The organism is Aestuariivita sp. (genome assembly GCF_021404545.1).
In the GTDB taxonomy this organism is placed as follows: Bacteria; Pseudomonadota; Alphaproteobacteria; order Rhodobacterales; family Rhodobacteraceae; genus Aestuariivita.
Genome location: NZ_JAAWWD010000005.1, coordinates 1 through 55354 on the forward strand (window position 1 = coordinate 1; position 55354 = coordinate 55354).

Here is a 55354-nt window from a genome sequence, read left to right on the forward strand (position 1 = left end):
GATGAAGATAATCCCGCTCAACACACGCCTATCATCGACGCGCGGCTTGCCGTGGGACTTGGGAAAGAAGGGCTCAAGACGCGCCATCTGCGCATCCGTCAGCCAGAATAGATCAGACATAGTCACCGCTCGTTTTTGAGCCGTGAATCATGCTGCCAAAGGAAAATCAATGGGTCCTGACCCTAGGTGTGACAGTAGCAAATCTGTGGCCGAAGAACCATCAGAATGCGCAACAGCGTCCATTTTCGCAATTCGGTTGAAAGCGGCTTCAACACGTTTCTGGAACCCATCAGATGGCAAAAAAACAGGCATCGTCTTTAGGTTAACAAGGCTGATATATGGGTTGATCTGCTCTGTCTTTTGTCGATCAGCAAAGGACTGGCCCACTCGAGACGACAGATAGCAAGCCAAGTAAGCGGAATTAACTCCTTGGCGAGGCTTGAGAAGAGCAACGTCCTGATTAATCGCCAATGGGAAACTTGGCGCTTCTGTCCAAGGGTAGGCTTGGCATATTCTACGTTTAATTGTGCATAGCACCGAACCCTTGGTGATACGTTGTCGGCTGAATTCACCCGCATACTGATCATTGGTAACACGTTTCAACTTGTCTTCATGGAAACGGAGCGGCGAAACGCATTCGACCGTAGCAAAGGCTACATCACCCTGGGTGACGTTGTGCTTGTACGGTGTATGACCGGAAGAGATATGGGATAGCAGATCAGATAGAGGATGAACTTCTGGCCTTTTCACAAGTTGGTCTAAGTAGCTCGCCATCGGATGCGCCGCGTAATCTGCGTCGAGCCGTTTGACCGAGTTCATCACGCTGACGGAAACCAAACGGGCACGAAGCCCCTCCAACAAGTCGCTTAGGCGGCTTTCGTCGAAGGGGCGTCCCGAAAAAAACTGAGGTTCTCCTTGCGGGCAAATTCCGTGAAAGCTTCTGCGATCCCGTCTTCGGTCAACCCATCATGGTTAAACAAATCATGGGCGACGACGAAATGCCCATGGGTGTCACGCAAAAAGGTTCCATCCGGGTTCTTGCGATAGACCTTCCGCCCCGAGTTGTCGACGCTCTCGATCTGTTGATTGGCGAAGAAGATGTCGTAATCCTCAACCTTCGGGCATAGCGCTCCCGCGTCAGCGTCATCGTTCCATTTCTGAACGAAAAGAACGCTGGTCTTGGTGTTCGTATGCGGTTTGAAGCTATTGAAATGAAGACCGACAACAGCAAGAATACGACACCGCTCCATTATGTATTCCCGTACTCGCTGATCTGACTAGTTGTTGAACCGACCTTGCGGCAGCACGACGGCCATACGTCCACCGGGTTTGAGAAAATCAAGGTTTCGCTCGATGAATAGCAAGTCACGGGGAACTGACGTTTCACGCCGTCCGTTGACTTTTTCAGCCAAATCGTATGGTGCCAGCATATCCGACTGCTTAATGTCGCCCGCGAAGGGCGGGTTGGCCATCAGCACATCGAAGGCGAAGTTGCGGTAATCCTTCTGCCGAGTGTTCTCACGCAACTTGCGCAACCGCCGCCAACCATCACCGTAGGTGTCCTGCCAGTCGTCCTGCTTCACCGTCTCGTCCCACTTGGTGAAGTCGAGCGTGTTCAGATGCAGTACATTGGTTTCGCCGTCACCCGCGATCAGGTTCAGGCAGCGAGAGACACGGACGCTTTTCTCATCGAAGTCGATGGCAAACACATTATCGCGCACGTAATCAACACAGCGTGCGGGCTTTTCGTCCATGGTGAAGAGATGGCTTTCCTCTTTGCCCATGTCCTTAATGATCTGCCGCCAGACGTGGAACATGCTGTGCACCGTGAACCCCGCAGAGCCACAGGCGGTGTCGATCACGGTCTCGCCCTCCTGCGGGTTCATCATCTTCACACACATGTCGATTACCCAGCGCGGGGTGAAATACTGACCCTTCTCGCCCTTGGACGATTTCGAGACCAAGTATTCAAAGGCGTCGTCGATCACGTCGAGGTTGGAGTTGAACAGCTTCCACTCTTCCAGAGACCCGACGCAGACTTGCAAGTGGTCAGGTGACAAGCGGATGCGTTCATCTTCGAGGAATACGCCTTCCCACTTTTTCTTCGCCTCGTCGAACAGGTTCTGGATCGCCTCCTTGAGCTGGGCGGCGGTGTTCTGGTTGCGGAAGCGCAGCGCGGTGCCCCGGCGGTGCGAGGTCATCTCGTCATAGAGCTTGGTGAAGATCAGCTTGAAGACTTCCTCGAAGACATCGACCCCGGCATTGGCCAGCACTTCGTCTTCCATGTCTTCGATCAGATCGCGCAGGGACCGGGCAAACTTGCCTTCCTTCACGCGCTCGTCTTCGAGGTCGATTAGGGTCTGGATCGTCCACGGCTGATCCACCACCTGCTCAATGGTCTGATCGGCCCGAGGCAGCTCGTGGATCGGCATGAAGTAGTTGGGGTTCTTGCGGTGCCAGACCTCGGCCAGAATGCCGTCGCTCCATACCGCAAGGGGTGCGCCAGTCGCATGGGCGTAGGACCGAAGTTGTTCCTTCCCATCCTTATACTTCTTTTGCTTCACTTCGATGATGATGTAGGGGACAGTTGGGCGGTGTTCGTCAAAAACGACAATGTCTGCTCGTTTTGATGTGTCACGCCCAAACGTAATTGGGTATTCAACCGCAATTCGTGAAGGGCTATATCCCAGCCTTTCTATTAAGTGGGCGAGCCAAAGCTGGCGGTTCCTCTCTTCCGGCTTGAGTTGAACATCTTTTTCGCGAACAAGGCAATTTACATATTTAACCTGCTTGCCGCGCAATTCTTTTTCGAAACTTCTTTGATCGAGAGCTGCATTCTCCGCCTCAGAAAACAGCACGTATTCATTGAATTCTGAGGCAACAACATTCATTCGCTCATCCCATTATTTTTCTTGGCACCGTTTTGATTTCTGGACAACGGTGGCTTCTTGCACACTTGTACTCTGCGTTGAGACAGCTTCTCAAGCGAACATCTCTCTGACGCTCAAAATTTGCTGGATGGCACCCACCCGAAGTACGCGCATGGCGTGATTGTCGGATGGGCTTCGGTGGCATCTAGTCCAACGAAATCAGGGAAACGCGTGTATACTCCGCCTCGATGTCGTAATCGGTACGGGCGACGTAGGTGCTCAGAACAAGCCCGCCTAAGGCGTTTCGCGCCCGAACAGTGCCAACCACCAGAAAACTACAGTCGCCCGTGCGGGACACGCTAATCGCCTGCGCCGGAAATTCTGCGCTGTCGGGGTCATTCAGGCGCTGCCTCACATGGACCACCGCCGCAGCATAAGCCAAACGCGAGGCGCTATCCGTATCGTTGCAATAGCGTTCTTGACCCGAAGGGCCATTCGCAACGAAAACGGTGATGAGCACTATCGCCCCGATAATGAAGAGAAATGGCTTTTTGATAGGTTGCCAAGCCTGCTTCATCTCCTCTCGCGTTTTGCGGATGTCCTCAACAGTTTTCGCCTCTAGATCTTTCATGCGCTCGTCAAAGCTCTTTTTGTCTTTAGTACTCATCCGTTTCCTCCCAGACCAAAGCGGAACGTTATGGGCGCACCAAAGCCCACACATTGTTCGTAGCACGTATTGCCAAACCAGAACAAAACGTTCCTATGGAAGTGTTCAGCATAAACTTGAGGAACCGGGCTGCTGGACTGGGCATCTCGAACGCGGAGGTCGCCCGGCGGAGCGGGTTGAGCGAACGGCGTTATGCACATTATGTCAGCGGGGACCGCGAACCTGACCTTGCCACCCTTATTCGGATTGCAAATGCGCTTGCTGCAACGCCGAACCAATTGCTGAGGCTGGAAGACGCACCGCAGCGTTCGGCGCATGACGTGTTGACCCAACGCATATTGTCCGCCGCGCAAGGCATTTCGGAAACCACGCTTGAAGTGGTCGCGGTGCAGATCGAGGCACTGGCCGGGAAGCAGATGTAGCGCCACCGTCCCGGCCTTGGTCACAACAGCACCCCTGCCGCGTTCCCGTCGAACATTTCCCCATCCCGCACGTAACGGCTCAGCATCGTGTCTGAGGCATGTCCAGTTTGCGCCCGTACCTTGTATGTCGGCACCCCGGCTTTGATGGCGCTGGTGGCAAGGCCAGCCCGTAGGCTATGGCCGCTGTAGCCATCGGACGCGATCCCGGCCCGGCAAACTCGGTCCCGCAGTATCGTGGAAACAGCATCGCTGCGCAGGCGGTCGGGCGAGACATTGCCGTGACGATCAACCGGACGAAACAGGGGGCCAGTGTCATCTGCCAGAACATCACTCCACGCAGTCAGGGCGGCGACAGGGCAATGGCGGGTTCGGCCAAGTGGGATACCGATTTTGCGGCCTTGGCCTGTTTGGTCAGTTTTTGACTGGCGCAGGGTTAGGATCAGGCCTTCGCGCACCTCGTCGATTTCAGCGTGATCAAGCCCAACCAGTTCCGAGCAGCGAAAGCCCCCGGCCCAGCCAATCAGCAACAAGGCGCGGTCGCGGTGGTCGCGGGGCGTGCTGCCCATTGCGTCAAGGACCAGAAACAGGTCTTCGCGCAGTAATGGCTTGGCCTGATCCTGTGCGGTGCCTTTGACCCGCTTGATCCCACGCATCGTGGCCCGCACGACCTCACTTTGACATGGGTTGGACCAGTCGTTCGCGGCATGCACCTTGCTCAGGGTTGCGACACGCCGCGCAAGACTGGACGGGGCCAGCGCATCGGCATGGTCGGCCAGATAGCGGGCGACCAATTCCGGCGTGGCGGGCAGAGTGCCGCCCCAAGCCGTGTAATGCGCGAGGTCGGAGCGATAGGCCTTGCGGGTGTTCTCAGAAATGCTGGCGCGTATGAAAGCTTCCGCTGCCTCGGACAGCGCATTCGGGCGTGCAAGAGCGGCATTTGTGGGTCGTGATAAGAGGATGTTATCCCGGTGTAGGGCCAAATGATCAGTCATTACGCTGGCCCTCCATGATTTCAATGCGGCAAGCGTTGAGTTCGGGGATCGCGTCTCGCATCAGTTTCAGCAGCCTATCTGCTTTCTCAATCTCGATCCCCAGGCATTCCCGCTCCATCTGGGATCGCAGCCTTTGGCCCTTCTGCCCATCCAGACGGTTGCGGAGCAGACCGCTTTCCACCCGAAACACCGCCTCACCCAAAAGCCGCGTTCTGCCTGCGTATGGAAATGTAACCCGCGCATACCGGGCCACATCGCTTTTGCCAGCCATCAGGCGGCGGATGGCCGCTTTGCCTTCACGGGTGAACATGTCCAGCGCCCAACCGGGTATGCCCGCGATTTCAACCTCATCCGGCATCTGGTCATCAGGGTTGGGCTGCCTCAGCCCGTTCTCTTGGGTCAGCAATCCCACCAAAAGCGGCAACATCGTGCGCGTGCGGGTCCAACCTTCGATCACCAACCATGAAACGGAGGGAGCAACGCCTAACGCATAAGTCAGCCTTGCTGCCACTTTATGCAGGGGCGAATTGCAATTAACTGCAAACATATCGGCGGCAACGCATCTTGTAGTGGTATCGCCACATCCCGCCACGACCCCCAGAAGTTGGCGCTCGGACATCGCGGCCAGCTTCTGCGTCAATCCGGCGATCATGGGATGGTCGGTCAGCACACACAGCAGATCATCGGCGGCCCGGTTCTTGGCGGATCGTGCAAGATCAGTAGCCAACCCCATCGCTACGCGGGCCTCACCGCCGAACCCGCGCCGGAAGGTTTTTCCACGCTGGGCGATAGTGACCTGACCGACCAGCGGCAGATTGGCCAGTCCAATGTCTTCAAAGGCGATGACGCCCAACCTGCGCCAGAACCGGGTGGGGTCAGTCATCATCAGCGAGGATACCGCCAGCTGGGTGGGCGGAACATCGCCCCTGCGGATCGCCTTTTGCAATAAGCTGGCGGCTATCCACGGCGACATGGGTGGCGGGGGTATCAGCCCCTTGATCGGCCAAGTCTGGGCACGTTCGACCAGCAGACCTGCGAAGCGTTCGGGTGGTGAAATCGGTGGCATAAGCTCCTCCTTTAGCGGGAGCTGGAACGGTGATGCCCTCGTTCGTCGTATCTGCTAGCGCAGTGCAGGGAAGAAAAATGCGTAAAAAAACGGACATAAATTCCGTAAGAAATTCGTCGAAAAATTCGCCGGTTTATCATTCTGGTGTGTCGGTCAGGGATGCACCGACTGCGGAATTTACGAACGCGGTTGCCGTTTTCCGAAATGTCCCCATGCAGCCTGCGGTTTTCAACGGCTTCGGGCAGTAGAGTTATGCTTCTTTGTCTCTGGCCTTTGCGCTGGCAAGTGCGGCTTCCGAAGATTGAAACCATCGTACAGTGTCTCTGCCACAAGAACCCAGGCGCATTTCCACATTTGGTCCTATGCTCCCCCAGACCTCCCCCGCGGCAAAATTCAGAGGTGCCAATCCGTTGATCGGGGTAAAACCGCAGAAAATGTAAGCTTTCGGGGTCCATTCACCTCGGAACGTATTCTGGACCGGGGTTCGAGACACTAACAACCGAGCTGTCTTTCAAACTGTCCCGAGGACAGCTTCGCCAGTACTTGGGATTGTTTCGTTTCCCATCGAGCAAATCGGTCTCACCAACCTATCTGGGTGTAGTCACGACGTGGGCTCGACAGCCCCTAGATGCAGCCAATATCATAACTGTGAAAGCCGTAGAATTGGCGCAAACCTTCAGGACTGCAACGCCAAAATTGCTCGTCTGTGCAAGTCACTGATTTTTACACCTCTTCTCAACTAATTGAAATACAGCCAATAAAGCGACTTCATAGCGGCTTCTAGAGTTATGGGTGGTGCAAACTCTGTACCACCTTGATGTGCAGTGGATTGCCTAACTGACGCGTCGGCCACATGCTTAAGCCGAACACGGAGATCGTTACATGAACAACATTGAACGCGCCTTGAACCAGCTATCCAATCCCCCCCTGCGCAAGACTGATTTCGTTTCAGTCGCTGAAGCAGCAGTAATCTTGAACAAATCCGTTCGCACCGTTCGATATTGGGAAAAGGCCGGGCTGATGCCCGCAAGAAAGCGGTTCGGGAAACAGCTGATGTACAAGCGGCAGGATGTTCTAGAGTTGGCGCCTGGTTGCGAGCAAACCGATGCTTGATGCGCCCGCCCCGATTGATGCCCTGTTCGTACTGCAAAACGAAAAAGCGTGGCGTCGAGCACTTCACCGGGACCAAGTTCGCTACAACAAGAATCTCGGTCAGCTACACAAAGCGATTGCTGAAGGCGATCTGGCCAAGGTGGCGGAATATCAAGATTGGTTACTGACCTCCCCCAGCGCAAAACGGGTAGCCATTGCTCAGTTGCTGCAAGCTGGCAAAGACGTAAACGTCTGGACCTATGGTGATGTGAAAGCGCTGGCCGAAACTGTCACGGTACATGAGGCCATGGATGAGCCTGTTCGCTTGTTTACCAAAGAGAAAACCTCGAAAACAGGCTATAGGACAATTTTCTCATTTGGGGATCGGCATCGGGTCGCGCAGCGGTTGCTGGCGAATGTGATCCAAGCGCATACGACGAAACAGCGTTTTCAGCTCTTCGATGCTGGGGTCCCCAAGGCCATAACGCGGGCTCTTTCCTTGATTAAAGCGGGCAACGTATGGCTCGCGCATCTGGATATCAAAGATTTCTACCCGTCCTTCACAATCAAAGGACTTTCGACCTTCGTACCGCTGCCGCAAACAGTGGTAGAAGCCGCCCTCACCGGGCGGAACATGGTGCTGGAGTGTGCACTACTACCTGAGGGGTTATCCCCACTATACTTAATCGAGGAAGCCCGCCGGGGCTTGCCACAAGGGGCGTCATCTTCGCCTGCAATCTCTCACCTGTGCGTATCACAGTTGGTACTGGATGTCGCGACCCTTGAGCATCTTTTTAACTACGCAGATGATTTCCTGCTTGTGGCGACAACACAGGCCGAACTGGAACATCGGATAGCAGCGTTGATGGATGCGGTTGGCAATCTTCCCGGCGGGCAATTCGAGCTATCGTTCAAGTGCGCCACCCATGTGAGCGAGGGGGTAGACTTTCTCGGACATCACCTCGTTATGCGTGACGGGGTACCAGTCGCGGAGCCAACCGAGGCGAACATGATGCGGCTGTTCAAACGTCTCCACGAGATTGATGAACGGTTTGGCGTCTACAATCACACGGGAGAGCAAGTGTGTCCGGATGCAGTGTTGCAGAGTTGTGCAGATAAGTTCGCGTTGTATGAAGGCTGGCGGGCCGCATTTCAGGCCTGTGATCCAAACACCGAAGCGTGGGCAAGCATCGAACTGGTTCCAACGCAAATTGTCGAGAGTATTTCAGGCATGGGGTTAGAGGGCGAAATACCGCTCCCACAGTCATCCCCAACCGCACAGCAGGGCCGGAAATTCTACTACTACAAATGGTTCGGCTAACGCGCGTTCACCAATCCGACCCCGGTATCACGACTGGATAACTTACCTTCTCAATTTCCTCTTTCAGCCGCGACATGGAGGCCCCTTTGCCATAGCCCCAGTGCGCAGCATCATCGTCATGGCCACAAAGCTCCATTGAAATCGCGGTGGTCACATTGCCGTCATGCAAGGCATCCACGAAGTTGTGGCGGAAGCTGTGGAATACGTAGAGCTTAATTCCAAAATCCCACTTTTTACCAAGATTGCCCCAGAACTTGGACCACGGCTGACTGTAGGTGCCATCAGTGCCAAGTTTCAGGTCGGGGAATAAACGTCCAGAGCCACAATCCGCAACGTAGTCGAGAAACCCGAGGTTCAAGATCGCTGAATGGATCGGCACCTTGCGATAACTTGACCCGGTCTTGATGCTCTTGATCTCCTCTTCACTTCCATCTTCCAATTTGGAAATGTCAAAATAAGCGGTGCCGTCCTCAGTGCGGATGTCCGATTTCAGCAACTGGATGATCTCACCCGAACGCATCCCCGCATAGAGCGCGATCACGGGCACCCAGTACCGCCCGTCTTTCAAACGTAGATCACCCGGTGCGCCGGAATGCGTGACGCTGCGGCGACCCGTGTAGATCGGTGTCTTGAAAATCTTTTGAAGCTGATCTGCATTGTACGGCAGCCTCTTGGGTTTTCCTTTCGGTGGCTTTTTGACCAGAAGTTTAATGCCTGCCCCCGGAACCTTCGCGAGGTATTCTTCGGCAACCATCCACGCGACAAACCGCTTGAAAAAATCATAACGCTTTTTCTGGGTTTCATACCCCATCTTCGGCAGATGCTTGCCTGCTTCGACAGCGGCATTCGGGTCGAGATCACGTGTTTCGGGCTTCTTTTGGTAGTGCGCAGGGATATGCCCGATGATGTCGCGGAGCGCCTTTATGTCATTCGTGTCCAGCAGAGAGGCAGGCTTTCCGAAGTCGGTCACAGCACGCGCAAGATCGAAGGACAGCCGAAGGTCACCAATCGTCTTGGCTTTGATCCCCTGAGCCGTGAGAAACTCTTCATACGACTTCGCCAGTTGGTCCAAAGATGGTGTCTGTGGAACCGCTGGCGCGGCGGCCTGTGCATGTGCGACCACCTGAATTGGGATGGTTGCGTCCGATTGCGGCTCAACACCTGCGAAAAGTGGGTCTGCTACAGCGGTTTGCGAATAGTCACCGTTCAGTTTCGTGATCAGCTGGCGGTCTGCCTCGATTTTTGCCCGCATAAGGCCTGCATGGGCTCGCTGTAGCGCCTGATAGCGGCTTGTAAGCTGTTCTGGGGGGATAGCCCCCACAAGAGCCTCAGCATCCGCTTGAACGTCGCTAGGAAAGTTTCTGAGGGCGAGGCGGCGTCGATGATCCGAAAGGCGGGTTTCTAGCGTCGAGATGCAATCTTCCACGTCGACTTCTGCATCTGGCGCGAAAATTTCAGCAAATTGCTGACCCCAATCAAGCGCATCGCGGAAATACTCCCGGATCGCCTGATCAATAGCTGCATCTTGCGCTTGGCCCATCCTCCGCGCCTCCTTCACCACGAGATCGACATGGTTGCTGAACACGCGACACCTCAGTTGTGCCAATGATCGCTCAGCAGTCCTTAAGGAAATCTTAACCTCTTTTCGGCCAGCGACATCCCACAAATCCTGCGGAATGGAGGCGCGAAAATAGAAGGTTCGCCCGCGTGTAACCAGCCTTGGTGTCGTGGCCATCCTTGCCCCACTGTACCAGTAAACTGTACCAGGGCGCGGATTTCGGCCTTCCCGAAAACCAGTATCGTTTTAAATCAGTAGGTTAGCCATGAAATGGCGGAGACGAAGGGATTCGAACCCTCGAGACGGTTTCCCGCCTACTCCCTTAGCAGGGGAGCGCCTTCGACCACTCGGCCACGTCTCCGTTGATCTGAATATGCGCCAAGCCCCTGTTATACAAGCGCTTTTTTTGAGGTCAGCACATGCGCTCTAAGCGTATGTTTTTATTGTTTTTTCCGCGCTGCTTGACATGCTTCAGAAGCAGATTGACACATGCCGGTTTCTGGTTTGTTCTTATTTGGCCAAGGAAAGGGCATCGGCCGGGCAGGCGTTCATCAAGAGGTCGTGCGTGAGCGGCTCTATCGCGATACGGGCATTCGAGACCGCGAACATGTGACAGGACAGAGATTCGACATCAATTGCTCGGAAGACGAAAACAAGAAGGTCGAAACTGGCACAACTCTGTTGATTGTCGGCCTCTTTCGTCGGTGGTAAGGACATGTCAATCGCATCCGCCCGGAGCGCGCCACCTATGGCGCCGATCGCTTTTCTCCAGACTGAATTGGACGGTCCATGTCAGCAATCCGGCTTCTGAAGAAATCCGTAAGTCACAGATATAGTTACGCTTTCTTTGAGGCAAAACGGTGATCAAAGGAAAAGCTTGACCTAGCGTGATTCTTGGAAAATAGTTTGCATACTAATGACATAGAGGCCGAAAACCGCCCGATCAATCAGACACGTGTCGAACCAACAGGAGAGAAGAATGAACATCAAGACTATTGCAGTCTCAATGTGCGTGGCCGCGGCGGTGCTTCCCGGCACGCTTTTGGCCCAGGATCGCGAATTCGGTGTGGGCCTCATTACGCCGCCGGTTCACGTTTGGAACCAAGAAGTTGACGCAATGGGCGAGACACTGGGGCGACTGTCCGACGGGCGCTTTTCGGTGACTGCCTTTCCATCCGGGCAACTCGGCTCGGAAAGCGAAATGTTGCAACAGCTCCAAACCGGGGCCCTGGACATGGCGTGGCTCACGACGGCCGAGGTCACAACACGCGTGCCGGACATGAGCGCGCTGCACACGCCGTTCTTGGTGAGAAACATCGAAGATGCCGCCCGGGTGCTGCGCTCGGATGAGGCACGTGAAATTCTTGAGCAATTGCCAAGGGCGACAGGTGCCGTCGGCATTTGCTATGCTATGACCGGTATGCGCCAGATGATGAGCCGTGAGGCTCTCGAACGTGCCGCCGATCTGGATGGCAAGCGCTTTCGTATCACGCCCGCGCCTCCGATGCGGTCGTTTTTCGAGATGATGGGCGCCGCCCCTGCGCCGATGCCCTTGACGCAAGTGTACGATTCGCTTGCAAACGGCCAGATTGACGCGATTGCGATGGACTATGAATCCATCATCAACTTTGGGTATCACGAGCACGCGCCGCATTTGTTGCAGACCAACCACCAGATGTTCCCGATGGTCGCGCTGGTTTCCGGTCGTGTGTGGGCAAGCCTCTCGCCCGAGGATCAGGCCATCGTGCGTGAAGGTGTCCAGGCCCATTGCGACGCAACCATTGACCGTTTCGTTGCGGGCGAGGCTGGCAAGCTCGAAACGCTCCAGGCGGTTGACGGTCTGACGATTACAGAGAATGTCGGCCTGGACTTCTTCGGCGACGTTGTCACGCGGTGGGACGCCGAGTGGTCCGAGCAGACGGATTACGTTGAACGGTTGCGCGCACTGGTCGCAAGCTTCTAGTCTTGTGAGATACCGATCCGGGGCGTCCGCCAGGTGCGGACGCTTCGGCCCCACGACAAACCTTTGAAAAAGCGGACCGCCTCTTGTTCATCGCTCGTGCCATCGTGCGGCTTTCATCTTTGGTCGTCGCGATTGAGAGACCCCTTCTTGGAGTGCTCATTGCGAGTATCGCGGTCTTCGTGCTGTCGAATGTCCTGCTCAGATTGGTCGGCATCACCATTGCCTGGGCGGACGAGATTGCCATTCATTCGATGATCCTGTCGGGCTTTGTCGGTGCATCGCTGATGCTACGCGGGCGCATTGATCCGGCGGTCTTCCTGCTGCATGAAATCCTGCCCGGCCGAATTGTCAAAGGGCTGAGGATTGTCATCTCGGTGCTTTCTGCCGGGTTTGGGATAGTGCTGTTTTATCTGTGTTGGCGCTGGTTTGATCCGCTTGGGCTGATCGCGGCGGACTTTGACGTCGGCACTTTCGAAGCAACGACCTTCAACTTCATCTACACGGACACAACGCCGGTAATGGGTGCGTCGTCGTTTTGGTTTTACCTGGTCATGCCCTGGTTTGCGGTCACTCTGACCATCCATGCGGCCGCAAATCTGATGGAAGATATCGGGGTGGTCGAACGCGTCGATAATCCTATCAGAGTGACGGCATCGGAGGCCTGAGCCATGGCTGCATTCGTTTTTGTCCTGCTGCTGTCTGTCGGTGTCTCGATCGGGCTGGTGCTGTGCATCACCGCGCTGACCTTCATCATGTCGTCCGGAAATCCGCTCCTGCTGGACAGTTTCGCGCTTCAGCTGTTCGGCTCACTGAATAACTTTGGCCTTCTGGCGATCCCGCTGTTCATCCTGATCGGGGAATTGATGAATGGCGCCGGGATCACACAGCGCCTTGTGCGGCTGGCGGCGGCTTTTCTTGGCGCTCTGCGGGGTGGTCTTGCCTATATCAACCTTGTTGCCAACATGATGGTTGCCTCCATTCTCGGCTCCGCGACGGCGCAGATTGCGATGATGAGCCAGGTCATGGTCCCGGAAATGGAACGTGAGGGCTATCGGCGCGATTTCTCGACGGCTGTAACGGCTTTTGGCGGGTTGCTGGGGCCGATCATCCCGCCCTCCATCGTATTCGTTGTCTATGCGGTTTTGGCACAACTGGCCGTTCGGGACATGCTGTTGGCAGGGCTGTTGCCAGGTCTGATCCTCACGGGGCTCTTTCTGGGAACAATCGCGCTGCTGGGTCTGCGCTATGAGTATCCACGCGGCGCAAGGTTGAGCTGGCGAGAGAAGGGATTGGCCCTGCGCAAAGCGCTCCCGATGTTGACGATACCGGCGATCATTACAGGCACCATTCTGGGCGGCATCGGCTCACCAACCGAGGCGGCTGCCCTTGGCGCCCTTGCTGCCGCGTTGATCGGCTTGTTCGTCACCAAGACCCTGAAACTATCTGATTTTCCAACCATCCTGCTGAGGACGGGCATCAACTCTGCGCTGGTTCTTTTTCTGGTTGCATCGGCAAGTGTGTTCTCCTGGGTGCTGGTTTTTGGTCAGGTTCCCCAGTCGGCTGCCGTCTGGATACAGACCGTCGCCACGACCCCAACGGCGTTCATGCTGCTGGTACTGGTGATGCTGCTTTTGGTTGGAACCGTGATTGACGGGATCGCCGGTCTGATCATGGTTGTCCCAATCCTGCTTCCGATCGCAACAGAGGTCTATGGCATTCATCCGGTCCATTTCGGGGTGGTGGTCTCGATCAACCTCATTCTCGGGCTGCTCTCTCCGCCTGTTGGAATTGGCCTTTATGTCGCGGCCTCGGTCGCTAAAGTCAGCCCATTGGCCGTTTTTCGGGTCGCGATGCCTTTCTTCATTGTCACCTGTCTGGCGCTGGTACTTTTGGCGCTTGTCCCATCAATCAGCCTTGCGCTCTTGTAATGGTCAAAAGCCGCCCGACAGTCGTATAGGACGTGCGAAGCGGCGATTGCCTTTCGGTCCTGTTTTCTATGGTGCGCTGTTCGACAAATGAAGACGCCGACCTCTGCCCGGCGTTCAGAGGGCGCCCTATGTGCCCTGAGCGATCATCCTAAGGCCAGCCAATGTGCAATTCGGCGGGCCAGTCAGGTTTGAACATCCGCTGTCTTGCAGGACTTTCTGCCGGTTCACAATGGGGCCAGCCTTTCTTGCCCGGCGCGATCCACTGGGTTTGCCCATGCAGATTCGCGATACGCAAGAGAGGCCGGGCCGATCTGTGGTGCAGACCGCCTTGGCGGTCAGACCACCTTAACCCACAAAGGCGCGTTCAACGACAAAGGTGTCGGGGCGGTTGTTCGATCCTTCGGCCAGGCCGAACCCTTCCAGTGCCGACTTCGTGTCACGCAGCATATCCATGGACCCGCAAATCATGCCGCGGTCGGTCTGAGGCGCGATCGGGTGCAGGCCGAGATCCTCGAAAACCTTCCCCGAGGCCATCAGATCGGTGATGCGCCCCATATACGGATAGTCTTCGCGGGTCGTTGAGTTGTAAAGGCGCAGGCCTTGAGCCAGTTCGCCGACCAAAGGGTCGTCCTTGATTGCGTCAACAAGCTCTTGCCCATATTTCAGTTCGGCGACATCGCGACAGGTATGGGTCAGAATGACCTCGTCGAATTTCTCATAGGTGCCCGGGTCACGTATCAGGCTGGCGAATGGCGCGATGCCCGTGCCCGTGGAAAACATCCAAAGCCGTTTTCCCGGCAACAGCGCGTCATTGACCAAAGTGCCCGTTGGTTTTTTGCGCATCAACACGGTGTCTCCGACCGCGATCTTCTGAAGATGCTCGGTCAGGGGTCCGTCCGGTACTTTGATCGAGTAGAACTCCAACTCGTCGTCCCAACTGGGCGATGCGATCGAATACGCCCGGAACACCGGTTTTTCGGCATTGGGCAGGCCGATCATCACAAACTCACCCGACCGAAAACGGAACGTGGCGGGGCGTGTGATGCGGAATTTGAACAGCCGGTCCGTGTAATGTTCGACAGATGTGACTTTTTCAGCAAAGACACCGACTGGGGTCGGAAAGTCTGTGTCATGCTTTGCAACATCAAGGGACATCTTTGTCTGGCTCCTAATATGTGGGCGTTTCGGAAAAAAGATCCGGCCTGCCGGTCTTTTCGACCTCATCTTGGGCATCTGCGTAAGGGTCGTTGTTTTCCCAGATGTTGGGCGGTTTTTCTTCAAGGTGCTGGGTCACCGCGTTCCATACCGGCGCGTCCTGAGAGGTGGCGGGCTTGATCACGATCATGGCCCACCCGCATGGGGGTCATCCGCAGGCCGGGCCGGGGTACAACCGTGATCCTTGCGGGTTTTGAATGCGACGATCACGGTATAGGACATCAGATCTCATATCATTAGTATACAAATGAATATTTGAGCGACCATACCCCTGTCAACCCCCCTCAAAGGCGTGTCGGGCGGGCGGATCTCTCTTGACCCATGCTTTGCGGTTATGTTTGTGTGCTAATGATAATTTGAGGAGGGTTGCCGTGGAAAAGCTTGTCATCCGAAACATTGGCCAGATTCTGTCTGGAAAGCTCGAAGAGCCTATTTTCGATGGTGATTGCATGATTGCCATCGACGGTAAGATCCACGAATGGGGATATGAGAAAGACCTCGATTGCGAAGCGGCGACGACAACAGTGGATGCCAGGGGCGTCACCCTTGCACCCGGTCTGATCGACAGTCACGTCCACCCGGTGGTGGGTGACTACACCCCGCGCCAGCAACAGCTCCACTGGATCGACTCGACCCTGCATGGCGGCGTCACCACATTGATCTCCGCCGGTGAGGTTCACATGCCTGGCCGACCCAAGGACATCGTGGGCCTCAAGGCGATGGCGATTGCCTCACAGCGCTGGTACGAGAATTTCCGCCCCTCGGGGATGAAGGTCCATGCCGGCGCACCGGTGATCGAAAAAGGCATGGTAGAGGAAGATTTCAAAGAGATGGCCGATGCTGGCGTCACGCTTTTGGGCGAGGTTGGTCTGGGAACCGTAAAGGACGGCAAAACGGCGCAACAGATGGTCGGCTGGGCGCGCAAATACGGGATGCAAAGCACCATTCATACCGGCGGGCCCTCCATACCCGGCTCTGGCCTGATCGACGCGGATATGGTGCTGGAGACCGGAACGGATGTGATCGGCCACATTAACGGGGGACACTCGGCCCTGCCGGACGATCAGATCATCTGCCTGTGTGAAAGCTGTCAGGCCGCATTTGAGATCGTTCACAACGGCAATGAACGGGCAGCGGTTCTGACGGTAAACACCGCGCGCGAGCTGGGTAAGCTGGATCAGGTCATCCTTGGCACCGACGGGCCTGCCGGATCGGGGGTGCAACCGCTTGGAATTCTGCGGATGATCGCGATGCTGTCTGCCTTTGGCAATGTACCGGCGGCCGAGGCGTTCTGCTTTGGCAACGGCAATACCGCACGGCAGCGCGCGCTCGATACCGGTCTGATCGAAAAGGGCTATTGCGCGGATTTCGTGCTGCTTGATCAGGCGCAACACGCCCCCGGCGAGACAATGCTGGCATCGGTGCAACTGGGCAATCTGCCCGGTGTGGGCATGACGATCATCGACGGTGTCATCCGGTCCGAAAGGTCCCGTAACACGCCGCCCGCACAACGCCTGCCCGAGCGCGTCGCCTAAGGCGCGTCGGCCGGATGTCAGCTTGCACCCCGCGTTGAGGGCTGGTGGATGGATCGGCCAGACGCTGTGTGACCTTCGGGCGGGTGGGCTGATGGCCGTCGAAAACAACCGCCAGGTCAAAGCAGTTGGCCTGTGGCGCCCTTTATTCGAACACTCCCGCGCGCGCAGCCCAGCACCGACGGCGCGACAAGCACTTCTGCAGTTCCGTCAGGACATCTTCTTGAGAAGTTCAAGCAGTTTCTTTTGTTCTGAGGGTTTGAGCGGTGACAGGGTTTGCGTGCTGATGATTTGCCCATCCAGCCTGAGCTTGTGTATCAACTGCGCCCCGTCCCGGCTGAGCGAAATGATAGACCGCCGCTTGTCGTTCGGATCCGGGTTCGTGATCAGGAGCCCTTTTTGCTTTAACCGGTCCACCACACCCTTTGTTGTCGCAATGTCCATCGCTGCCAAGCGACCGAGGTGGTTCTGAGAGACATGCCCATGTTCCGCAACCCGCATCAAAGTGGAAAACTGCGTGGGGGTCAGACGCTCCGATATGCGTTCTTGAAAAATGCCCGCATGGCGTTGACTGGCCAGGCGAAGCAAATAGCCGACCTGATCATCAAGCCGGTAGTCTTCGGTCTCATCGCTTGGCTTTGACAGTGTATCCATACCCAAGTGTACTGGGCCGGCCGGCACCTGCGCAAGGCGGCATGATTGCAGCCTCTTACCGCAATCCATCTTTCCCTTCGGCGTCTTGATGGGTCAACCCACCCACCCGTGGCAGTGGGCGGCCGCCATCGGTCACGGCAACAGCGACGACAATCTCGTTCTGACGCGGCGCATCGTTCAGACGCACCTCGATCCCGTCAAAGTGACTGCGGACATAGGCGGCGTCTTTGTGTCCGAGGGGCACATCGAGCACCTGACCGGGGCTGCCCATCTTCTTGGACGAGGGCACAAGGGCTGCACCTTTCTCGACCTCGGCACGCAAAGGGGCGCCAAGTTTCGGATGCAGGATCGCGGCGGCATGTTCCAGTTCACCATTCTCACCCACCATCGCCGATTTGCCATAGCTTTCGGCCTGCTCAGGTGCAATCCCCAAGGCCTCGACGCATTTGCGACCCAAAAGCGCGCCAAGCTCCGCGCCGATCTCCATTAACTCCGAGAGGTCTTCGTGATAGACCCCGGCAAAAGGGTTTTCGATGACGGCCACTGCGACGGCCTTGCGCGTCGGGGGGATGATCTCGCGCCCGATCTCGCGATGTGTCTCTTCCACATTCACAGCAATTTTCCTGATCTTCGCGCTCATCGCAAACCGTCCTTTCCGACAATGTCCTCTGCGGCCAACCCGCCCGATCGGTTATGGATGCGGGCTCCGGTGCTCATCACCAGAATCAAAGCCATTTCGTTGGCTTTGGGCGCATCGTTCAGACCGACTTCCATCGAATCGAAATGGCTGCGCACATAGGAGGCGTTGATATGGGTTATCGGGATATCCAGGCGTCCGCCGACGCCGACGACCTTCTTGCTTGACGGCACAATCGCGTTGGAATGGTCCAGAAGTTCGCGCATCGCATAGCCTCCGGGTGCATGCCAGAGCGCGCCATGCTCCAACTCTCCCGCTTCACCGATCATCGCACCTTTGCCATAGCCTTCGATCTGGTCTGCACCGCCCAGCATATCGACCAGCTGTTCCGCAATCGACAGCCCCAGTGGCTTTAGGTCGTCCATGAACCATTGAATATCCGGCTCGTACCGTCCAGCAAAGGGGTTTTCGATAACCGCCAATCCCGCCGCGCGGCGCAGGCTGGTCTTTGCAACCGGGCCGCCGTCGTGGAAGATTTCTTCGACCGAATAGGCCGTTTTTCGGATGATCACATCAGCCATAAAGACGCTCCGGAGTTTGAGGTGTCAGCATTTGTTCGTTGGTCGTCATGACCTGCCCTTGCAGAAACATCCCGGCAGCGCAGATCATATTTTTCGCCTGAAAGGCAAGGGCGCGCGTCTTGCCCGAGCGCAACGCGGTTTGGCAGTCGGCAGGGGACAGCGGCGCGCACCCGATCACAACGGCCCGGTCGCCCAGGTCGCTATCGTCGGTGATCGCATTGGCGCTGCGCCGTTCAATTGCCGGGTGTCCGGGCAGATCAACCGCATTGCCGATCAAGGTCGCCGCGACATCGGCCTGCGCGGCGGTGGCGGCCAGCACCGTCACGCTATCGGCAATGCCCAGGCTGAGGCTGCGCCCGTGCCGCCCGCTGGTCGCGATGCCGCGTATCGGATCCTCGGCGGTAATGGTGATGCGGCCAAGCTCCCGGCCTTCATGGCTGTGCATGGCGGTGGTGAACCGTCCGCCTTGCGCCAAATGCAACGCGATGTCGCCGCCGTTGTTGACATAGGCGCGCGACATATCCGCAGCATCCTTCATGGCGTGCAGCACCTCATCGGCCACGGACCCGGCAACTGCCGCCATGCGCGTCAGATACGCGGTTTCGCAAAACGGCACGGCTGCGTGATGCATCCGGGTTGCGATTGCACCCTGGGGGGCGGGCGTGGATGCCGACATCGGCCCGCGCAACGACGGCAGCTCGGCCACCAATTCCTCAAGCACCGTGGCAAAGCGGCGGGTTGCGGCCTCAAAGGCCGCCTGTCGCTCCCCCTCCGCGCCGATGATCAAATCAATCGGCCCATGTTGCAGGTGCAGACGGGTTCCGTCCGGCATGAGATTGGCGGTCGGACCCATCGGGTCAGGACCTCTTGGACCATCGGTAGTTGTCATGCGCCATCGGATCTCGGGCGTTTGGGTTTTGCGACACATGGCGCGCGTCATCCCGGTTCACGTCCGCAACCTTCTTGAGATGCTCCATATGTCCCCCAAGGGTCTGATAGTCGCAGACGCGCAGCGTAAACTCGATCGGGGCGACAAGTGCCGGGGTCGGGACATAGCCAAAGGACTGCGTCGGCATATCGAGCACATCGACCATCACCGTGATCCCGCCTCCGGGCCAGACATAGGCATCCGCTCCTCCGCAGGACACATGCGTCAACGACTGTTTGACCGACCGCGTCAACCGCACCGGATTTTCCGTCACACCTGCGCGCAGGCTGCCACCGGCACCGCCCATGAACAACACAGAACACACAGAAGGTTCGCAGTTCTCGGCGATCAGGTCGGCCGAGGCGGCCAACGGGGCGGGAATGTCCTTCCTCTGCGGCACAAGATCCGCATCGAGCTCGTAATACGCAACCTGCTCGCCTGTGGTCGAGACCATCAGCAGCCGCAGCCCTTGCCACGCGATCCTGGGATTGAACGGGCCGAGGATCTTCAGCGGATCGTCGATATCCGTCCCACCCCAACCCGTGCCCGGGTTGGCCACCTGGAAATACCTGCCAGGGGTCGAACGACGGCCAAGGATCTTTATGCCGGTGGCAGGCACATCCAATTGCTTGCCGGTTTCATGTTCTGACAGAACGCCGGTGATGTGATCGTCCACAACCACAACGTCATCCGCATGTCCGATCCACTGCATCGGAAACATACCGATGGTGGCCGATCCACAGCCGACGCGCATCAGGTTTTCGGTCACACCGTTCACAATCGGAGGCTTGCCGGCCTGCACCACGATTTCGGTCTGGTGATCGCCCTCTCCGACGGTCATCGTGACGGCCTCGCGGTTGCACAGGCGCAGCAGCGCGTCGCAGGTCACGCGGCCCTCTTTCTTGGAGCCGCCCGTCAGATGTTCGACACCGCCAAGCGACAGCATCTTCGAGCCATATTCGGACGTCGTCACATGGCCGATCGGTTCGTCATCCACACGGACCACATCCCGTTCGTGACCAATGTGACGGTCCGTGTCGATCTTCACCTTCACACCGCAATAGCTGAAGATGCCCTCGGTCACGACGGTTACCATATCGACACCGTCGACCTCTTGGCTGACGATAAAGGGCGCGGGCTTGTAGTCGGGATAGGTTGTGCCCGCGCCGATCGCCGTGACGAAAGGCCGATCTCCCTTGATGATGTCGCCATCCCAATCGTTCTGCTCCGGGCCGCTGCCCATAAACGGGACCAGCTTTTGATCGGTGCCCTGGATGATCGTCAGCGGATCCAGCCGCACCAGGTCGCCGCCGTGGTTGGCATAGCGGTCGCAGGCTCCGGATTTTCCATCGGCGATATAGCACATTACGGGGCAGGCATCGCAGCGGATCTTTTCGGGTTTTTCGACCTTTGTCATGATGCGCCTTTCAGGATGGCCGCGCGGACCCGGCAGGGCGTCGCAGGCACTTCGCACATCCGCGCGCCGGTTGCATGTTTGATCGCATTCAGAATGGCGGGCGCGGTGGGGATCAGCACGTGCTCGCCCAGCCCCTTGGCCCCGTAGGGCCCGTGTTCATCCGGCTCTTCGATAAGAATGGTCTCGATCGGGGGAACGTCCCCGATTGTCGGGATCAGATAGTCATGCAGGTTTTCGGTGCGGCCGGGAATGTATTCTTCCATCAACGCCATCCCAAGGCCTTGTGCGATGCCGCCATGCACCTGACCTTCGACCAACATGGGATTGATGGCCTGCCCAACATCGTGGGCCGCGACGAATCTGATGGGTTTGACGGATCCAAAGGCGGTATCGACCTCGATCACAACAAGATGGGCGGCGTACCCAAACTGCGCATAGGGGCTGCCCTGGCCATTTTCGTCCAAGGGTTTCGTTGGCGGATCATAGGTTTCTTCGGCCCGGAACACAAAGCCGTCCGCATCCGCAGGCAATCCCGACACGTCCAGAACGTGTTGCCCCGCGCCATCCGTGGCGATGATCTTGCCGTCTTCGATCACCAGCGACGCATCTTCGGCGACATTGATTTTCTCCAGAATGCGGGCCCGTAGTGCCGCACCGGACAGGCGTGCAGCATTGCCTGAAACGAAGGTCTGGCGGGAGGCGGATGTCTTGCCCGCATCCGGCGTGACATCCGTATCGGCGCCGACAAGGGCGATGCTCTGGACGGAGACACCCAAAGCCGTCGCGAAAATCTGAGCGATCACGGTATTGGCACCCTGGCCAATGTCCATGGCCCCCTGGTGCAACACCACGCGCCCATCTGCACGGATGCCGGATTTGATCGTGGAGGGGTTCGGCAGGGACGTATTTCCGCACCCGTACCAGCCCGCCGCAAGACCGACGCCGCGCCTGAGCGTCGCAGTCTTTGCGTTGAAGCCATCGGCCGCCGCACGCTCCGAATGCCAGGCCGGGCGCAACGCTTCCAGACAGGCTTTGATACCGACGCCCTGATTGAACACCTGACCACAGACGGTGGGCACACCGTTTTCCAGAGCATTCACGATCCGGAACTCCAGCGCATCCATACCCAGTTTCTCGGCCAAGTCATCAAACAGGCATTCCTGAGCAATTGCCGATTGCGGCACACCGAATCCGCGGAAGGCCCCGGCAGGCGGGTTGTTCGTGTGGATCCCCCGCGATTCCGCACGGTAGTCAGCGATCGCATAGGGACCCGACGCATGCACCGGAACGCGATTGGCCACTGTCGGGCCCCAACTTGCATAGGCTCCGGTGTCAAAATCGCCCTTGAAATCGAAGCCACAGATCTTGCCGTGCGTGTCGGCCCCGATTTTCAACCTGATGTCCGAGGGATGCCGCTTGGTCGAGCTCTGCATCGACTCTGTGCGGGTATAGCAGAGCCGGACAGGTTTGCCTGTCTTCATGGCTCCGAGGGCCAGATAGGGTTGCACCGATATATCCAGCTTCGATCCAAACCCGCCACCGACAGCGGTCGGAACAATCCGGATCCGCGACGCGTCGATGCCCAGAATGGTCTCAAGGCTTTCCAGATCCATCACCGGCGCCTGGGTGCAGGCATACACTTCGACGCGGCCGTCCACCATCTGCGCAAAACCTGCCTCGGGCTCGATATAGGCATGTTCCACAAAGCCGCTTCGGAAATGCCCTTCGACCGTCACATCGGCCTCCGCCAGCCGCTTGTCAGGCGCACCACATGTCACAAAGCCCCCGCACATCACGTTGCCGGACCGCCCGTCATGCAGCTGAGCAGCCGCAGCGCTTTGCGCAAAGGGCATATCATGCGCCGCTGGCAGTTCGGTCCACGTGACGGGGAAATCCGCAGGGTCAAATGCTGCGATGATTTCGGGCCGGGCAATCAGTGCCGCAACGGCCTCGCCCCGGAACCGCGTCTCGCGCTCGGCAAAGACGGGCTGATCCACGAATTGCGGGATGACGCCGAACAGGTTCTTGCCCGGGACGTCAGCGGCGGTCAGGACGGCCTCAAGGCCCGCCGTCTCCACCAGGGCCTCCAGATCGCCAAGGCAGAACGCGGCCCTTGCAAAGGGCGAACGGATGATCAGGATTTCCAGGCAGGCGGGCGGGGCGACATCGTCGCCGAACAGCTCTTGGCCCAAGACCTTGGGAAGGCCATCGAGCCGCGGAATGGATGTGCCAAGCGCCCCGTCGCCTTGCTTGGCGATCGCGGGGGCCTGTGTGACCGCGTCCAGGATTTTCCGATAGCCGGTGCAGCGGCACAGCACACCGCCCAGCGCGTCCTGCACCTGGGCCGTGGTCGGTGTCGGTGTTTCGCGCAGCAAAGCCACCGCCGACACCATCATCCCCGGCGTGCAAATCCCGCATTGTGCGGCGCCATGATCCTGAAAGCTTTGGGTGAGTGACTTGGCATGCGGGTCGCTGTCGCACAGACCGGCCAGCGTCTCGACCTGGCGTCCTTCGGCCTGGTGGGCGGCCATAAGACAGGCGCAAACCGGCGCGCCATCGACGAGAACCGTGCAGGCCCCGCAATCGCCCGCGTCACAGCCGATCTTGACGTCGCGCGCATTCAGCCCCTCGCGTAGCAGCGCGGAAAGCCGTTGCCCCGGGATGGCGGGCGCCGAGACCTCTGCACCGTTCAATTCAAACGAGATAGCCGTTGATGGGAAATGCTGGTTCATACCGTTCCTGCCCTTTGAATGGCGCGCTTGCATTGCTCTTGCACCGCATCCAGGCGATAGGCCCCGCTGCCCCGAACATCGTCTATCGGAGACAATGGCGACAGATGATCGACGTGGACTGTGACATCGTCCAACCGCCTGCCAATCAAATCAGCCTCAAGCGCAGGCAGACGCTGCGCCACCGCTGAACACGCGCCTACCGCGACACGGGCCTGCGCGATGCGCCCTTGCGCATCCATCAAGATATTGGCCGCCGTCATGCATATCGAGATGACCAGGTATCGGCGGCTCCCCAGTTTCTCAAACGCGGACCGGCTGCCGCCCGGTTGATCAGGGACCACGATTGCCGTGACCAACTCATCGGCAGCCAAGGCCGTTCTGCGCACGCCTTGGATGAAGTCCGACACAGCCAGGACGCGTGTCCCACGCGCGGCACTCGCGACCTCGACCCGCGCCCCGAGCGCCAGCAACGGAGGCACCCCATCCGCCGCAGGCGAGGCGTTGCAGAGGTTACCCGCGAGGGTACCCGCGTTCTGAATCTGCAGGCTTCCAACCTCACGCGCGGCCACCTTCAGGCCATCGAACGCCGCGGGCAGCTTGGCCTTGACGATATCGGTCCAGGTGGCGGCAGCACCGATACGCGTCGCTCCATTCCGGCGTGTAATGTCACCAAGACCGGCAATCCCTGTCACATCGAGAAACGCACAAGGCAGTTGGCCTTGTCCAAGCGCGGGAAATACATCCGTCCCGCCCGCCAAAACCTGAAACGCAGGCTCCCTCAAGGCTTCCAATGCAAGTTCGATATTGTCCGGACGTTCAAAAGCCAAAGCCAACCTCATATCGTTCGCATACTAATGATAGGGGAGCGCCATTTCTTCTGTCAACAGGATTGTGGAGAAGGGCCCGACAAGACAGGGCCACAGCAGAGGATCTGCTTTGATATTGGATATCACCCCAAGCCTGGCTAGGTTTGCACAATGACAAAACTCGTTCTATCCACGCTGCTCATGGTTTTTTTCGCTTCGTCGGCCTCGGCGGAATGCTACGCAGACTACAAGGCCAAGCGAGACGATCCGTTGCGCCTGCATTACGGTGTCATCGAACTGCCCGGTGACATCTGTTCACAAGGCAGCGCAGTACAAAGGTATATCGAAAGGCAGCTCAGCAACAACGATTGGGAGCTTCTGAATGTGCTCTCGGTCTTTGGGAGGGACGCGTTGGATGGCAAGAAAGCAGATGCAGGACAGTTCTACCTCCGCTATTGAGACGCACCGATCAGTCAACCGTATTGTGGTGTTCGGTATGGTTGCGATCGTCGCGATCTTGGCGGGTGCTGCATTCTTTTTGTTTGCAAGCCTGCCGGATGCAAACGCGTTCAATTCCCGCGTCGAACAATTGTTCATTGAAAACAACGACCTGACTTCAAACGCCGAAGTGAAGCTGCTGGAGATCCTGGCCAATTCCGGCACGGCGTTTTCCGACACGTTGCGCAGCTACCGATTGGTCATTCTGGTGCTGATGGTGTTTGCCACAGCGCTCTTGATGGCCACGCTGGTTTTTCTGGTAACGGCGGTGATGCTGAACCGGCGCATGTCGGTCATCATCAAGCAGGGCATTCAAGTCTCGTCCTTGGTGATCAATCGCGGTCAGAACACGGTGTCGGTCAACGATCTGGAACTCAAGCTGACCCCGGCGGCCCTTGAAACGCTGTCGGTGCTGGCCGAGGCGCGCATGGATGACGACCTGCTGTCGGGTTCCGAGATCGAGGCGGTGATTTCCGGACGCAGCGCGTCCGATTGCGACGAAGCTGCCGGGGCCACCCGGATCAAGCGATTGCGCGACACGATGGGCAATCAGTTGATCAGCGAGGTTCTGGTCAAGAACATCTCTCGCCAGGGATACACCCTAGATGTGGAAAAGGCCGTTATCCGTATGATTTAGGCGTCGCAGAGAGCGCCGGTGCGGACCCGAGATCTGCGCTGGCGGTCGTTGCGGATTTGCAAGCGGTGTGCCCGTCCATCGTTCCAAGCGAGCCTGTCGCCCGAGGGGCAGGCTCCGCAAGGGGGCTGTCCACCCGTGATCGGCCAAACGGGATCACGTCCTGGCAGTCGCGAACAGCCTGCCGCCCATTTGCCCACCGCTTTGAGGTCATCTTGTGTTGCGCACCTTTCGCGTGAGGATCGGGATAGCGCTTGGGCGGCGTCATTCCACAAAGGTCGAGATTTGATCGAGCGGCTTTTTCTTCTTGGCCACCGCGGGGACAGTGGCGTCTGGGGCAGGGTGGCCCACGGCGATGATCATCGTGGGTTTTTCCGAAGCCGGACGCCCCAGGGCGGGGGCCAGAAACTTCATCGGGTTGGGCGTGTGGGTCAAGGTGCACAGCCCCGCGTGATGGAGTGCGGCCAGAAGAAAACCCGTCGCGATGTTCACGCTCTCGGGAACATAGTAATTCTTGTACCGCGTGCCGTCCTCGAACTGCCCCCAGCGCTGGGCAAAGACCACGATCAGCCAGGGCGCGGTGGTCAGGTGGGGTTTGTCCGCACTGGTGCCAATCGGCTCCAGTGCCTTGATCCATTCATCGCCGCCGCCGCCCTCGTAAAAGCGGCGCTCCTCCTCCTCGGCCTCGGTGCGGATGCGGGCCTTCATGTCGGGATCCGAGATCGCCACGAAATGCCACGGCTGGTGATTGGCGCCCGACGGCGCGGAGCCGGCCGTGCGGATGCAGGTTTCGATCACCGCGCGGGGCACCGGCCGAGCGGTATAGTCACGCACGCTGTGCCGGGTGCGCATCCGGGCGTGGAACGCATCAACCTCGGCCTGCATCTGGGCATCCGACAGATCGGCCCGATCCGGCAGCGGCAGGGCCGTGTATTCCAGCGTTTCCTTGGCAAACATCTCAGGCTCCTCCGCGCATTTCCGCGCTCTTCATGACGTGGCCCGCGTGTCAGTGCAAGAGTTGCGCGCGGGCTGCCTGACGCACTGCCACGGTGACCGGCGCGATTGCCGCTGCCATCGCGCGGCTGATCTGCCAGTCCAGGGGCACATCCAGCGCCAGATCCGGCCTGAGCGCGACCAGACGCCCCTGGGCCAGCGCTGCGCGGACCAGGGGCTCGGGGTTCATGCCCCAGCCCAGCCCGGCCTCGGCTGCCTCAACGAACGCGGTCGAGGAGGGCAGCATGTGGCGGGGCGGATTGGGCCTTGTGCCAGTCGCCAGTTCCACCCACCGTGCCTGAAGACGGTCCTTGGCATTGAACGTCAGACATGGCGCGCGCGCCAACGCAGCGGCGGTTGGGCCATCCTCGAACCAGCGGTCCCGGAAGGACGGGCTTGCCGTCGCCACGTAGCGCAATGCGCCCAGGGCATGCCGATCACACCCCCGCACGGGCTTGCCTGTGGCGGTGATCGCGGCGCTGACCTCACCGCGTTTCAGCCAGTCGGCAGAGTGATCCTGATCGTCAATCACCAACTCGAACACAAGATCGGGGACGGCGGCAAGGGCAGGCACGAACCAGGTTGCCAGGCTGTCTGCGTTGATTGCTAACCGCAGCCGCGCCTGCCCCCCGGTATCGAGCGACAGGTCGCGCATCAGCTGTGCCTCCAGCACGCCCAGATCCTCGGCATGTTTGGCGAGCCTTTGTCCGGCAGGGGTGGCGGTGCAGGGACTGCCCCGTTGGATCAGGGTGATGCCCATCCGTTCCTCCAGCGCCTTGATGCGCTGTGAGATCGCAGAGGGTGTCACGTGCAGCTCTGCGGCCGCCAGATCGAATGCGCCAGTGCGCAGCACGGCCGACAGAGCGGCAAGATGGGCGGGATCGAGATGCATTAGCCTGGCTAATTCAACCTAAGAAGACTTAATTCGACTAATTCGCGCGCGCGGCATAGTCAACACAGAACACCCCTTGTGCGGAAATGTTCATGATCGCCTCGTTCCTTCCCGGGTTCTTTCTGAGCCTCAGCCTGATCCTCGCCATAGGCGCGCAGAATGCCTTTGTGCTGCGCCAGGGATTGCGGCGCGCGCATGTGTTCTGGGTCTGTCTGGTTTGTGCCCTATCGGATGCGGTTCTGATCGCGGCGGGCGTTACCGGCTTTGGCAGGCTGGCGACGGCTCTGCCCTGGTTCGAGCCTTTGATGCGCTACGGAGGCGCTGCCTTTCTTGCGTGGTATGGGCTGCGCAATTTCATCTCTGCCTGGCGCGGCGGCGAGGTGCTGGAGGCGGCGCATGTGGATCGTGCCGGGCTGCGCCGCACGGTGCTGACCGTTCTGGCGCTGACTTGGCTGAACCCGCATGTCTATCTCGATACGCTGATCCTGATCGGGTCGGTCTCGTCGCAATATCCCGACAGGGCGGCGTTTGGTGTCGGTGCCACGACCGCCAGTTTCCTGTTTTTCTTTGCGATGGGATACGGTGCGCGTCTGCTGGCACCGTTGTTCGTGCGGCCGCGGTCCTGGCAGGTTCTCGACGTGATCATCGGATGCACGATGTGGGCGATTGCCCTGAAACTTGTTGTCATGTGAAGGGTTGCACCCCCCACCCGATTGGGTGTTGATACCGGCATGGATCAACCCCGACCTCAGCGACCGCTTGTCGGCATCTTCTGGATGCTTGTGACCGGCATGTGCTTTGTCGCCGTGACCGCGCTGGTCAAATATATGGGCGACCGTATCCCCCCGGCCGAGGCGGCCTTTCTGCGTTATCTTCTGGGGCTGGTATTTCTCATTCCTATGCTGCCGGCGCTGCGCACGGCCAGGATCACAAAACGGCAATGGGCGCTCTTTGGTGGACGGGGTTTTTGCCATGCGTTCGGGGTGATCATGTGGTTTTTTGCCATGACCCGCATTCCCTTGGCCGAGGTGACGGCGATGAACTATCTCTCGCCTGTCTATGTGACGCTGGGGGCGGCGCTGTTTCTGGGCGAAAAGCTGGCAATGCGCCGGATCGCTGCCGTGATCTTTGCGCTGATCGGGGCCGCGATTATCCTGCGCCCGGGCTTTCGCGAGGTAAACCCGGGGCATTTGGCGATGCTCTTTACCGCTGTGGTTTTCGCGGGCTCCTATATGCTGGCCAAGGTGCTGGCGGATGAGGTGGCGCCGACCATCGTTGTCGCGATGCTGTCGATCATCGTGACGCTGGTTCTGGCGCCCTTCGCGCTCATGTCATGGGTCACGCCGACCCTGGCCGAGCTTGCAATCCTCTTCGGTGTCGCGTTTTTCGCCACAGCCGGGCACTATACGATGACGCTGGCGTTCAGGGCGGCACCGTTGACGGTCACCCAGCCGGTCACCTTTCTGCAACTGGTCTGGGCCGCGTCGCTGGGGGCGATTGTCTTTGGTGAAGCGGTGGATATCTGGGTCGTTCTGGGCGGCTGTGTGATCCTGGGTTCGGTCACCTTTATCACCTGGCGCGAGGCGGTAGTCCGGCGCAAGCACATCACGCCCAGCACGCCCGAGACCAAGGTCTGAGGGTCAGCCATGCGTCCCGCGCGGATCCAGCAGCCGGGTCAGCACATCGTCATAGGTGATCTGCCCCACCGCGGTTCCGTCCGTCACCACCCGAACAGGGCCAGAGGTGGCGACACAGGCCTCCATCACCTCCTGAATGGTCGCATCCGGCCCCACCGCGCCGGTGGCGCGATCTGTCAGCGGCTCCATCAGATCGCGCGCGCATAACACCCCCAGAGGGTTCATATGCGCCACGAAATCCGCGACATATTCGGTCGCGGGTGAGGTGAAGATCTCCTGCGGTGTTCCGCATTGCACGATCCGCCCGCCTTCCATGATTGCGATCCGGTTGCCGATCTTGAATGCTTCGTCCAGATCGTGGCTGACAAAGATGATCGTGCGTTGCAGCTCTTGTTGCAGTTCGAGCAGCTCATCCTGCAGCCGCGTGCGGATCAGCGGGTCGAGCGCCGAGAACGGCTCATCCATCAGCAGGATCGGCGCCTCGGTTGCAAAGGCGCGTGCCAGGCCCACCCGTTGCTGCATGCCGCCCGACAGCTCGCTCACCTTGCGGTCGGCCCAATCCGCAAGACCCACCAGTGCCAATTGCGTTTCGACCTTCTCGTGCCGTTCGGCTTTGGGCATGCCTGCCAGTTCAAGGCCCAGGCCCACATTCTCGCGCACGGTGCGCCAGGGCAGCAGACCGAATTGCTGAAACACCATGGCCACCCGGCTGAGCCGAAGGTTGCGCAACGTGCCTGCATCGGCCGCGCCCACGTCAATCATCCGCGCACCGTCATTGACCCGCACGGTGCCGCGGACCACCGGGTTGAGCCCATTGACCGCCCGCAACAATGTGGACTTGCCGGAACCCGACAGGCCCATCAGCACGAGGATCTCGCCCTCTTCGACGTCCAGCGAACAGTTATGGACCCCCAGCACCTGCCCTGTGGCTGACTGGATCTCGGCGCGGTCCTGCCCCGCATCCATCAGCGGAAGGGCGACTTTCGGTTTCTCGCCAAAGACGATGTTGACCTGATCGAACTCGACTGCGACCCCCATCAGCGTCGCTCCATCCGCAACATGCGATCCAGCATGATCGCGACCACCACGATGATGAACCCGCTCTCAAAGCCCAGTGAGGTGTTCACCTGGTTGAGCGCGCGCACCACCGGCACGCCCAGCCCGTCAGCCCCCACCAGTGCCGCGATCACCACCATGCTGAGCGACAGCATGATGGTCTGATTGAGCCCGGCCATGATCTGGGGCAGGGCATAGGGGAGTTCGACCTTCCACAGGGTCTGCCGGGGGGTGGCGCCAAAGGCTTGCGCCGCCTCCAGGAGCGGTTGCGGCGTGGAGGTGACGCCCAGATGGGTCAGCCGGATCGGGGCGGGCAGCACAAAGATCACCGTTGCAATCAGGCCGGGCACCATGCCGATCCCGAAAAACACAATCGCTGGAATGAGATACACAAAAGTGGGCAGCGTCTGCATCAGATCCAGAATGGGTCGCATGAACCGGTAAAGGCGGGGCCGGTGCGCCGCCGCTATGCCAATCGGTACGCCAATCCCCATGCACACCACGCAGGCCGACAGGACCAATGTGAGGCTCTCGGTCGTTTCTTCCCAATATCCTTGGTTGAGGATGAAGAGAAAGCCCAGGACAACAAACAGGACCACTTTCCAGTTGCGTTGCAGCAGCCAGGTCAAAACGGCGAAACACGCGATCACAAAGAACGGGTGCGGCGATTGCAACACCCATAAAATGGCCTCGATCAGCCATTCCATTGCCAGTGCAAGCCCATCAAAAAACCACGCACCGTTGATCTGCAACCAGTCAAAGACGGCCGCCGCGGTGCGCCCCACGGGGATTTTCGTTTCGGTCAGCCAGTCCATTACACTCTCAGCTTATTGGAGAACCCGCCGCCCGTCGGACGTGCGGCGGGTTGAAGGGGCGGACCGGATCAGTCGATCAGCTGCGGCCTGGCGACGCTAAACGCATCATCGTCGCCTTCGACATCTGTAACGCCCACCAACCAGGCCTGGAGTGTGTCGGGATTGCCCCTGATCCAGTCCGAGGCGGCCTCGGCGGGGTCTTTGCCCTCATCGAGGATCCCGGCCATGATCTCGTTCTCCATCGAAAGAGAGAATTCGAGGTTTTGCAGGAACCGCCCAACGTTCGGACAGGCCTCCACATATCCTGCGGTGGTGTTGGTATAGACTGTCGCACCGCCCAGATTGGGGCCAAAAAAGTCGTCGCCACCGGTCAGGTAGCTCAGATCGAAATTCGCGTTCATCGGATGTGGCTCCCATCCGAGAAAGACGATCGGATCCCCCCGGCGATCGGCCCGCGCGACCTGCGCCAGCATGCCTTGTTCCGAACTCTCGACAACCTCGAACCCGTTCAGCCCGAACGCGTCGGATGCGATCATATCCATGATCAGACGGTTGCCATCATTGCCCGGCTCGATGCCATAGATCTTGCCGTCCAGCGCGTCCATCTGCGCGGCGATGTCCGCGAAATCGGTAATGCCCAGATCCGCGGCGACCTGGTTGACGGCCAGTGTGTATTTCGCCCCTTCGAGGTTGGCGCGCACGGTGTCGACGCTGCCTGCCTCGCGGTAGGGGGCGATATCGGCCTCCATCGTCGGCATCCAGTTGCCCAGGAACACATCCACATCGCCCGCCGCCATCGACGTATAGCTCACCGGGACCGACAGCACCTTGATTTCGGCATCATACCCCAACGCCTGCAGGACCACGGTCGCGGCAGCTGTGGTCGCGGTGATGTCCGTCCAGCCCACATCGGAAAAAACCACCCTCTCGCAATCGGCGAATGCGGGGCCGGCTGCGGCCATCAACGCCAGTGCGGATAGTGAGTATTTCAAGGTCATTGTCGTGTCTCCCGGTCGATTTTGTTTTGGTTGGCAGGCAGCGTGGTTGTTCTTGATTGACGAGTCAATAAAGAAACCCTAGCGTTTCTTTCACCCTATCGTCAGGAGCCATCACATGCCCAAACTCGGAATGGAGCCTATCAGGCGCGATGCGCTCGTGAAAGCCGCGATTGTCGAGATCGGCGAGGCGGGTACACTTGACGTCACAGTCAGCCAGATCGCGCGGCGCGCTGGCATGTCGAGCGCGCTGGCACATCATTATTTTGGCTCCAAGGAAGAGATGCTTGTGGCCGCGATGCGCCATATTCTGACGCTGTTCGGGGCCGAGGTGCGCGGCGCGCTGATCATGGCGCGCGATCCTGCCGGGCGGATCGAGGCGGTTGTGCGCGCCTCTTTCGCGTCGCAGAATTTCCGGCCTGCAACGGCGGCCTCGTGGCTGCATTTTTATCTTCAGGCGCAAAGCTCCGACAAGACCAGACGGCTGTTGACGGTGTATCACCGGCGGCTGCGGTCGAACCTGATGGTTGGGTTTCGCCCGCTTGTCTCTGATCCCGAGGCCGCGTCCGAGACCATCGGCGCGCTGATCGACGGGGTTTATCTGCGTCAGGTCTTGCGCCCCGAGGCGATGTCGAACGCGGCGGCCATCGAGCTGGTTCTGGCCGCCGTCCACCGTCTGATTCGCGAGGGGTCATGACCCACCCCAATATCCTGATCCTGATGGTCGATCAGTTGAACGGCACGCTTTTTCCCGAGGGACCCGCCGAGTGGCTGCACACGCCCAATCTGAGACAACTGGCCGACCGGTCGGTGCGGTTTGCCAATGCCTATACCGCCTCACCGCTGTGCGCGCCGGGCCGAGCGAGCTTCATGACCGGTCAACTGCCTTCGGCCACGGGTGTCTATGATAATGCGGCGGAGTTTCGCAGCGATCTGCCGACCTATGCCCATCATCTGCGCCGCGCGGGCTATCAGACCTGCCTGTCGGGCAAGATGCATTTTGTGGGCCCCGATCAGCTGCATGGATTTGAGGAGCGTCTGACCACCGATATCTACCCGGCCGATTTCGGCTGGACGCCGGATTACCGCAAGCCGGGGCAGCGGATCGACTGGTGGTATCACAACATGGGCTCGGTCACCGGCGCGGGTGTGGCCGAAACGTCCAACCAGATCGAATATGACGACGAGGTGGCCTTTCATGCCACGGCCAAGCTTTACGATCTGGCGCGGGGGCGCGACGACCGCCCCTGGTGCCTGACCGTCAGCTTTACGCATCCGCACGATCCTTACGTGGCGCGCCGCCGGTATTGGGACCTCTACGCCGATTGCGCGCATCTGATGCCGCGCGTTCCGGCGATGGAGTATGCAGACCACGATCCCCATTCCCAGCGCATCTTCGACGCCAATGACTGGCGCGGCTTTGACATCTCCGAGGATGATACCGGGCGCGCGCGCCGGGCCTATTTCGCCAATATCTCCTATCTCGACCACAAGGTGGGCGAGATCCTGGATGTGCTCGACCGCATCGGCCAAGAGGCGATCATCGTCTTTGTGTCCGATCACGGCGATATGCTGGGCGAGCGCGGCTTGTGGTTCAAGATGTCGTTTTATGAAGGCTCCGCGCGCGTGCCGCTGATGATCGCGGCCCCCGGGTTGGCGCCGCGCACCGTGGCCGAGCCGGTCTCGACCATCGACGTCTGCCCGACGCTCTGTGATCTGGCGGGAGTTTCCATGGACGAGGTGATGCCCTGGACCACCGGCGAAAGCCTGGTGCCCTATGCCGAAGGGGCCGTACGCACCACCCCCGTCGCCATGGAATACGCGGCAGAGGCGTCTTATGCGCCGATGGTGTCGCTGCGCTATGGCAAGTGGAAATACAACGCTTGCACGCTGGATCCCGATCAGCTTTTCGATCTGGAGGCGGACCCGGATGAGCGGACCAACCTGGCCGGGGATCCGGCCCATGCGGGCACGCTCACAGCGCTGAAATCCAAGGCCGCGGCGCGCTGGGATCTGGAGCGGTTCGATGCCGAGATCCGCGCCAGCCAGGCCCGCCGCTGGGTGGTTTACGAGGCGCTGCGGCAGGGCGGCTATTACCCGTGGGATTACCAGCCGCTGCAAAAGGCCTCCGAGCGGTACATGCGCAACCACATGGACCTCAACGAGGTCGAGGAGCGGCAGCGCTTCCCGAGAGGCGCATGATGCTGACGGTGTATGGACGCGCCACATCGTCGAATGTGCAGGCGGTGCTCTGGATGCTTGAGGAACTGGCGCTGGGCTATACCCGTCTGGATTATGGGGAGGTGTTCGGCGGGCTCGACAGCCCCGCTTTCACCGCGTTGACCCCGCATGGCAAGATCCCGGTGCTGACCGTCGGCGAGGTGGCGATCTGGGAAACCCCGGCGATCCTGCGCTATCTGGCGGGCGCATATGGCGACGCGGTCTTCTGGCCACGCGATCCGCTGGCACGGGCCGAGGTCGATATGTGGGCCGAATGGGCCAAGCATTCGGTGGCCGAGGCATTTACCGGCCCGGTCTTCTGGCGCAGCGCGCGCACCCGGCCCGAGAACCGCGACGCGGGTCTCATCCGCGCCAACCTCGCCACGCTGGAGGGCGAACTGGCAAAGACCGAGCCGCGCCTGGCGCAGACCGATTACCTCTGCGGTGCCGATCTGACCCTGGCCGATATCCAGTTCGGCCATGTGCTCTATCGCTATTTCGATATCGACATTCCGCGTGCGCCGCTGCCTGGCCTGCGCGCCTATTATGACCGGCTGTCCGACCGACCCGCATACCGCAAGACGGTGATGGTGTCCTACGAGAGCCTGCGCAACACATTCTGAAAAGAGGGGCCTAATGGAGGCTGATTTCGTCATCGTCGGTGCCGGCTCTGCGGGCTGCGCCATCGCCTATCGTCTGGCCGAGGCCGGTCAGTCGGTACTCGTTGTGGAACATGGGGGCACCGATTGGGGGCCCTTCATCCAGATGCCCGCCGCCCTCAGCTATCCGATGAATATGGCGTGCTATGACTGGGGCTACATGTCCGAACCCGAGCCCCATCTGGGCGGGCGCCGTCTGGCCTGTCCGCGCGGCAAGGTGATCGGGGGATCGTCCTCGATCAACGGGATGGTGTATGTGCGTGGCCATGCCCATGATTACGACCATTGGGCGGAGACCGGCGCGGATGGCTGGGGCTATGCGGATGTGTTGCCCTATTTCAAGCGGATGGAGACCTGGCACGACGGTGGCCATGGAGGAGACCCGTCCTGGCGCGGCACCGATGGTCCGCTGCATGTCTCGCGCGGGCCGCGCGCAAACCCGCTTTATCATGCCTTTGTCGAGGCGGGCCGACAGGCAGGCTATCAGATCACCGATGATTACAACGGCAAAAAGCAGGAAGGGTTCGGCGCGTTCGAACAGACCGTCTGGCAGGGGCGCCGCTGGTCGGCGGCCAATGCCTATCTCCGCCCCGCATTGAAAAGACCGAATTGCGATCTGGTCAAAGGGCTGGTGGAGCGTGTGATCTTCAAGGACGGTCGCGCGGTCGGCGTGGCCCTGGCCGGGGGGCGCGAGGTGCGCGCGCGCCGCGAGGTGATCCTGGCGGCTTCGGCCATAAACTCGCCCAAACTGCTGATGCTGTCGGGCATCGGGCCGGGCGCCGACCTTGCCGCTCTTGGCCTGCCGGTCGTGGCCGACCGTCCCGGGGTGGGGGGCAATCTGCAGGACCATCTTGAGATGTATGTGCAGTATTCCAGCCTCCAGCCGATCACGCTTTACCGCTATTGGAACTGGATCTCCAAGGCATTGATCGGGGCGCGGTGGCTGTTCACCAAGACCGGGCATGGTGCGTCGAACCAGTTTGAAAGCTGCGGCTTCATCCGCTCGCGCCCGGGGCTGACCTACCCGGATATCCAGTTTCATTTCCTGCCTTTGGCGGTGCGCTATGACGGTAAGGTCGCGGCCGAGGGGCACGGGTTTCAGGCCCATGTGGGCCCGATGCGCTCCAAAAGCCGGGGACGGGTCAGCCTCGCCTCCGCCGATCCCGCCGACAGCCCGCGCATCCGGTTCAACTACATGAGCCATCCCGACGACTGGGAAGAGTTCCGCACCGCCCTGCGCCTGACCCGAGAGGTTTTCGCGCAGGAGGCCTTCAAGCCCTTCGTCAAGGCCGAGCTTCAGCCAGGTGCCCATCTGGTCAGCGATGACGATCTGGATGCGGCCATCCGCGAGCATGCCGAAAGCGCCTATCACCCGTGTGGCACCTGTCGGATGGGGCGCGCCGATGACCCCGAGGCCGTGGTCGATCCGCAGGGCCGGGTGATCGGCGTCGAGGGGCTGCGCGTCGCTGACAGCAGCATCTTTCCCCGTATTACAAACGGCAATCTCAACGGCCCCTCGATCCTGGTGGGCGAAAAGATGACCGATCACATTCTGGGGCGCGATCCGCTGCCGCGGGCCAACGCCGCCCCTTGGGTGCATCCCGACTGGGCCGAAGCGCAGCGTTAGGAGTTCTTACGATCTGGCCTTGCGTTGAGATAAGATGTGATACACATGCATCTTATGTTGAAGTTTGTCGCTATCTGTATGCTGACGATCCTGCCGGTGGCCGCGACTGCGGATCTGGCGGGGCCGGTGCGCGTGATCGACGCCGATACCTGGGATGTCGGAGATCAGCGCGTGCGCCTTCATGGCATAGACGCGCCGGAACATAATCAGACCTGTCGAGATGCGGATGAACGCGAATGGCGCTGCGGAGCCTGGGCCACAGCCCAGACCCGCGCGCTGTTCGAAGGGGTTCGCGCGAGTTGCAAGGTCCTGGATCGCGACAGGTATGATCGCCTTGTTGCGCGTTGTTTCGTCGGAGATCTGGATGCCGCGCACCACATTGTCGCAGAAGGGTGGGCCATGGCCTATCTGCGCTATGCAGACGATTATCTCGAGGTTGAGCGCGCCGCAGCGTCGCGCGCGCTGGGCCTGCACAGAACGCGTGTGGCCGCCCCAGATGCATATCGCCGCGGGCAATCGACGGGTCAGGACCCATCCGGGTCAGGCTGCGCGATCAAGGGCAATATCAACGCCAAGGGCGACCGCATCTATCATAGGCCCGAGCAGGCCTTTTATGGCCGCACCCAGATCAACCCGCAAAGGGGCGAGCGCTGGTTCTGCGACCCCGAGGAAGCGCGCGCGGCCGGGTGGAGACCGGCCAAACGTTGAGCGTGTCCTTATTGACGGCCAAACCCGCGTCCCGGACCGACCGGCAATTGACAGCGCCGGGAACATATGGCCCGTTGCCCGCAGTTTGATTCCCATCAAAGACCGCCGCTTGTCCCACAGACAGGTTAGGCGCAACCACTCAACAAGGGAGATTGAGAGATGTCACACACGCCCCACGAGCTTGCCGAGGAATTCCCCGACAAGGTCGAACTGATGAGCACGCTCAAACAGACCGACAACCACTTTGCCCGGCTGGCCGAAGAGTATCACGAGATCAACCGCGCCGTGCACCGCGCCGAGACCAATGTCGAGCCGATGGAAGAGCTGGCCGAGGTCGAACTGCGCAAGAAACGCGCCCATCTCAAGGATGAGATCTGGGGCATTCTGTCGAAAGCCTGATCCGCCGTCTGTCAGACGGTCACGGCCATTTCGATCCGTTTCCGTCTGACAGAAACTTCTCAACGACACGCCCTTCGCAAAAGCAAAAGAACTGCGGCACAACTTCCGTGCCGCCCTTATTGGCGCGCTCCACGCGGGTGACTTCAGCGCTCTGCGTTGGCGAAATCTCATAACGCACACCGCCCCCCTCCATGGTCACGGGGGTGATATTCAGGCAGGGTGCAACTTTCTCTTTCAAGTCCGACAGCAGGTCCGCAGGATTGTCCGACTGCGGAATTCTAAGGTTACGACAGACGCGGATCATTTCAATCTCGGGTGGCTTGAAAAGAAGACCGCCTGAGCCATCCAAAGCCTGTTCCGCGTCGGAGAACACACCCGCGATAAAGGTGTATCCTGCTAAACCATCCATCGTGTTGGTTTGTAGATCGGAGATTGCCGGGCGATCCGGTTGAAATGGCACCCAGTCTGGAAGCGAAAGGAAGTCCATCCGCACTCCGAACACCGCACCGCCTAATGCCAGAACAATAACAACAGCTGCCCGAAGCAGCCATTTAAGCCCGTCTTTGACAAGCTCGTCGACAGCGGATCTGGCGAGGTCCGATATCCTGCGTCGCGGTCTTCCCTGGGGGTTTTCCCTCATTGCACGGGGAAAGAGACAAGGTTCCAGACGGCGTCACGTCGAACGACAATGCTCATCCGCGCGACCTGCAAGCCATCCGTCGAGATGGACCGGAATGGGCCGATTTCAAAAAACTCACCATCGCCAAAGGATGGAAACACAGCACATTCAACAGTAAACCCGAAAGGATCCTGGAACGAGCGCGGCTGATTTTGACCCGCCGCGAAGACGCATTCGTCCAGCACAAAGCTTGAGTTAAGAAGCATGTTCTCTAGTTCGGAAGGATCGGTGTCTGGTCCTGCGGCGGCAAGCAGGACGGCCATTGCCTCAAATGGAAACTCTGATTGCATCAAGAATTGATTTGCTGTGCCAGGGCCTCCAAACAATTGACGTCGAGCGTCATTGATTTGATCCTGGGGCGGGCTGCCAGTACGTGCGCCGTTCACCGAAAAGCGGCATGTATCATCATCGGTATCTGCGTGAACAGTCACAATATCAAAGTCAAAATGACCGGCAACCGCCAGGCTGTCGACTGCATCGCATTCTTTTAGCTCACCTGCCCAAGCCACAGGGGTCCATATCACCAAGAAAACGAAGAAACAAAGCGATCTCATCATTCCAAATCCAAATCGTAATAGAATTCAAATTACCATAGTTCGCAGTAATTTTCTATACGCTATCTCACCTGATAGGGCAGCACGCCGCGTTCATGCACATCGACCGACAGCCTGCGCTCCAGCGGCGGGACCGAGCGTTGATGACAGGATTTGCGCTCGCAGATGCGGCAGGAAATGCCGATCGGCTCGAACGCGCTGTCATTGGACACATCCAGCGTATCGGCATAGACGAGCGAGCCCGCATGGCGCAGCTCGCACCCCAGCGCGATGGCATAGCGGCGCACCGGCGCGCCGTAGGAGCCGCCTGATTTCGACACGTCCCGCGCCAGACTGATGTAACGGACACCATCGGGCGTCTCGGCAAGTTGCCTGAGGAACCGTCCGGGCGTCTCGAAGGCCCGGTGGACATTCCACAAAGGGCAGGCGCCGCCAAACCGGGCAAATTGCAGCCGGGTGGCGGAATGGCGCTTGGTGATCGTGCCGGCCTGATCGACCCGGACAAAGAAGAACGGGATCCCCTTGGCCCCGGGCCGCTGCATGGTCGACAGGCGATGCGCCACCTGCTCGATCGAGGCGCCGAACCGGCCGCCCAGAACCTCCAGATCGTGGCGGACCTCCTGTGCGGCCTCCAGAAACGCGCGGTAGGGCATGAGTGCTGCCCCGGCAAAGTAATTGGCCAGGCCGATCTTGGCGATGGCGCGGGCCTCGTCGCTTTGAAACCGCGCCAGATCGAGGGTCGCTTCGAGCAGCTTGTCCTGGGTCAGCAGCGCGATTTGCAACAGCATCTGGAAGAGCTGTGTCTCGGGCGCCGCGCGCGCCAACAGATAAAGCGTGCCAGTCGCGGGCTCGTACTGGCGCACCGGACCGTCATCGCGGCGCAGGATGGTGAGCCCAAGATCACGCAAGCGCCGCTCGGCGGCCTCGCGCATGCCGCCACGGGCCTGTGCGGCAAAGCTCTCGGCGGCGCGGTCCACCGCGTCGATGTAATTGTCGCAATAGTGAAAGAAGTCGCGCACCTCGTCCCAGGGGCTGGTTTGGCTGCGCGCATCCTCGCGCCCCAGCGCTTCGTCCAGGGAGGCGAGCCGTTCATGGGTCTGGCGATAGGCGCGGTGCAGCTCGATCAATGCGCGCGCCAGCGCGGGGGCGTTCGATGCGGTCAGGCGCAGATCGGCCAAAGGCGGCATCGCATCGGCAAAGACCGGATCCGACAGCGCCTCGCGCATGTCGCTCACCAGCCGCTCGCTGTCGCCGGTGCTCAGCTCGGTCACGTCGATGCCGAACTCCTGCGCCAGCGCCAGCACGACCGAGGTGCTGACAGGCCGGTTGTTGTTCTCCATCTGGTTGAGATAGGGCAGGGAAACGCCCAGCTTGGCCGCGCAGGCCTTTTGCGTCAGCCCCATGCGCGTGCGGATCTCGCGCAGCTTGGCCCCGGCATAGAGTTTCTGGATCGCCATCTCGGCACCTTTGCAAATCAGGGGTCGGCTTCTTGCTAACCTTGCAAAGCGATGTGCGCAAGCGCGTCAGAGGTTCAGCTGCCGCGCGCGCCAGATCACCACCCGGATCGACACCACGCCCATGAAAGAGGTGGCAAACATCAGCCACAAAAGCGGCGTCGCCCCGGTGCCCGGGCCCAGCAAGGCACCGGCAAAGGCGCTCAAGGCCGCGCCTCCGCCGATCATCAGCGCTCCGCCCAGGCCAGATGCGGTTCCCGCCAGATGCGGGCGCACCGACAACATGCCCGAAGTGGCATTGGGAATGGTCATGCCATTGCCGAGCCCGATAAAGGTCATCAGGCCAAAAAACGAATTGACCGTTCCGAAGCCCGTCAGAAACACCGCCAGCGAAAGGGCCAGACCGAAGGTGCAAATCAGGCACCCCCATTGGATCATCCGGTTGATCCCAAATCGCACCGAATAGCGTCCCGACACGAAGTTGCCGATGAAATAGCCAATTGCAGGCGCGCCGAAATAGATGCCCAACTGGGCCGGGGTCAAATCAAAGACTTCGGTTCCGACAAAGGGCGCACCACCCAAATAGGCAAAGAATGCCCCCGAGGTGAAGGCCGCTGCCATCGCATAGCCCCAGAACCGGGGCGAGGTCAGCAATTCGGGGTATTCGCGGAACTGCTCGATCAGCGTCTTGCCGCTGGTTTGCGCCGTCTCTCCCAGATCGCCCCAAACCAGACCAAGGCAAAGCACACCGAGCCCGAACAGCATCCAGAAATTCGCCTGCCAGCCGAACACTTCGTCCAGTGCGCCTCCGATCGCGGGGCCGATCATCGGTACCACCGCCATGCCCATCGTGACATAACCGATCATCGAGGCGGCCTTGTCCTCGGGATACATGTCGCGCACCGCGGCCCGGCTGAGCACCATGGCAACCGTGATCACCGCCTGCGCCATACGAAAGGCCAGAAAGATCTCGGCGGTGGGCGCCACAATGCAACCCAGCGTGGCGATCAGGAACAGGACCATGCCCCATAACAGAACCGGACGTCGTCCGAACCGATCCGAAATCGGCCCGATCAGTATTTGCAGCGCGGCATTAAAGGCCAGATAGACTGCAACCGACAATTGCATCACGCGGTAATCGGTTTCGAAATAGGCGGTCATGCCCGGCAGGCTGGGCAGAAAGATGTTCATCGCCAGCGCCGAGAGGCCCGCAATCAGGATCAGGGTCGTGACATGCGGCGGCGTCCTGCGGTCAAAGAAACGGATATCGGACGATTCAGCCATGGGTTGCGACTTATGACCCGGCTCGTGGGATGTCCATCTCGACGTCGGGTCTCAGGTGGAGTTAGCAATATTTGCAATTAGCGAGCGCATCAATGCAGATGATTTGCAAATTTGCCGTTTTCCGCTTTGGTAGACTGCGTTGCATGTTTATAACCGCGCAAACGCATTTTGGGGACAGACCACATGAAAGATATCCTGACGGAGCTGGAAAACCGCCGCGAAACCGCGCGGCTGGGCGGCGGGCAAAAGCGGATCGACGCGCAGCATGGCCGCGGCAAGCTGACGGCGCGCGAACGGATCGACCTGTTGCTCGACGAAGACAGCTTTGAAGAGTTTGACATGTTCGTCACCCATCGCTGCACCGATTTCGGGATGGAGAGCCAAAAGCCCGCAGGCGATGGCGTGGTCACTGGCTGGGGCACGATCAACGGCCGCCAGGTCTATGTTTTCTCACAGGATTTCACGGTTCTGGGCGGGTCGGTCTCGGCCACCCATGCGATGAAGATCTGCAAGATCATGGATATGGCGATGCAAAACGGCGCACCGGTGATCGGGATCAACGATTCCGGCGGCGCGCGGATCCAGGAAGGTGTGGACTCGCTGGCAGGATATGGCGACGTCTTTCAGCGCAATATCGAGGCCTCGGGCGTGGTGCCGCAGATCAGCGTGATCATGGGGCCGTGCGCGGGTGGCGCGGTCTATTCGCCCGCGATGACGGACTTCATCTTCATGGTGAAGGATTCGTCCTATATGTTCGTGACCGGGCCGGATGTGGTCAAAACCGTTACCAACGAGGTCGTCACCGCCGAGGAGCTGGGCGGCGCATCCACCCATACCAAGAAATCATCGGTCGCCGATGCCGCGTTCGAGAACGATGTCGAGGCGCTGGCCGAGGTGCGTCGCCTGGTCGATTTCCTGCCTCTCAACAATCAATCCAAGCCGCCGGTGCGCCCGTTCTTTGACGATCCGGGCCGTATCGAACCCTCGCTCGATACGCTGGTGCCGGAAAACCCCAACCAGCCCTATGACATGAAAGAACTGATCCTGAAGCTGGCCGATGAGGGCGATTTCTATGAGATCCAGGAGGATTTCGCCAAGAACATCATCACCGGATTTATCCGCCTCGAAGGCCAGACCGTGGGCGTTGTGGCCAATCAACCGATGGTTCTGGCTGGCGTGCTGGACATCGACAGCGCCCGCAAGGCGGCCCGGTTCGTGCGGTTCTGCGATTGTTTCGAGATCCCGCTTTTGACGCTGGTCGATGTGCCGGGCTTTCTTCCGGGCACCAGCCAGGAGTATAACGGCGTGATCAAACATGGGGCCAAGCTGCTCTTTGCCTATGGCGAAGCAACCGTGCCCAAGGTCACGGTAATTACCCGCAAGGCCTATGGCGGGGCCTATGTGGTGATGGCGTCGAAACATCTGCGCGCCGATATCAACTATGCCTGGCCCACCTCCGAGGTGGCGGTGATGGGCGCCAAAGGCGCGACCGAGATCATCCACCGCGCCGATCTGAACGACCCCGACAAAATCGCCGCCCACGCCGCCGAATACGAGGCCCGCTTCGCCAACCCCTTCGTGGCCGCCGAGCGCGGCTTTATCGACGAGGTGATCCAGCCCCGGTCAACGCGCAAACGTGTGGCACGGGCCTTTGCCTCGCTGCGCGGCAAGAAGAAACCGATGCCGTGGAAGAAGCACAACAACATCCCGCTGTAGGGTGGGACTTGTCCCACCCCACCGGGGCGGCGGGACAAGTCCCGCCCTACGGAGAGCGCCATGACCCAGCTTTGGAAAACCCAGGCCTTCAGCATTGCCCATGCCGATGATGGCAAGTTCGTGGGCGAGGGGCTGCGCGCCTTCTTTGAATACCGCGATCTGGGGATCAAGGACGCGACCAAGGGCCAGTTCGGGGCGCATGTGATTCGGGCTGTACCGGGGATGGAGAGCCCCGGCGCGTGGCATTCTCACGATCTCGACTTCCAGATGGTCTATGTCACCAAGGGCTGGGTTGTCTTTGAATACGAGGGGCAGGGCGAACATCTCATGCGCGCAGGCTCTTGCGTGCTGCAACCGCCCGGCATCAAACATCGCGAGGTTCGGCATTCCGACGACATGGAGCTGATCGAGATCGTGTCTCCGGCCGCATTTGACACAAATGATGCACCTGTCCCATCATGACAGCCCGCATATCAGACACGTGGGCCATCGGCCTGCGATTGGCAGCCCCGGCAGGAGGAGCCCGCTTGCGGGGCCGGGGCTGCATTTTCGCGGCGCTGCTGGGTGCCACGCAAGCCGGGGCCGAGACCTCGTTTCCAACCCCGTCGGGGCAGGAGGTGACGCTGGCCGAAGTGCTGCTGGACGAAAATCCCGGCGCGCTCTGGGTGCGGTTCCGCTTTGTTGCGCCCGACATTGCGCGCGAGGGAGGGGCGACGGATGTGGACAGCGCCATGGGCGACTTGCAGCATCTGTGCGACGAGATCGCCGTGCCTTACCTATCGCAGCACGATATCTCACCCTCTCGCATCGTGATTTCATTCTCCGACAGGTTTGTCCCCTTTGGGCAACCCGCCGCCGATGCAACCCAGTATTTCGAGCTCTTCAGCCCGGAAAACGGGGCCTGCATCTGGGAGGAATTCTGATGCAACCACAACATCTTGCGGATCAAAGCTTAAGCAAAGGGCGATTTGAGGCTTTGGCGTCACATCCACAGGCCTTGGCGCCCTGTGGATATCTTTTAAGTGGGCCATGGACTATGATCCATCCAAGGTTTACCCAGGTGAACCTTACCTCGAGGTGGGGACAGGCAGGGTCCGAGGACCCCTCTGGTTCCATAAAAAACGACAGGAGACATAGATGTCCAAGAGCATCAAGCTTCTTGCATTGGCAGGCCTTTTGGCCGGTCTTGCAGCCTGTGCACAGCCGCAGGAAGAATTTGTCGTGGTCGAGCAAGAACCGATTTCGGTCGAGCCCGTCTACACCGGCAAGTACAAGTAACCATGTCGCGGGAGGGGCCGTTCGGTCCCTTCCGCACACCGCCGCGCGCCCCCGGGTGGCAGGGGGGCGGATATGCTAAAGCATCGCGGATTTCCCGGACGTCTGGCCGGTACCGATTTTCAGTTCACCATCCGCAGGGCCAATCCAAAAGGCGCGACGCCGCTGACACAGCGCGAGCGGTTCGCTGACCGTAGACCCGCCGACCGGCGCGCCGATGCGGCCTTTCTTGCAGCTCTGTGGGCTCAGTTCGGGGACGCGCCGTTCGAGCGCGGCAATCTGGATGCGGGCCGACTGAGCTGGCTGTTCGGACGTGAGGTGATCGCTGCTGAAGATCCCTTTGATCCTGCCAGCTACGAGGCGCTGCTGAAGATTGACGCCGCTGTTGCGCGGGTGTCCTACCCCGAGGCCGTGGGCTCATGATCGGCGGTTTTCTGCATCGTGCCGCCCCGATTGGGCACAATTCGGCCCATTCTCGCCTCACCGAAATTGGGGAGTTGGCATTGGGTGAGTTTTTGCGCAACACTCTACCTGTAGGCGAAACCGCCATCCCGGGGACGTCTGCAGTACACCTATTCCGTACCCCTTCCCTAGACGGGCAGAACAGCGATCATATCCCTGCTCTGCCCGTCATTTTCTTGTGCCGGATCGGCTCGCGCGGCCGCAGACTTGCAGCGCTTGGGCACAGATCTGCCCATTTCCACGCGCCGTTACGAAAGGGTTTGCGCCCGCTGACCAGTATGGCATCCGTGGTTTCGTCAAGTGGTAAACCAAGACAAGGATGGGTGGCATGCAAAACTCAAGAATTTGGCTGGCATTGGCCGTGGTCGGCGGGCTCGCAGCCTGCGGCGACACAGCGGGCGAACAGGCTCTCATCGGCGGTGCCGTGGGGGCAGGAACCGCAGCGGTGCTCGATGGCAACCTCGCGGCTGGTGCAGCCGTCGGTGCGGCGGGTAACCTGCTCTTCTGCCAGCAAAACCCCAGCAGATGCTGATCTGACCGGGCCGCGCGCCCGGTCTGACGTTTTCTCATGTTCACAGGCCGCGCTCCGGGACACTCCGGTGCGCGGTTTTTGCTGTGTTCCCCTTTCCAAGACAAAGCCCAAGACAAAGGACGTTCCATGTTCAAAAAGATCCTGATCGCAAATCGGGGCGAAATTGCCTGCCGTGTCATCAAAACAGCCCGCAAGATGGGTATCCCGACGGTTGCGATCTATTCGGATGCCGACAAGGCGGCGCTGCATGTGCAGATGGCCGATGAGGCGGTTCATATCGGCCCGCCGCCGGCCAACCAATCCTACATCGTGATCGACAACGTGATGCAGGCGATCCGCGACAGCGGCGCCGAAGCGGTGCATCCCGGTTATGGCTTTCTCAGCGAGAACGCCAAATTCGCCGAAGCGCTGGAAGCCGAAGGTGTGGCGTTCGTCGGCCCGCCCAAAGGGGCGATCGAGGCGATGGGCGACAAGATCACCTCCAAGAAGATCGCGCAGGAGGCCAACGTCTCGACCGTGCCGGGCTATATGGGGCTGATCGCGGATGCCGAGGAGGCGGTCAAGATCTCCAACGAGATTGGTTATCCGGTGATGATCAAGGCCTCCGCCGGGGGGGGTGGCAAGGGCATGCGCATCGCCTGGGATGACGACGAGGCGCGCGAAGGCTTCCAGTCCTCCAAGAACGAGGCGGCCAGCAGCTTTGGCGACGACCGGATCTTTATCGAGAAATTCGTCACCCAGCCCCGGCATATCGAGATCCAGGTGCTGTGCGACGGGCATGGCAACGGCATCTATCTGGGCGAGCGGGAATGTTCGATCCAGCGCCGCAACCAGAAGGTCGTCGAAGAGGCGCCGAGCCCGTTTCTGGACGAGGCAACCCGTCGCGCGATGGGCGAGCAATCCGTGGCCCTGGCCAAGGCCGTGGGCTATGCCAGCGCGGGCACGGTCGAATTCATCGTCGATGGCGACAAGAACTTCTACTTCCTGGAGATGAATACGCGGCTCCAGGTGGAGCATCCCGTCACCGAGCTGATCACCGGGGTCGATCTGGTCGAACAGATGATCCGCGTGGCGGCAGGCGAGCCGCTGTCGATTACCCAGGACGATGTCACCCTGACCGGCTGGGCGATTGAAAACCGGCTTTATGCCGAGGATCCTTACCGCGGCTTCCTGCCCTCCATCGGGCGGCTGACCCGCTATCGCCCGCCGATGGAGATTGCGGCAGGTCCATTGCTGGATCAGGGCAAATGGCATGGCGATGCGCCCTCGGGTGCGGCGGCGGTGCGCAACGATACCGGCGTCTATGAGGGCGGCGAGATCAGCATGTATTACGACCCGATGATCGCCAAGCTGTGCACCTGGGCACCGACCCGCGATCAGGCGATCGAGGCGATGCGCGTGGCGCTGGACAGTTTCGAGGTCGAAGGCATCGGGCATAACCTGCCCTTCCTGAGCGCTGTGATGGATCATCCGATCTTTATTGCCGGGGACATGACCACCGCCTTTATCGCCGAGCAATATCCCGACGGGTTCGAGGGGGTCACGCTTGCCGATGACGATCTGCAAAGGGTCGCGGCCTCTTGTGCCGCGATGCACCGCGTCGCGGAGATCCGGCGCACCCGCGTGTCGGGCCGTATGGACAATCACGAGCGCAAGGTCGGCTCGGACTGGGTTGTCACGGCGCAGGGCAGCCGGTTCGATGTGCATATCGCGGCCGACCCGCAGGGCTCGACCGTGACGTTCGCGGATGGCGGCGTGTTCCGGGTGACCAGCGATTGGACACCGGGTCAGACATTGGCGCGTGTGGATGTGGATGGGCATCCGTTGGTGCTCAAGACCGGCAAGATCTCCGGCGGGTTCCATATCCGTACCCGGGGGGCTGAGTTGAACGTACATGTCCGCACTCCGCGTCAGGCCGAACTGGCCGGGCTGATGCCGGAGAAACTGCCGCCCGATACCTCGAAGATGCTGCTCTGCCCGATGCCCGGCCTGATTGTGAAGGTCGATGTCGAGGTTGGTGATGAGGTGCAGGACGGTCAGTCCCTGTGCACGATTGAGGCGATGAAGATGGAGAACATTCTGCGCGCCGAGCGCAAGGGCGTGGTGTCGAAGATCAACGCAGGGCCCGGCGACAGCCTCGCGGTGGACGACGTGATCATGGAGTTCGAATAACCTCTCTATGCTGCCCCAGGACTGGATAGGCCCGGCAATTGTTGCCGCGACCATTGCGGCGCTGGTCACGGTTCTGGGGTGGTTTGTCGCCAGCAAGCGCGAGGTCGGTCGTGACCGGCGCAGGCGGCGAGAACGGGAACGGGATGTGCAGACGGCATTGCGGGCTGAGATTCAGCACTATGTCGATGCGCTCTCGGACCCTGAATACGACCCCATGGTCGTTTGGAAGGATGTTGTGGCCCTGATGGAAGCCGATGCAGAATATGTCCCGATGATTCCGAGTGAGCGCAACGATGCCGTTTTTCAGGCGCTCATCGGGGATATCAGCATTCTACCTGAACCGGTCATCGGTCCGGTTGTGCGGTACTACAACCAGGTCTTTGCGATTGACGCACTGATCACCGACCTGCGCAATGACGGGTTTCGGGCGTTGTCACAATCCCAGCGGATCGGGCTTTATACCGATTACATTTCTCTCAAGCTGGAAGCGCGACGTATGGGAAATGAGGCCACGGATGGTCTGAGCCGCAGCCTTGCGAACCTGAACGGCGTCAGTAGCCCGGGCGCGGCCCGGTCTGACCGGTCCTAGGGGGAGGTGATTTCGGTGTCACGGACATGGACAGATCCTTTCCATTCAACTCTTAATATAGGGTTGAACAAAGGTGCGCGCAATGGTGTGCGGATCTACCCGTCTCCGCGCCGTTCGCGGATCTCGCGTTGGCGCATGGGCATCTTGTCGATGGACCGGCCCAGTTCGCGTACGTTCCAGGGAAACGGTTTGCGCAGATACACCGTACCATCCTTGCCCACCAGAACCAGCATGAAGCCGCGCGGCCTGAGCTTTGTGCGCAGCGGCGAGGCCGCGTCCGGGTCGGTGTCGGTCAGGATGACCACATCGCGCTCGCCCAGTTCGTCGAGCCGGTCGTTCAAAAGCTCCATCTGTTCGGCAAAGCGCGGGTCGGCCGGGCTGTCGGCAAAAACGATAACCGGCCGCTTTATCCATAAAAATTCGCTCAAATCCGATTCGCCAGCGGGCAGGATGATATCGGATGGCGGTGTCTGGTCCGCATCTTCGGCCATCGCCGAAACCGGGAATAATACAGCCAAAACAACGGCTAGTGTGTGCTTCATGAGGCCTCCTGTCGTTCCTGATATAGACCCTGACGACGACAATGCGAACACCTTGATTGGCAGCTCACGCAATATTTTGATGGTTAATCGCTTTGTCAGGAGTGTCTGCCCATGATCGCCCCGTTTCCCGCGATGCAGCCGTTTGGGGCGGCGCTTTGGCAAAAGGCACTCAGAGCAATGGACGTCATCCTGCATATCGGCGCACATCGTTGCGCAAACACAAGCTTTCAGGCCTATCTGCGGGCCAACACCGAGCCACTGGCGACAGCCGGGATCGGGTTCTGGGGGCCGATCCGCACACGGTCCGGCCTTTTTCGCGGGATCCAGCCCGGGCCGGTGATCGCGCCGGGCCGCAACGCCAGGACACGGGCACTGGGGCGGGTGCAGCTGGGCTGTGGCGAACATGCGCGTGACGGGGTGGAAACGCTGGTTGTGTGCGATCAGTACATGCTCGGCAGCATGCGGGCCAACCTGCGGCTGGCGGATCTTTACTGCGGCGCGGGCGAACGCATGGCGCGGTTCGCCGAGGCATTTCAGGGGTATCTCGGCGGTGTCGTTCTGACGATCCGCAGCCCGGAGCATTACTGGGCATCTCTGCTGGCCTGTTACGCCTCCAATGGGCGTGGCACGCCGCCGCCGGGGCTCTTGCAGCGTGTTGCGGAGAGCTCGCGCAGCTGGCGCGATGTGATCACCGATATCGCCTGCGCCGTCCCCGGCATCAAGGTCGGCGTGATGCCCTTTGAGACCTTCGCGGGCCGCCCCGAGGCACAGTTGCAGGGCATCACCGGCCAGCCCGCCCCGCGCACCGCATCGCGCGAGTGGCACAACAAGGCCCCCAACCTGGCCGCGCTGCGCGCCATGATGGATCCGGCCGAGGGGGTACTGCCCGAAGGCGACGGGCGGTGGATGCCGTTCTGCCAAGGCCAGTGCGCGACCTTTCGCGAACGATATGCCGATGATCTGATGTGGCTTGCCGCCGGGGCCGACGGCCTGGCGCGGCTGATTGGTGATCCGGCACCCGAAAAAGCAGGGCAAAACCTGCCAATACCTGACATGACAAGAGGAAGAGATGATGAAAGGCGACACATCAAAGTGGCGCGCGCTGGCCGAAAAGGAACTGCGCGGCAAGCCGGTTGAAGATCTGACATGGACCACCCTCGAAGGGATCGCGGTCAAGCCGCTCTACACCGAGGCTGATACCGAGGGGCTGGACCATCTGGGCGGCATCCCCGGTGAAGGCCCCTATACGCGCGGGGTCAAGGCCACGATGTATGCGGGTCGTCCCTGGACGATACGGCAGTATGCCGGGTTCTCGACGGCCGAGGAGTCAAACGCCTTCTACCGCCGGGGGCTGGCGGCGGGCCAGCAGGGCGTGTCGGTCGCGTTCGATCTGGCCACGCATCGCGGCTATGACAGCGATCATCCCCGCGTTGTGGGCGATGTGGGCAAGGCCGGTGTGGCCATCGACAGTGTCGAGGATATGAAGATCCTCTTCGACGGCATTCCCTTGGACAAGGTGTCTGTGTCGATGACCATGAACGGGGCCGTGATCCCGGTTCTGGCCAGTTTCATCGTGACCGGCCAGGAGCAGGGGCATGACAAGTCGCTGCTGGCCGGGACCATTCAGAACGACATTCTCAAAGAGTTCATGGTCCGCAATACCTATATCTATCCGCCCGAACACTCGATGCGGATCGTGGCGGATATCATTGAATACACCTCCGACCACATGCCCAAGTTCAACTCGATCTCGATCTCGGGCTATCACATGCAGGAGGCTGGCGCGAACCTGGTGCAGGAGCTGGCCTATACGCTGGCCGATGGGCGGGAATATGTGCGCGCGGCGATTGAGCGTGGCATGGATGTGGACAAATTCGCAGGCCGTCTGTCGTTTTTCTTTGCCATCGGCATGAACTTCTTCATGGAAGCGGCCAAACTGCGCGCCGCGCGGCTGCTCTGGCATCGCATCATGTCCGAGTTCGAGCCGAAAAACCCCAAATCCTCGATGCTGCGGACCCATTGCCAGACCTCGGGCGTGTCCTTGCAGGAGCAAGACCCCTACAACAATGTGATCCGCACCGCGTATGAGGCGATGGCGGCGGTGCTGGGCGGCACCCAGTCGCTGCATACCAATGCGCTGGACGAGGCGATTGCGCTGCCCACGGATTTCAGCGCGCGCATCGCCCGCAACACTCAGCTGATTTTGCAGGAAGAAACCGGCATCACCAATGTGGTCGATCCGCTGGCAGGCTCCTACTATGTCGAGACGCTGACCGCGCAACTGGCCGACGAGGCCTGGAAGCTGATCGAGGAGGTTGAGGAGATGGGTGGCATGACCAAGGCCGTCGCCTCCGGCCTGCCCAAGCTCCGGATCGAGGAATCGGCCGCTACCCGACAGGCGATGATCGACCGCGGCGATGAGGTGATTGTCGGCGTCAACAAGTATCGCAAGGACAAAGAAGATCCGATCGACATTCTGGAGATCGACAACCAGCAGGTTCGCGACGGCCAGATCGCCCGTCTTGAGCGGATCCGGGCAGAGCGGGACGACGCCGCCTGCGAGGCCGCGTTGGCCGAATTGGCGCGCCGCGCGGGCGAGGGTGGCAATCTTTTGGACGCAGCGGTCGAGGCGGCGCGGGCACGCGCCTCGGTGGGAGAGATCAGTATGGCAATGGAAAAGGTATTCGGACGGCACCGCGCCGAGGTCAAAACACTCGCTGGTGTCTATGGCGCGGCCTATGAGGGCGACGAGGGCTTTGCCGCAATTCAGAAGGATGTCGAAGCCTTCGCCAAGGCAGAAGGGCGGCGTCCGCGCATGCTGGTCGTCAAGATGGGCCAGGACGGCCATGACCGGGGCGCCAAGGTGATTGCCACGGCCTTTGCCGATATCGGCTTTGACGTGGATGTAGGCCCCCTGTTCCAAACCCCTGAAGAGGCCGCCCAGGATGCGGTCGACAATGACGTGCATGTGGTGGGCATCTCTTCTCAGGCGGCCGGCCACAAGACATTGGCGCCGCAGCTTGTCACCGCGCTGAAAGAGGCAGGGGCGGAAGATATCATCGTGATTTGCGGCGGGGTTATCCCGCAACAGGATTACGAGTTCCTCTATAACAACGGCGTCAAGGCGATCTTTGGCCCGGGCACGAATATTCCCGAAGCCGCACGCGATATTCTGCGGCTGATCGGTGGCCCGCGCCCGTGACCGTTCTGGGACCTCTTGCGCGCCAGGTGGCCGAGATGGAGGCCGCCCTGGGCCAGCAGGAGTGGGGCAGGGCGGCAGAGTTCCTGTCGCCCGATATCCGCTATGTGGTGGGCGGCCAGGAGCCGCGCTATGGGATCGCGGGGATCCGCGACTATATGGCGGCCCAGTCGGCGGTGGTGGAGTGGGTCGGGCATGATCTGCTCGCCTCGGTCGAGACCGCCGATATGGTTGTGATCGAGGTCATCTCGCGCTTTTGCCGGGTCTCGGATCGGAGGCCGCTTGCGTTGCCATGCACTGATATCTACCGGTTCGGCGATGGTGTGATCCGGGATTGGCGCGTCTATGCGGATCTTGCGGCGATTGGCCTTGGCCGACCGGAGTGAATGAGGGGAGCTTGAGTTTGAGCATCACAATGGCGCTTGATCACATCGCGGTCGCCGGAGAGACGCTTGAGGCCGCGACGGAGGCGGTCGAGACCGCGCTTGGTGTGCCCGTGCAGGCTGGTGGCGCGCATGATGTCTTTTTTACCCACAACACGCTTTTGGGACTGCAAGATGGCCTCTATCTGGAGGCCATTGCGATTAACCCAGGCGCGCCGGTTCCCGATTGTCCGCGCTGGTTCGATCTGGACCGGTTCGAGGGTCCGCCCCGGTTGACCAACTGGATTTGCCGGACCGATGATCTGGACGGGCTCTTGACCATCCTGCCCACGGGCGCCGGACGCGCGGTCAGCCTTCAACGCGGCGATCTGCACTGGCAGATGGCAGTGCCGCAGGATGGTCGTTTGCCCTTTGACAATCTGCACCCGGCCCTGATCCAGTGGGGCGGTGATCTGCATCCCGCCAGCATGTTGACGCAGCAGGGATGTCGGCTGCGACGCCTGATCATCGCACATCCCAGCGCGGAGGCCTTGCGCGCGCGCCTCGGCCCGCATTTGGAAGACAGTCGACTTGTCTTCGAGCCTGGCGAACACCCGCAGATGATGGCCGAATTCGAGACGCCGCACGGGCGGCGCGTGTTGCGGTGATCCTGCGTCGGGCCACCCCGGAGGATGCCTCGGGGATTTGTGCGATCTCCAACGCCCTGATCCGCGACACGCTGATCACCTTTACCACGACGCCCCGTTCCGAGGCCCGGACGCGCCAGACGATCCATGCCGCCGAAGGTGCCTTTTGGGTTGCAGAGATGGATGGCCAGATCCTCGGCTTTGCAAGCTATGGTGCCTTTCGCGACGGTCCGGGCTATGCTCACACCAAAGAGCATTCGATCCAGCTGGCTGACGGCGCGCGGGGGCGCGGGATCGGGCGCGCGCTGATGGAACGGCTGGAGGATCACGCCCGGACCAAGGGCGTGCATGTCCTGGTTGCCGGGATCAGCAGCGCAAACCCCGGCGGTCTGGCATTTCACGAGGCCATGGGCTTTGTCCAGACCGGCCGCATGCCCGACGTCGGGCGCAAGGCGGATCAGTGGCTCGACCTGATCCTGATGCAGAAAACCCTCTGACGGCGTGCTTCGGTCATCTTTGCACACTCTCTGGGATGACCCGCCTGCCGAGTGAGCCAAATCGTACCATATCTGCGATGGGACAATGACTTCGCCTGCGCCCGCCGATAGGGTGCGCGCGATGTCGATCTGGACCCGCATAACCGACGCGCTTTCGGCGCTGACCCAGGGCGAAAGCCTGACAGCGGTCTTTGACAAGTTACGCACGCCGCCTCAGCGCAGCGTGGCTTTTGCCATTGCCGTGATCGCGCTGGGCGCCAAGATGGCCAAGGCAGACGGGCAGGTGACCCGCGACGAAGTGGCGGCGTTTCGCGACGTATTCAACATCGCCCGCGAGGATGAGGCGGGAGCGGCACGGGTCTTCAACCTCGCGCGGCAGGACGTGGCGGGTTACCGTGATTACGCCGCGCGCATCGGCAGCATGTTTCAGGGCGATCCCGCCACGCTCAACGACCTGATGGAGGGGTTGTTTCACATCGCCATGGCCGATGGGTTCTATCACCCGGGCGAAGATATGTTCCTGGAAGATGTGGCGCAGATTTTCGGCCTGCCCGAAACCAGCTTTCGCGCGATGAAGGCCCGTTTCGTCCCCAATGCCGAGCCGGACCCCTACACCGTGCTCGGGGTCAGCCCGGACATGGACCGAGAGGCGATCCGCGCCGCCTGGCGCCAATTGGTGCGCGACAATCACCCTGACCGGATGATGGCGCGGGGCGTGCCGGAAGAGGCCGTCCAACTGGCCCAGAAACGCCTGATCGACATCAACCGCGCCTGGGATGAGATCAGCGGCAGCGTGGGCTGATGCGGCTGGCAAGCTACAACATAGAATGGTTCAGCAATCTCTTCGATGATGACAACAATCTGAATGTCGATCACCAGCCGTCTGGCCGTTACGAGGTGAGCCGCGCGGATCAGACCGGCGCAATTGCCCATGTCCTCAAGGCGCTGGATGCCGATGCGGTGATGGTGATCGAGGCACCGGACCAAAGCCGCAGGCGCGACACCGTGGCGGCCCTGGAGCACTTCGCCGACGTTCTGGAATTGCGCACGTCCAAAGCGGTCATGGGCTTTCGCAACGACACCCAGCAGGAGATCGCGCTGCTTTACGATCCGAAGCGGTTGACCGCAGAGCATGACCCTCTGGGCGACATTTACGACGCGCAGGCCCCCCGTTTCGACGGCCAGTTCCGTATTGACCTGGATATTGACGCGACCCGGGATGTGGTGCGATTTTCGAAACCTCCGCTGGAGCTTTCGGTGACCACTGCCGAGGGGCGGCGCCTGCGCTTGATCGGCGCACATCTGAAATCCAAAGCACCGCATGGTGCGACCACCCGTGACGCGATCATGCGCCAGTCCATTGCGAACCGGCGCAAGCAGCTGGCCCAGGCCATCTGGCTGCGTGCGCGGATTGACGGACATCTGAGCGCTGGCGACACGCTGATCGTGATGGGCGATCTCAACGACGGGCCGGGGCTGGATGAATACGAGCACCTCTTTGGCCGATCCTCGGTCGAGATTGTGATGGGCGATCCGGGGGGGGCAGGCTCGCTCTATGATCCGCACGCGCACCGCGCGCTGCAACGCAAGCTGGGGGCCAATCCGACCACCGCCCGGTTCTTCATCGAGCAGGAGAACCGATTTCTTCAGGCACTTCTCGATTACATCATGGTTTCGCCCGACCTGATGTCAGCGCGACCCTGCTGGCGGATCTGGCATCCGTTTGACGATCCGGAATGCTGGACGACGCCCGCGCTGCGCGAGGCGCTGCTCATGGCCTCCGATCACTTCCCTGTGACGTTGGATATCGAGCTCCGAGGTTAAAGTTCCCGGCATCTTGGGCTATATTGATCTCATGAAACCGATTGCTGTTCTT

At 60.1% G+C, this 55354-nt stretch carries 60 protein-coding genes, 1 tRNA gene and 1 pseudogene (1 of these 62 cut by a window edge); 34 read left to right on the forward strand and 28 right to left on the reverse strand.

What is annotated here, in order from left to right; all coding sequences use genetic code 11:
- The 5 genes and pseudogenes from HEP69_RS03955 to HEP69_RS03975 form a co-directional block, all read right to left on the reverse strand.
- A pseudogene (locus HEP69_RS03955) lies at positions 1-120 on the reverse strand (IS5/IS1182 family transposase); the annotation flags it as partial.
- A gap of 27 nt (positions 121-147) precedes the next feature.
- Positions 148-774 (reverse strand): hypothetical protein, encoded by a 627-nt coding sequence (locus HEP69_RS03960; protein WP_290557224.1) that lies wholly within the window; start codon positions 772-774, stop codon positions 148-150.
- A 92-nt stretch (positions 775-866) separates the two neighbouring features.
- A complete protein-coding gene (locus HEP69_RS03965; RefSeq protein WP_290557225.1) occupies positions 867-1250 on the reverse strand; it encodes a hypothetical protein in 384 nt (127 codons plus the stop codon).
- A 27-nt stretch (positions 1251-1277) separates the two neighbouring features.
- Positions 1278-2891, reverse strand: coding sequence for a type I restriction enzyme HsdR N-terminal domain-containing protein (locus HEP69_RS03970; RefSeq protein WP_290557226.1), 1614 nt, complete (start codon positions 2889-2891; stop codon positions 1278-1280).
- 184 nt (positions 2892-3075) lie between these two features.
- Positions 3076-3537, reverse strand: a complete 462-nt coding sequence (locus tag HEP69_RS03975; protein ID WP_290557227.1) for a hypothetical protein — start codon at positions 3535-3537, stop codon at positions 3076-3078.
- A 53-nt stretch (positions 3538-3590) separates the two neighbouring features.
- On the opposite strand from HEP69_RS03975, the gene HEP69_RS03980 reads away from it, so the two are divergent.
- Positions 3591-3959 (forward strand): helix-turn-helix transcriptional regulator, encoded by a 369-nt coding sequence (locus HEP69_RS03980; RefSeq protein ID WP_290557228.1) that lies wholly within the window; start codon positions 3591-3593, stop codon positions 3957-3959.
- 20 nt (positions 3960-3979) lie between these two features.
- Here the strand turns inward: HEP69_RS03980 and HEP69_RS03985 are convergent, their stop codons facing one another.
- Both HEP69_RS03985 and HEP69_RS03990 read right to left on the reverse strand, forming a co-directional pair.
- Positions 3980-4951 (reverse strand): site-specific integrase, encoded by a 972-nt coding sequence (locus HEP69_RS03985; RefSeq protein ID WP_290557229.1) that lies wholly within the window; start codon positions 4949-4951, stop codon positions 3980-3982.
- Positions 4944-6017: a hypothetical protein gene (locus HEP69_RS03990; RefSeq protein WP_290557230.1), complete on the reverse strand. Its 1074-nt coding sequence runs from the start codon at positions 6015-6017 to the stop codon at positions 4944-4946. Before HEP69_RS03990 ends, HEP69_RS03985 begins: the two co-directional genes overlap by 8 nt.
- An 882-nt stretch (positions 6018-6899) precedes the next feature.
- On the opposite strand from HEP69_RS03990, the gene HEP69_RS03995 reads away from it, so the two are divergent.
- A complete protein-coding gene (locus HEP69_RS03995; RefSeq protein WP_290557231.1) occupies positions 6900-7130 on the forward strand; it encodes a helix-turn-helix domain-containing protein in 231 nt (76 codons plus the stop codon).
- Positions 7123-8430 carry a reverse transcriptase domain-containing protein gene (locus HEP69_RS04000; RefSeq protein WP_290557232.1) on the forward strand — a complete coding sequence of 436 codons (1308 nt, stop codon included), beginning with the start codon at positions 7123-7125 and terminating at the stop codon, positions 8428-8430. Before HEP69_RS03995 ends, HEP69_RS04000 begins: the two co-directional genes overlap by 8 nt.
- Positions 8431-8437: 7 nt before the next feature.
- Here the strand turns inward: HEP69_RS04000 and HEP69_RS04005 are convergent, their stop codons facing one another.
- Positions 8438-10165, reverse strand: coding sequence for a site-specific integrase (locus tag HEP69_RS04005; RefSeq protein WP_290557233.1), 1728 nt, complete (start codon positions 10163-10165; stop codon positions 8438-8440).
- Positions 10166-10259: 94 nt separating this feature from the next.
- Positions 10260-10349, reverse strand: a tRNA-Ser gene (locus HEP69_RS04010).
- A 128-nt stretch (positions 10350-10477) separates the two neighbouring features.
- Here HEP69_RS04010 and HEP69_RS04015 point away from each other — a divergent pair.
- From HEP69_RS04015 to HEP69_RS04030, 4 genes are all read left to right on the forward strand, one after another.
- Positions 10478-10699 carry a hypothetical protein gene (locus HEP69_RS04015; RefSeq protein ID WP_290557234.1) on the forward strand — a complete coding sequence of 74 codons (222 nt, stop codon included), beginning with the start codon at positions 10478-10480 and terminating at the stop codon, positions 10697-10699.
- 268 nt (positions 10700-10967) lie between these two features.
- Positions 10968-11951 carry a TRAP transporter substrate-binding protein gene (locus HEP69_RS04020; protein WP_290557235.1) on the forward strand — a complete coding sequence of 328 codons (984 nt, stop codon included), beginning with the start codon at positions 10968-10970 and terminating at the stop codon, positions 11949-11951.
- Positions 11952-12055: 104 nt separating this feature from the next.
- Positions 12056-12616: a TRAP transporter small permease subunit gene (locus tag HEP69_RS04025; RefSeq protein ID WP_290557315.1), complete on the forward strand. Its 561-nt coding sequence runs from the start codon at positions 12056-12058 to the stop codon at positions 12614-12616.
- Positions 12617-12619: 3 nt separating this feature from the next.
- Positions 12620-13879 carry a TRAP transporter large permease gene (locus HEP69_RS04030; RefSeq protein ID WP_290557236.1) on the forward strand — a complete coding sequence of 420 codons (1260 nt, stop codon included), beginning with the start codon at positions 12620-12622 and terminating at the stop codon, positions 13877-13879.
- A gap of 345 nt (positions 13880-14224) precedes the next feature.
- Here HEP69_RS04030 and HEP69_RS04035 read toward each other — a convergent pair whose 3' ends face one another.
- Both HEP69_RS04035 and HEP69_RS04040 read right to left on the reverse strand, forming a co-directional pair.
- The gene (locus HEP69_RS04035; RefSeq protein WP_290557237.1) at positions 14225-15034 is read right to left on the reverse strand and encodes a ferredoxin--NADP reductase; all 810 of its coding nucleotides are present in this window, start codon (positions 15032-15034) and stop codon (positions 14225-14227) included.
- A gap of 13 nt (positions 15035-15047) precedes the next feature.
- Positions 15048-15224: a hypothetical protein gene (locus HEP69_RS04040; protein ID WP_290557238.1), complete on the reverse strand. Its 177-nt coding sequence runs from the start codon at positions 15222-15224 to the stop codon at positions 15048-15050.
- A 241-nt stretch (positions 15225-15465) separates the two neighbouring features.
- On the opposite strand from HEP69_RS04040, the gene HEP69_RS04045 reads away from it, so the two are divergent.
- A complete protein-coding gene (locus HEP69_RS04045) occupies positions 15466-16629 on the forward strand; it encodes an amidohydrolase family protein (RefSeq protein WP_290557239.1) in 1164 nt (387 codons plus the stop codon).
- Positions 16630-16836: 207 nt separating this feature from the next.
- Here HEP69_RS04045 and HEP69_RS04050 read toward each other — a convergent pair whose 3' ends face one another.
- From HEP69_RS04050 to HEP69_RS04080, 7 genes are read right to left on the reverse strand one after another with little or no spacing between them, the layout of a single operon-like run.
- On the reverse strand, positions 16837-17349 hold the full coding sequence (locus HEP69_RS04050) for a MarR family transcriptional regulator (protein ID WP_366111299.1): 513 nt from the start codon (positions 17347-17349) through the stop codon (positions 16837-16839).
- Positions 17336-17920: an amino acid synthesis family protein gene (locus HEP69_RS04055; RefSeq protein ID WP_290557240.1), complete on the reverse strand. Its 585-nt coding sequence runs from the start codon at positions 17918-17920 to the stop codon at positions 17336-17338. The genes HEP69_RS04050 and HEP69_RS04055 overlap by 14 nt, the downstream gene beginning before the upstream one ends.
- Positions 17917-18498: an amino acid synthesis family protein gene (locus HEP69_RS04060; protein WP_290557241.1), complete on the reverse strand. Its 582-nt coding sequence runs from the start codon at positions 18496-18498 to the stop codon at positions 17917-17919. The genes HEP69_RS04055 and HEP69_RS04060 overlap by 4 nt, the downstream gene beginning before the upstream one ends.
- A complete protein-coding gene (locus HEP69_RS04065) occupies positions 18491-19351 on the reverse strand; it encodes a UPF0280 family protein (RefSeq protein WP_290557242.1) in 861 nt (286 codons plus the stop codon). Before HEP69_RS04065 ends, HEP69_RS04060 begins: the two co-directional genes overlap by 8 nt.
- A 4-nt stretch (positions 19352-19355) precedes the next feature.
- Entirely contained in the window at positions 19356-20843 is a 1488-nt protein-coding gene (locus tag HEP69_RS04070) for a 6-hydroxynicotinate reductase (protein WP_290557243.1), read from the reverse strand.
- On the reverse strand, positions 20840-23575 hold the full coding sequence (locus HEP69_RS04075; protein WP_290557244.1) for a molybdopterin cofactor-binding domain-containing protein: 2736 nt from the start codon (positions 23573-23575) through the stop codon (positions 20840-20842). The genes HEP69_RS04070 and HEP69_RS04075 overlap by 4 nt, the downstream gene beginning before the upstream one ends.
- Complete coding sequence (locus tag HEP69_RS04080) at positions 23572-24402, reverse strand: FAD binding domain-containing protein (RefSeq protein WP_290557245.1); 831 nt, start codon at positions 24400-24402, stop codon at positions 23572-23574. Before HEP69_RS04080 ends, HEP69_RS04075 begins: the two co-directional genes overlap by 4 nt.
- 150 nt (positions 24403-24552) lie before the next feature.
- On the opposite strand from HEP69_RS04080, the gene HEP69_RS04085 reads away from it, so the two are divergent.
- Positions 24553-24840: a hypothetical protein gene (locus HEP69_RS04085; protein ID WP_290557246.1), complete on the forward strand. Its 288-nt coding sequence runs from the start codon at positions 24553-24555 to the stop codon at positions 24838-24840.
- Positions 24812-25516, forward strand: coding sequence for a hypothetical protein (locus tag HEP69_RS04090; RefSeq protein WP_290557317.1), 705 nt, complete (start codon positions 24812-24814; stop codon positions 25514-25516). Before HEP69_RS04085 ends, HEP69_RS04090 begins: the two co-directional genes overlap by 29 nt.
- Before the next feature lie 261 nt (positions 25517-25777).
- Here the strand turns inward: HEP69_RS04090 and HEP69_RS04095 are convergent, their stop codons facing one another.
- The gene (locus tag HEP69_RS04095; RefSeq protein WP_290557247.1) at positions 25778-26470 is read right to left on the reverse strand and encodes a nitroreductase family protein; all 693 of its coding nucleotides are present in this window, start codon (positions 26468-26470) and stop codon (positions 25778-25780) included.
- 49 nt (positions 26471-26519) lie between these two features.
- Positions 26520-27398, reverse strand: a complete 879-nt coding sequence (locus tag HEP69_RS04100; protein ID WP_290557248.1) for a LysR family transcriptional regulator ArgP — start codon at positions 27396-27398, stop codon at positions 26520-26522.
- A 92-nt stretch (positions 27399-27490) separates the two neighbouring features.
- On the opposite strand from HEP69_RS04100, the gene HEP69_RS04105 reads away from it, so the two are divergent.
- A complete protein-coding gene (locus tag HEP69_RS04105; RefSeq protein ID WP_290557249.1) occupies positions 27491-28090 on the forward strand; it encodes a LysE/ArgO family amino acid transporter in 600 nt (199 codons plus the stop codon).
- A 39-nt stretch (positions 28091-28129) separates the two neighbouring features.
- Positions 28130-29035, forward strand: a complete 906-nt coding sequence (locus tag HEP69_RS04110) for a DMT family transporter (protein ID WP_290557250.1) — start codon at positions 28130-28132, stop codon at positions 29033-29035.
- A 3-nt stretch (positions 29036-29038) separates the two neighbouring features.
- Here the strand turns inward: HEP69_RS04110 and choV are convergent, their stop codons facing one another.
- The 3 genes from choV to choX form a co-directional block, all read right to left on the reverse strand.
- Positions 29039-30073, reverse strand: a complete 1035-nt coding sequence (gene choV, locus HEP69_RS04115) for a choline ABC transporter ATP-binding protein (RefSeq protein WP_290557251.1) — start codon at positions 30071-30073, stop codon at positions 29039-29041.
- Entirely contained in the window at positions 30073-30906 is an 834-nt protein-coding gene (gene choW / locus HEP69_RS04120; protein WP_290557252.1) for a choline ABC transporter permease subunit, read from the reverse strand. The genes choV and choW overlap by 1 nt, the downstream gene beginning before the upstream one ends.
- Positions 30907-30974: 68 nt before the next feature.
- Positions 30975-31904 (reverse strand): choline ABC transporter substrate-binding protein, encoded by a 930-nt coding sequence (choX, locus tag HEP69_RS04125; RefSeq protein ID WP_290557253.1) that lies wholly within the window; start codon positions 31902-31904, stop codon positions 30975-30977.
- 115 nt (positions 31905-32019) lie between these two features.
- Here choX and betI point away from each other — a divergent pair, with 115 nt between their 5' ends.
- The 6 genes from betI to HEP69_RS04155 all read left to right on the forward strand — a co-directional run bounded on the left by betI (position 32020) and on the right by HEP69_RS04155 (position 37514).
- A complete protein-coding gene (gene betI, locus HEP69_RS04130) occupies positions 32020-32598 on the forward strand; it encodes a transcriptional regulator BetI (RefSeq protein ID WP_290557254.1) in 579 nt (192 codons plus the stop codon).
- Positions 32595-34103 (forward strand): choline-sulfatase, encoded by a 1509-nt coding sequence (betC, locus tag HEP69_RS04135; RefSeq protein ID WP_290557255.1) that lies wholly within the window; start codon positions 32595-32597, stop codon positions 34101-34103. The genes betI and betC overlap by 4 nt, the downstream gene beginning before the upstream one ends.
- Positions 34100-34744 carry a glutathione S-transferase family protein gene (locus HEP69_RS04140; protein WP_290557256.1) on the forward strand — a complete coding sequence of 215 codons (645 nt, stop codon included), beginning with the start codon at positions 34100-34102 and terminating at the stop codon, positions 34742-34744. The genes betC and HEP69_RS04140 overlap by 4 nt, the downstream gene beginning before the upstream one ends.
- A 13-nt stretch (positions 34745-34757) precedes the next feature.
- Positions 34758-36407: a choline dehydrogenase gene (gene betA, locus HEP69_RS04145; protein ID WP_290557257.1), complete on the forward strand. Its 1650-nt coding sequence runs from the start codon at positions 34758-34760 to the stop codon at positions 36405-36407.
- A gap of 45 nt (positions 36408-36452) precedes the next feature.
- A complete protein-coding gene (locus HEP69_RS04150) occupies positions 36453-37115 on the forward strand; it encodes a thermonuclease family protein (protein ID WP_290557258.1) in 663 nt (220 codons plus the stop codon).
- A 159-nt stretch (positions 37116-37274) separates the two neighbouring features.
- The gene (locus HEP69_RS04155) at positions 37275-37514 is read left to right on the forward strand and encodes a DUF465 domain-containing protein (RefSeq protein ID WP_290557259.1); all 240 of its coding nucleotides are present in this window, start codon (positions 37275-37277) and stop codon (positions 37512-37514) included.
- Between the two features lie 19 nt (positions 37515-37533).
- Here the strand turns inward: HEP69_RS04155 and HEP69_RS04160 are convergent, their stop codons facing one another.
- From HEP69_RS04160 to HEP69_RS04175, 4 genes are all read right to left on the reverse strand, one after another.
- Positions 37534-38001: a hypothetical protein gene (locus HEP69_RS04160; protein ID WP_290557260.1), complete on the reverse strand. Its 468-nt coding sequence runs from the start codon at positions 37999-38001 to the stop codon at positions 37534-37536.
- A 149-nt stretch (positions 38002-38150) separates the two neighbouring features.
- A complete protein-coding gene (locus tag HEP69_RS04165) occupies positions 38151-38750 on the reverse strand; it encodes a hypothetical protein (RefSeq protein WP_290557261.1) in 600 nt (199 codons plus the stop codon).
- Positions 38751-38809: 59 nt separating this feature from the next.
- Positions 38810-40204 carry a helix-turn-helix transcriptional regulator gene (locus tag HEP69_RS04170; RefSeq protein WP_290557262.1) on the reverse strand — a complete coding sequence of 465 codons (1395 nt, stop codon included), beginning with the start codon at positions 40202-40204 and terminating at the stop codon, positions 38810-38812.
- Between the two features lie 66 nt (positions 40205-40270).
- Positions 40271-41485 carry a multidrug effflux MFS transporter gene (locus HEP69_RS04175; RefSeq protein ID WP_290557263.1) on the reverse strand — a complete coding sequence of 405 codons (1215 nt, stop codon included), beginning with the start codon at positions 41483-41485 and terminating at the stop codon, positions 40271-40273.
- Positions 41486-41668: 183 nt separating this feature from the next.
- Here HEP69_RS04175 and HEP69_RS04180 point away from each other — a divergent pair, with 183 nt between their 5' ends.
- The 8 genes from HEP69_RS04180 to HEP69_RS04215 all read left to right on the forward strand — a co-directional run bounded on the left by HEP69_RS04180 (position 41669) and on the right by HEP69_RS04215 (position 48231).
- A complete protein-coding gene (locus HEP69_RS04180) occupies positions 41669-43201 on the forward strand; it encodes an acyl-CoA carboxylase subunit beta (protein ID WP_290557264.1) in 1533 nt (510 codons plus the stop codon).
- Between the two features lie 60 nt (positions 43202-43261).
- Positions 43262-43663, forward strand: coding sequence for a cupin domain-containing protein (locus HEP69_RS04185; protein WP_290557265.1), 402 nt, complete (start codon positions 43262-43264; stop codon positions 43661-43663).
- Entirely contained in the window at positions 43660-44124 is a 465-nt protein-coding gene (locus tag HEP69_RS04190; RefSeq protein ID WP_290557266.1) for a DUF6497 family protein, read from the forward strand. Before HEP69_RS04185 ends, HEP69_RS04190 begins: the two co-directional genes overlap by 4 nt.
- Before the next feature lie 214 nt (positions 44125-44338).
- On the forward strand, positions 44339-44479 hold the full coding sequence (locus HEP69_RS04195) for a hypothetical protein (RefSeq protein WP_290557267.1): 141 nt from the start codon (positions 44339-44341) through the stop codon (positions 44477-44479).
- A 72-nt stretch (positions 44480-44551) separates the two neighbouring features.
- Positions 44552-44899, forward strand: a complete 348-nt coding sequence (locus HEP69_RS04200; protein WP_290557268.1) for a hypothetical protein — start codon at positions 44552-44554, stop codon at positions 44897-44899.
- A 367-nt stretch (positions 44900-45266) separates the two neighbouring features.
- On the forward strand, positions 45267-45470 hold the full coding sequence (locus tag HEP69_RS04205; RefSeq protein WP_290557269.1) for a hypothetical protein: 204 nt from the start codon (positions 45267-45269) through the stop codon (positions 45468-45470).
- A 126-nt stretch (positions 45471-45596) separates the two neighbouring features.
- The gene (locus HEP69_RS04210; protein ID WP_290557270.1) at positions 45597-47642 is read left to right on the forward strand and encodes an acetyl/propionyl/methylcrotonyl-CoA carboxylase subunit alpha; all 2046 of its coding nucleotides are present in this window, start codon (positions 45597-45599) and stop codon (positions 47640-47642) included.
- 7 nt (positions 47643-47649) lie between these two features.
- Positions 47650-48231 carry a hypothetical protein gene (locus tag HEP69_RS04215; RefSeq protein WP_290557271.1) on the forward strand — a complete coding sequence of 194 codons (582 nt, stop codon included), beginning with the start codon at positions 47650-47652 and terminating at the stop codon, positions 48229-48231.
- A 95-nt stretch (positions 48232-48326) separates the two neighbouring features.
- Here HEP69_RS04215 and HEP69_RS04220 read toward each other — a convergent pair whose 3' ends face one another.
- On the reverse strand, positions 48327-48773 hold the full coding sequence (locus HEP69_RS04220; RefSeq protein ID WP_290557272.1) for a DUF4174 domain-containing protein: 447 nt from the start codon (positions 48771-48773) through the stop codon (positions 48327-48329).
- A 111-nt stretch (positions 48774-48884) separates the two neighbouring features.
- Between HEP69_RS04220 and HEP69_RS04225 the strand changes: the two genes are divergently transcribed.
- The 8 genes from HEP69_RS04225 to HEP69_RS04260 all read left to right on the forward strand — a co-directional run.
- A complete protein-coding gene (locus HEP69_RS04225; protein ID WP_290557273.1) occupies positions 48885-49910 on the forward strand; it encodes a hypothetical protein in 1026 nt (341 codons plus the stop codon).
- The gene (gene scpA / locus HEP69_RS04230; RefSeq protein WP_290557274.1) at positions 49843-51975 is read left to right on the forward strand and encodes a methylmalonyl-CoA mutase; all 2133 of its coding nucleotides are present in this window, start codon (positions 49843-49845) and stop codon (positions 51973-51975) included. Before HEP69_RS04225 ends, scpA begins: the two co-directional genes overlap by 68 nt.
- On the forward strand, positions 51972-52358 hold the full coding sequence (locus HEP69_RS04235) for a nuclear transport factor 2 family protein (RefSeq protein ID WP_290557275.1): 387 nt from the start codon (positions 51972-51974) through the stop codon (positions 52356-52358). Before scpA ends, HEP69_RS04235 begins: the two co-directional genes overlap by 4 nt.
- A 29-nt stretch (positions 52359-52387) precedes the next feature.
- On the forward strand, positions 52388-53002 hold the full coding sequence (locus tag HEP69_RS04240) for a VOC family protein (protein WP_290557318.1): 615 nt from the start codon (positions 52388-52390) through the stop codon (positions 53000-53002).
- Positions 52999-53478 carry a GNAT family N-acetyltransferase gene (locus tag HEP69_RS04245; RefSeq protein ID WP_290557276.1) on the forward strand — a complete coding sequence of 160 codons (480 nt, stop codon included), beginning with the start codon at positions 52999-53001 and terminating at the stop codon, positions 53476-53478. Before HEP69_RS04240 ends, HEP69_RS04245 begins: the two co-directional genes overlap by 4 nt.
- 121 nt (positions 53479-53599) lie before the next feature.
- The gene (locus HEP69_RS04250) at positions 53600-54280 is read left to right on the forward strand and encodes a molecular chaperone DjiA (protein WP_290557277.1); all 681 of its coding nucleotides are present in this window, start codon (positions 53600-53602) and stop codon (positions 54278-54280) included.
- Positions 54280-55302 carry an endonuclease/exonuclease/phosphatase family protein gene (locus HEP69_RS04255; RefSeq protein WP_290557278.1) on the forward strand — a complete coding sequence of 341 codons (1023 nt, stop codon included), beginning with the start codon at positions 54280-54282 and terminating at the stop codon, positions 55300-55302. Before HEP69_RS04250 ends, HEP69_RS04255 begins: the two co-directional genes overlap by 1 nt.
- A gap of 31 nt (positions 55303-55333) precedes the next feature.
- Positions 55334-55354 carry the start of a hypothetical protein gene (locus HEP69_RS04260; RefSeq protein WP_290557279.1) on the forward strand. Its footprint extends 348 nt past the window's final position, so the window shows 21 of its 369 coding nt (coding positions 1-21); its start codon is at positions 55334-55336; the stop codon falls past the right edge of the window.

Coding starts and splice junctions, on each gene's coding strand:
- HEP69_RS03995 (WP_290557231.1), top strand. CDS start 6,900: ATGAACAACATTGAACGCGCCTTGAACCAGCTATCCAATCCCCCCCTG.
- HEP69_RS04170 (WP_290557262.1), bottom strand. CDS start 40,204: ATGGCGATCCAGAAACTCTATGCCGGGGCCAAGCTGCGCGAGATCCGC.
- HEP69_RS04240 (WP_290557318.1), top strand. CDS start 52,388: ATGGCGCTTGATCACATCGCGGTCGCCGGAGAGACGCTTGAGGCCGCG.
- HEP69_RS04095 (WP_290557247.1), bottom strand. CDS start 26,470: ATGTTTGCCAAGGAAACGCTGGAATACACGGCCCTGCCGCTGCCGGAT.
- HEP69_RS04060 (WP_290557241.1), bottom strand. CDS start 18,498: ATGGCTGATGTGATCATCCGAAAAACGGCCTATTCGGTCGAAGAAATC.
- HEP69_RS04105 (WP_290557249.1), top strand. CDS start 27,491: ATGATCGCCTCGTTCCTTCCCGGGTTCTTTCTGAGCCTCAGCCTGATC.
- HEP69_RS04100 (WP_290557248.1), bottom strand. CDS start 27,398: ATGCATCTCGATCCCGCCCATCTTGCCGCTCTGTCGGCCGTGCTGCGC.
- betI (WP_290557254.1), top strand. CDS start 32,020: ATGCCCAAACTCGGAATGGAGCCTATCAGGCGCGATGCGCTCGTGAAA.
- choW (WP_290557252.1), bottom strand. CDS start 30,906: ATGGACTGGCTGACCGAAACGAAAATCCCCGTGGGGCGCACCGCGGCG.
- HEP69_RS04020 (WP_290557235.1), top strand. CDS start 10,968: ATGAACATCAAGACTATTGCAGTCTCAATGTGCGTGGCCGCGGCGGTG.
- HEP69_RS04085 (WP_290557246.1), top strand. CDS start 24,553: ATGACAAAACTCGTTCTATCCACGCTGCTCATGGTTTTTTTCGCTTCG.
- HEP69_RS04070 (WP_290557243.1), bottom strand. CDS start 20,843: ATGACAAAGGTCGAAAAACCCGAAAAGATCCGCTGCGATGCCTGCCCC.
- HEP69_RS04110 (WP_290557250.1), top strand. CDS start 28,130: ATGGATCAACCCCGACCTCAGCGACCGCTTGTCGGCATCTTCTGGATG.
- HEP69_RS04005 (WP_290557233.1), bottom strand. CDS start 10,165: ATGGCCACGACACCAAGGCTGGTTACACGCGGGCGAACCTTCTATTTT.
- HEP69_RS04165 (WP_290557261.1), bottom strand. CDS start 38,750: ATGATGAGATCGCTTTGTTTCTTCGTTTTCTTGGTGATATGGACCCCT.
- HEP69_RS04175 (WP_290557263.1), bottom strand. CDS start 41,485: ATGGCTGAATCGTCCGATATCCGTTTCTTTGACCGCAGGACGCCGCCG.
- betC (WP_290557255.1), top strand. CDS start 32,595: ATGACCCACCCCAATATCCTGATCCTGATGGTCGATCAGTTGAACGGC.
- HEP69_RS04140 (WP_290557256.1), top strand. CDS start 34,100: ATGATGCTGACGGTGTATGGACGCGCCACATCGTCGAATGTGCAGGCG.
- HEP69_RS04030 (WP_290557236.1), top strand. CDS start 12,620: ATGGCTGCATTCGTTTTTGTCCTGCTGCTGTCTGTCGGTGTCTCGATC.
- HEP69_RS04155 (WP_290557259.1), top strand. CDS start 37,275: ATGTCACACACGCCCCACGAGCTTGCCGAGGAATTCCCCGACAAGGTC.
- HEP69_RS04035 (WP_290557237.1), bottom strand. CDS start 15,034: ATGTCCCTTGATGTTGCAAAGCATGACACAGACTTTCCGACCCCAGTC.
- HEP69_RS04015 (WP_290557234.1), top strand. CDS start 10,478: ATGCCGGTTTCTGGTTTGTTCTTATTTGGCCAAGGAAAGGGCATCGGC.
- HEP69_RS04150 (WP_290557258.1), top strand. CDS start 36,453: ATGCATCTTATGTTGAAGTTTGTCGCTATCTGTATGCTGACGATCCTG.
- HEP69_RS04200 (WP_290557268.1), top strand. CDS start 44,552: ATGCTAAAGCATCGCGGATTTCCCGGACGTCTGGCCGGTACCGATTTT.
- HEP69_RS04000 (WP_290557232.1), top strand. CDS start 7,123: ATGCTTGATGCGCCCGCCCCGATTGATGCCCTGTTCGTACTGCAAAAC.
- HEP69_RS04205 (WP_290557269.1), top strand. CDS start 45,267: ATGCAAAACTCAAGAATTTGGCTGGCATTGGCCGTGGTCGGCGGGCTC.
- HEP69_RS04255 (WP_290557278.1), top strand. CDS start 54,280: ATGCGGCTGGCAAGCTACAACATAGAATGGTTCAGCAATCTCTTCGAT.
- HEP69_RS04220 (WP_290557272.1), bottom strand. CDS start 48,773: ATGAAGCACACACTAGCCGTTGTTTTGGCTGTATTATTCCCGGTTTCG.
- HEP69_RS04180 (WP_290557264.1), top strand. CDS start 41,669: ATGAAAGATATCCTGACGGAGCTGGAAAACCGCCGCGAAACCGCGCGG.
- HEP69_RS04065 (WP_290557242.1), bottom strand. CDS start 19,351: ATGGGTCCGACCGCCAATCTCATGCCGGACGGAACCCGTCTGCACCTG.
- betA (WP_290557257.1), top strand. CDS start 34,758: ATGGAGGCTGATTTCGTCATCGTCGGTGCCGGCTCTGCGGGCTGCGCC.
- HEP69_RS04195 (WP_290557267.1), top strand. CDS start 44,339: ATGTCCAAGAGCATCAAGCTTCTTGCATTGGCAGGCCTTTTGGCCGGT.
- HEP69_RS04210 (WP_290557270.1), top strand. CDS start 45,597: ATGTTCAAAAAGATCCTGATCGCAAATCGGGGCGAAATTGCCTGCCGT.
- HEP69_RS04090 (WP_290557317.1), top strand. CDS start 24,812: ATGCAGGACAGTTCTACCTCCGCTATTGAGACGCACCGATCAGTCAAC.
- choX (WP_290557253.1), bottom strand. CDS start 31,904: ATGACCTTGAAATACTCACTATCCGCACTGGCGTTGATGGCCGCAGCC.
- HEP69_RS04225 (WP_290557273.1), top strand. CDS start 48,885: ATGATCGCCCCGTTTCCCGCGATGCAGCCGTTTGGGGCGGCGCTTTGG.
- HEP69_RS04050 (WP_366111299.1), bottom strand. CDS start 17,349: ATGGATTGCGGTAAGAGGCTGCAATCATGCCGCCTTGCGCAGGTGCCG.
- HEP69_RS03965 (WP_290557225.1), bottom strand. CDS start 1,250: ATGGAGCGGTGTCGTATTCTTGCTGTTGTCGGTCTTCATTTCAATAGC.
- HEP69_RS04185 (WP_290557265.1), top strand. CDS start 43,262: ATGACCCAGCTTTGGAAAACCCAGGCCTTCAGCATTGCCCATGCCGAT.
- HEP69_RS03975 (WP_290557227.1), bottom strand. CDS start 3,537: ATGAGTACTAAAGACAAAAAGAGCTTTGACGAGCGCATGAAAGATCTA.
- HEP69_RS04250 (WP_290557277.1), top strand. CDS start 53,600: ATGTCGATCTGGACCCGCATAACCGACGCGCTTTCGGCGCTGACCCAG.
- HEP69_RS04215 (WP_290557271.1), top strand. CDS start 47,650: ATGCTGCCCCAGGACTGGATAGGCCCGGCAATTGTTGCCGCGACCATT.
- HEP69_RS04160 (WP_290557260.1), bottom strand. CDS start 38,001: ATGGACTTCCTTTCGCTTCCAGACTGGGTGCCATTTCAACCGGATCGC.
- HEP69_RS04055 (WP_290557240.1), bottom strand. CDS start 17,920: ATGAGCGCGAAGATCAGGAAAATTGCTGTGAATGTGGAAGAGACACAT.
- HEP69_RS03990 (WP_290557230.1), bottom strand. CDS start 6,017: ATGCCACCGATTTCACCACCCGAACGCTTCGCAGGTCTGCTGGTCGAA.
- HEP69_RS04190 (WP_290557266.1), top strand. CDS start 43,660: ATGACAGCCCGCATATCAGACACGTGGGCCATCGGCCTGCGATTGGCA.
- HEP69_RS03970 (WP_290557226.1), bottom strand. CDS start 2,891: ATGAATGTTGTTGCCTCAGAATTCAATGAATACGTGCTGTTTTCTGAG.
- HEP69_RS03985 (WP_290557229.1), bottom strand. CDS start 4,951: ATGACTGATCATTTGGCCCTACACCGGGATAACATCCTCTTATCACGA.
- HEP69_RS04075 (WP_290557244.1), bottom strand. CDS start 23,575: ATGAACCAGCATTTCCCATCAACGGCTATCTCGTTTGAATTGAACGGT.
- choV (WP_290557251.1), bottom strand. CDS start 30,073: ATGGGGGTCGCAGTCGAGTTCGATCAGGTCAACATCGTCTTTGGCGAG.
- scpA (WP_290557274.1), top strand. CDS start 49,843: ATGATGAAAGGCGACACATCAAAGTGGCGCGCGCTGGCCGAAAAGGAA.
- HEP69_RS04040 (WP_290557238.1), bottom strand. CDS start 15,224: ATGATCGTGATCAAGCCCGCCACCTCTCAGGACGCGCCGGTATGGAAC.
- HEP69_RS03960 (WP_290557224.1), bottom strand. CDS start 774: ATGGCGAGCTACTTAGACCAACTTGTGAAAAGGCCAGAAGTTCATCCT.